This is a genomic window from Sphingomonas sp. FW306-1B-B10E, assembly GCF_058782005.1.
In genome coordinates this window covers 1-46,289 of the sequence record NZ_JBYSXG010000039.1, presented here as the reverse complement: position 1 = coordinate 46,289, position 46,289 = coordinate 1, and the positions used below count along the sequence as shown (strand labels likewise).

Sequence of the window (46,289 nt, the reverse complement as noted above, 5' to 3'; positions counted from 1 at the left end):
CCCCCTGCCCCTCCCTTTCAGGGAGGGGAATAGGATAAGCCGGACCGCGCTCCTCATCGAGCTGCTGCTCGCGCTCGCCGTGGTGGCGAGCGTGGTCTCGACGGCGCTGACGTTCCGCAACACCGGCTATCTGCCTCAGCCGTTCGTGTTCGATACCAACGACACGTTCATGGACTGGTTCAACACCGCCTATTGGGCCAACCGTCCTGGCGCGTATGACGTCTGGCGGAGCATCTATCCGCCGCTCTCGTTCGTCTTCCTCGATTTGTTCAGCCTGCCGGGCTGCTACCTCTCCTCGCCCTTTTATGCCCGCGATTGCGACTGGCTCGGTACCGCGACGATCCTGGCCTTCTATGTGCTCGACGTCGTCCTCGTCTGGCTGAGCTTCCGCCGCGCCGATCCGCGCACCGCGCCGATGCGGACGATCGGCTTCGGGCTGGGCCTGCCTTTGCTGTTCACGCTCGAGCGGGGCAATCTGATCCTCGTCGCTTTCGCCTGCTTTGCGATCGCGCACGGGCCGCTGGTGACGCGCGGGCCGTGGCGCTGGATCGCCGCGGCGGCGACGATCAACTTCAAGCCCTATCTGCTGCTGCCCGTACTCGCCCACGCCGTTAAGCGCGACTGGCGGTCGCTCGAGCTGATGGGGATCGCGACGATCTTTCTCTACCTCGTCACGCTGGCGATCGTCGGCGCCGGGACGCCGATGGAGCTGGTCGCGAACACCGCCAATTGGGTCGTGTTCCAGAGCGGGCAGGTGTGGAACGAGATCCATTATTCGACCAGCTACGCCCCGCTGCTGCTGGTCCGGAACGCGCAGGTTCCGATCCTCCAGTTCGTGCCGTCGCGCACCGTCGAGACGATCGAGTTCGTGGTGCCGATCGTGATCCGCGCAAGCCAGGCCATCGCGCTGCTTGCGCTGGCGGGGGCCTGGCTCCAGCCCAAGGCGCTGCCGCTTCACCGCGTGTCGATCCTCCTGCTCGCGGCGTATCTGGTGACGCAGTCGCCGGGCGGCTACACCCAGACCTTCCTGCTGTTCCTCGTCCTGCTCGAGCGGTGGAAGGGCGTTGGCCCGATCGTGGCGATCGTCTGCGCCTATCTGCTGTGCCTCGTCGCCGATTGGCCGCTGTCGACGGTGCTCGAGCTGTCGACCAACTCCTGGCTGAGCGGCCGGCCGGTTACTCCGAGCTTCGGGCTGGCGGTCGGCCACTTCGTCCGGCCGGGGCTGGTCGCGCTGATCCTGTGGGCACTCGCGCTCGACAGCATCGTCCGCGTGGTCTGCGCGCATCGCAGCCACCGCCCCTCGCTCGGACTGGTCCCGGCATGATCTTTGAACAGGATCTGACGGCGATCGACGCGGCGCTCACGCCATTGTGGCCGCGACTGTCGGGCGCGCGGATCTTCATGACCGGCGGCACCGGGTTCATCGGCCGCTGGATGCTGGAAGCGCTGGCGCGCTCGGGCGTGGACACCGAGGTGACGGTGCTCAGCCGTGACCCCAAGGCGTTCGCGATGCGCGTGCCGCACCTCGCCGCGCGCTTCCATTTGGTCGCGGGCGACGTGACCGCCTTCGCGGCGCCCGGCACCTACAGCCACGTTCTTCACGCCGCGACCGATGCGAGCGCGGCGCTGAATGCGAACGATCCGCGGCGGATGTTCGACACGATCGTCCAGGGCACGCGTAACGCCCTCGACCTGGCGACCGCCAACAAGGCGCGCTTCTGCTTCCTCAGCTCGGGGGCGGTCTATGGCGCCCAGCCGCACGACGTGACTCATGTCGGCGAGGATTGGCGCGGTGGCCCCGATCCGTGCGACCCACTCTCCGCTTATGGCGAAGGCAAGCGTGCGGCGGAGATGCTGTGCGCGATCTACGCCAAGCAATTCGGGCTCGACATCGTCAACGCCCGCATCTTCGCGCTGCTCGGGCCACTGCTCGCGCTCGACACGCATTTCGCCGCAGGGAACTTCATCCGCGACGCGATGGCAGGCGAGACGATCCGCGTCGTCGGATCGGGCGAGGCAGTGCGCTCCTACCTCTATGCCGCGGATCTCACGGTCTGGCTGTGGACGCTGCTGATTGCGGGCAAGCCGGGCACCGTGGTCAACATGGGCTCAGAGGAGGCGGTGTCGATCGCCCAACTCGCGCACCGCACCGCGACGTTGCTCGGCGGTCCCGGCGTCGAGGTCCTCGGCCGCCCCGATCCCGGCTGGAACCCCGGCCGCTACGTACCTTCGACCGCGCGTGCCCGCGCCGAGCTCGGCGTCGCCGCCACGGTGCCGCTCGACGAGGCGATCCGCCGCACCGCGCTCTCCAACGGATGGAAACCATGACCTTAGTGAAACTCGCCGACTGGGTGGCGGACACGCTCGCCGCGCACGGCATCGATCATGTCTTCATGATCACCGGCGGCGGCGCGATGCACCTCAACCACGCGCTCGGCACCCACCCGAAGCTTGCCACCACGTTCACGCATCACGAGCAGGCGCTGGCGATGGCGGCCGAGGCCTATTATCGGCTGACCAACAAGCTGGCGGTGGTCAACGTCACGTCGGGGCCGGGTGGGACCAATGCGATCACCGGCGTCTACGGCGCGCATGTCGATTCGATCGGCATGCTGGTGATCTCGGGCCAAGTGAAGACCGAGACCACGGTCCGCGCCACCGGCCTGCCGCTGCGCCAATTCGGCGATCAGGAGCTCGATATCGAACCGATCGTCCGCCCGATCACCAAATATGCAACGATGGTCACCGACCCTTTGAGCATACGCTACCATCTCGAAAAGGCGCTTTATCTCGCCACTTCGGGGCGGCCGGGGCCGGTGTGGCTCGATATCCCGCTCGACGTGCAGGCGGCGAAGATCGATCCGGCGCAACTCGCCGCGTTCGATCCCGTCGAGCTCGACGAACCGTGGAAGAAGACCGATCTCGGCGCGGCGGCCATCGCGATCCTCGAAAGGCTTCGAACCGCCGAGCGCCCGGTCATATTCGCCGGCAGCGGGGTGCGACTGAGCGGTGCGCATGCAGATTTCCTGCGCCTGATCGAAAAACTCGGCATTCCGGTGGTCACCGGCTGGAACGCGCACGACGTGCTGTGGAACGCGCATCCGCTCTACGCCGGGCGCCCCGGCACGGTAGGCGACCGCGGCGGCAACATGGTCACGCAGAGCGCCGACTTGCTGCTGATCCTCGGCAGCCGGCTGAACATCCGGCAGGTCAGCTACAATTGGAAAGCCTTCGCGCGCGAGGCCTACAAAATCTGGGTTGATATCGACCCGCTCGAACTGCGTAAGCCCACGGTCTCGCCCGACATGCCGGTGGTCGCCGACCTCGCCGACTTGATCCCCGCGCTGCTCGAAGCTCCTTATCAAGGGCCAAGTCCGGCGCACGCCGAATGGCTGGAATGGTCGCGCGAGCGCGTCCGGCGCTTTCCGGCGATGCTCCCCGAATATCGCAACCACGGCCCTGCCGTGCACCCCTATGCCGCGATGGAAGCACTGTTCGAACGCCTCGACGAGAACGACGTCATCGTCACCGGCAACGGCAGCGCCTGTGTAGTCAGTTTCCAAGTCGCCGAGGTGAAGCGCGGCCAGCGGTTGTGGACCAATTCGGGCTGCGCGACGATGGGCTATGACTTGCCCGCCGCGATTGGGGCCTGCGCCGCGACCGGCGGCACGCGGCGCGTCATTGCGATCGCCGGCGATGGCAGCATCATGATGAACCTCCAGGAGATGCAGACCATCGCCGGCTACGGCCTCCCGGTGAAGGTCTTCCTGATCAACAACAACGGCTATGTCTCGATCTTCCAGACCCAACGCAACTTCTTCAACGGCGTCGAGGTCGGCGGCGGGCCTAAGAGCAACGTCACCTTCCCCGATTTCTCCAAGGTCGCGGCGGCATTCGGCTTCGCTTATTTCCGCGCTGAAACGCACGACGACCTTTCCGCCGCGATTGCCGGTGCGCTGGCGACCGAGGGACCGGTGGTCTGTGAGATCGTGGTCGACGAGCATGTCGGCTTCGCTCCCAAGCTCGGCGCCAAGGCACATCCCGACGGGCGGATCACGTCGCCGCCGCTCGAGGACCTCTCTCCCTTCCTTCCCCGCGAAACGCTGCGCGAGAATATGCGGATCGCGCTGCTGGAGGAGGAATGATGCAGCGGATCGCCGGGGTGCGGGCGCATGTCGGCGGACGGCCGCTGCGCTTCCTGATCGCAGGCGGCCTCAATACGCTTGTCGGCCTGACTTTCTATCCGTTTCTGCTATGGGCAGTGCCGCCGATGCGTACGCACTATCTGCTGGCGCTGGGCATCGCGCAGGTCGCCTGCCTGCTCTTCGCTTATCTCACCTATAAATACGGCGTCTTTCGCACCGAGGGGAACGTAGCGCGCGAGTTCGGCGCTTTTTCGGGCTTCTACCTGTTCAATTATGCCGCCAATTGGGCGATCCTGCCGCTGCTCGTCGAAACCGCCGGCGCACACCCGTCGATGGTCCAGACCGGCTTCAACCTGGTCGTCATCGCCACCAGTTGGCTCTGGCACAGTCGCGTGACTTTCCGTGCGGCGGAGCGTCCGGCATGACTGCCGAATTCCTCCACCGCTCGTGCCCGCTGTGCGGCGCGACCGATACACGCCTCGAAGCGCAGAGCCGCCGCCGCGCCGAGACGCTCGGCTTCGCGGAGCTTCGCAACCATTGGTCGGGGCTGACCGAAAAACCCTTTTTCAGCTATCACCGCTGCGCCGGGTGCGGGCTGCTGTTCAACCCGATCTATTTCGACGAGGCGCAGCTCGCCGAACTCTATGCCGACATGGCGCCGAACATGCACGTCGTCGCCGACGATGCCATTGTCGCCACGCAAAAGCGCTATTTCGATCGGGCGGCGGACTTTGCCACGCTGAGCGGGGGCTATCTGGAGATCGGCCCCGATGCCGGCCATGTCGTCCGGCAGGCGGCCAGCGCGGGCAGTTTCGACCATTTCTGGCTGTTCGAGCCCAACCGCGCCATCTGGGACGCACTTCGCTCCGCGACGGGGGGCAGGCCGACGACGCTGCAGGGCGAAATGCACGACATCTCGATCGTGCCCGACGGTTCGATTGGGCTGGCGGTCATGATCCACGTGCTCGATCACATGCTCGATCCGCTGGCAATGCTGACCCAAATCCGCGCCAAGCTGGCGCCGGACGGCGTATTGATGATCGTCACGCACAACGAAAGGTCGCTGCTGCGCAAGGTGATGGCCGCCCGCTGGCCACCCTTCTGCCTCCAGCATCCCGAAGTCTACAATCCCAAGACGATGCGCGCGTTGCTCGGCAAGGCGGGCTTTGGCGACGTCGCGGTGGAGCGCAGCCTCAATTACTTCCCGATCGATTTCCTCGCGCTCAATGCCGCCTGGGCAATGGGGCTCAAGGTCGACCGCCTACCGTTGCCGGCGAAGGCGGTGGGCGTCCGTCTCGGCAACATCCAGACATTCGCCCGTGCGTCCGATGCTGTCGGATGACACGCGGGATCGCCAGGTGGGAAGCGGGTCATGAGCTTACCGGCGCGGACGACCGCTAGCGCCTGATCGAAGGCGTTTTTGGAGCCGCTTCCTTTTGCCGAAGATGGGGCGGCCCTTGCGTTTCTTGAGATGAAGAAGACCCGTCGCTGGCGCGATCAGCGACGTGGCACGGCTTTCCCCTACGCGCCGAACTCGGCGAACGCGCAGAAGGGTTGATGGGGAAAGCGCTGAAGCTTGAGGTTGTTGAGGCCGAACACCTCCAAAACCGCCTGGGTCTCGCCCGGAAAATGCTTGCAGACCAATTCGTCGAAGACCAGCAGCGAGCCCTTGACCAGCCGTGGCAGGATCATTTCCAGCGCCGCACGGGTCGGCTGGTAGATGTCCATGTCGAAGATTGCCATCGCGACGATGGCGTGCGCATTCTCGTCGAGCCACCGGGGCAGCGTTTCGACGACATCGCCTTTCACCAGTTCGAACTTCTGAACCTGGGGGATCGGCGAGAAGCTCTCCTGCAACGCCAGGATCTCGGCGAGCTCGACCTCATAGCCGGTCGAGGTGGAATAATCGCCGTCGCTGGAGAAGCCGCCATCGGCCTCGTGCACCCCGCTGAAGCCGCTGAACGTGTCGAAGCCTATGATCGTGCGCGAATGGTTGTACGGCTCATGAATTCCGCGGAGGTTGCACAGCGTCGCCATGGTCGCGCCCCAGTGGACGCCGAATTCGCAGATGACTCCGGGGACGTTGACGATCCGCCGATATAGATGATCCTCGTACAGCAGCCGCGACAGCACCTGGCGCTTCATGAATACGGTGCTGTGGTGATTCCAGTGCGACCCGAAGCCGCCCTCGCGGTGGCGGGCGCGGGCAAGCGCGTAGAGGCGCGCGTCGTTGTCCGCCTCGTTGTCGCTGCGCTGGGTGAATTCCCCCGATAGTTTCCTCAGCACGCTCCCTGTCTCCCGTGACATGCCTGATACTCCGCGATCTGCTCAAGCGTGATCGCCCGCGCGTCCTCGCCGCCGCCGAAGGCCTTGTGCCATTCGGCGATCCAGGCGAGTGCCCGATCGAGCCGCAGCACCGGTTGCCAGCCGAGCGCGGCGCGCGCCTTGGAGCTATCGAGGCGCAGCAGGCCCGCCTCGTGGCGTCGCGGACCGGTGTCCGCGAGCGCTGGAACGCCCTCGCCCCAGGCCGCGCGCATACGGTCGACGATCCACGAGACCGGCCGCGCATCCTCGTCGGACGGACCGAAGTTCCAGGCGTCGGCGAATTGCCGTTCGCCGGCGAGGAGCCGCTCGGCGATCCGGAGATAGCCGCCGAGCGCTTCGAGCACATGTTGCCAGGGGCGCACTGCGTCCGGCGAGCGGATCAGCGGCGCGGCGCCGGCTTCTAATGCTCGGACGAGGTCCGGCACCAGTCGGTCCTCGGCCCAGTCGCCGCCGCCGATGACGTTGCCCGCGCGCACCGTGGCGAGCGCCGGCCCATCGGCGAAGAACGAGCTGCGATACGCCGCCGCGACCAGCTCGGCGCAGCCCTTGCTGCTGCTGTACGGATCATGCCCGCCCATCGGATCGCTCTCGCGATAGGGCCACACCCATTCGCGATTGTCGTAGCATTTGTCGCTGGTGACGCAGACGATCGCCTGGACGCCGGGCGCGCGGCGGGCGGCTTCGAGGAGATGCACCGTGCCCATCACGTTGGTGGCGTAGGTCTCGACCGGCTCGCGATAGGACAGGCGCACCAGGGGCTGCGCGGCGAGGTGGAAGATGAGTTCGGGCCGCGACGCTTCGACCGCAGCGCGCACCGCCGCCAGGTCGCGGATATCGCCCTCGTGATGCGCGACCAGTTCGTCGATGCGTGCTGCGGCGAACAGGCTCGGGTTGCTCGGCGGCGGCAGCGCGAAGCCGGTGACCTCGGCGCCGAGCGCATGGAGCCACAGGCTCAGCCAGCTGCCCTTGAAGCCGGTATGTCCGGTGACCAGCACCCGGCGCCCGCGCCAGCCGGTCACCAGCGCTTCCACGGCGCTTCGCCCGACTTCCACAATTCGTCGAGATAGAGCTTGTCGCGCAGGGTATCCATCGGCTGCCAGAAACCGTCGTGGCGATAGCCCATCAACTCGCCGCCGCGCGCGAGCCGTTCGAGCGGGCCGGCTTCCCAGACGGTGTCGGGGCCGTCGACGAGGTCGAGCACAGAGGGGTCGGCGACGAAAAACCCGCCATTGATCTGTCCGCCATCGCCGGCGGGCTTCTCCTTGAAGTCGACGACCTTGCCGGCATGGAATTCGAGTGCTCCGAAGCGGCCCGGCGGCGACACCGAAGTGATCGTCGCGCGCAGCCCATGCGCCTTGTGGAAATCGACCAACGCGCCGACATCGATATCGGCGACGCCATCGCCATACGTGAAGCAGAACGGCTCATCGGGATCGAGATAGGGCCGGATCGCGGCGAGCCGGCCGCCAGTCATCGTCGTCGCGCCGGTCTCGACCAGGGTGATCCGCCACGGCTCGCTGCGGGCGTAGTGCACCTCCATGCCGTTGCCGCCGCGCAGGTCGATCGTCACATCCGAGGTGTGAAGGAAGTAGTTCGCGAAGAACTCCTTGATCAGATAGCCCTTATAGCCGAGGCACACGACGAAGTCGTTGAAACCGCTCGCCGAATAGATCTTCATGATGTGCCAGAGGATCGGCATCCCGCCGATCTCTACCATCGGCTTCGGCCGCACCGACGTCTCTTCGCCGAGCCGGGTGCCCAGACCGCCGGCCAGGATTACGGTTCGCATCGTTACTCCACGTCATCACTTCAGCACGATGACGTACCCATTCTCCGCAAGCCGTAAGCCGGTCGCCGATTCCTGGACGCAGCACGGCCTGTTGCTCGTGATCCTGCTGGTCGCGGCGGCGCTGCGGGTCCGCGGGATCGGCTTCGGACTGCCCGCGCTCAACGATCCCGACGAGCCGCTGTTCATGATGACTGCGATCGAGATGCTGCGGAATCACAGCCTGAACCCGGGATGGTTCGGACATCCGGGCACGATCACGCTCTACAGCCTCGCGCTGGTCGATCTCGGGGTCGGCGGCGTCGGTATCGCCACCGGCCGCTATGCCGATGCCGACGCGTTCGTCCGCGCGGTCTATGCCGATCCTGGAATCCTCTTCCTTCCGGCCCGCCTGATGGTCGCCAGCTGCGGCGTGTTCTGCGTCTATCTGACGTGGCGGCTCGGCACGCGGATCGGCGGCACGGCGACCGGACTGCTCGCCGCCGCGTTCCTCGCGGTCAACGCGGTGCATATCGACTATTCGCAGCTCATCCGCACCGACATCCAGGCCAGCGGTTTCATGCTGCTCTGCTTATCTGCCTCGCTCTCGATCGCCGAGAAGGGCAGGCTACGCGACTATTTGCTGGCCGGCCTCCTTGTCGGCCTCGGCTGCGCGACCAAATGGCCCGCGGCAGTGATAGCGATCAGCCCAATCGCCGCGGGCATCTGGCGCGTCGCCCGGGGGCATTCCGACACGCGCAAGCTGTTGCTGTTTGCCGGAGCCGCCGCGACCGCCCTGTTCCTCGCCTCACCCTTCCTCCTGCTCGACTACCCCGTCGTCCTGCGCAACCTCGCCGGCGAGGCGCGTCCCGTGCACCCCGGCGCGACCGGCGGCGGTTTGCTCCCGAATCTGCTCTGGTATCTGGCGAACCCGCTGCGCGAATCCTTCGGCGCGGCCGGCCTGCTGCTCGCGGCGATCGGCACGGCGCTGCTGGCTGGACGAAATCGCGCCGCGCTGATCGCGCTGCTGCCCGGTGTCGCGGCGTTCGGCTTGCTGATCTGCATCCAGGCCCTGCGGTGGGAGCGCTGGCTCGTCCCGCTTCTACCCTTTGTCGCAATCATGTCGGGATATGCCGTGAACGTGCTTGCGAATCTTCTGCGATCGCGCACCGGCCGGCGCCTGCATCTCTCGGAACCGCTCGCCGCGTTGCTGCTGATGCTGCCCATGCTGCACGCGGCACATCTCCGCGCGACCGCGCGCGCCAACGATACGCGGCAGATCGCATCCGCCTGGATACGCGCGAACGTTCCTCGCAATACCACGATCCTCGTCGAGCACGCTGCAATCGACCTCGTCTCCGGCCCCTGGAAATTGCTGTTTCCGCTCGGCAGACCCGGATGCGTCGATGCCCGAGCGATGCTCGCCCAGCGCATTCGTTACGCGGATGTCGAAACACTACGCTCGGGCACGCCGATCATCGATGTCGGCAGCGTCGCGCGGTCTCGTCTCGGCACGTGTCGCGCGCGATACTCGATCCTGACGCACTTCGATCGCTACCGGGACGCGCAGCAAACCTTCGCTCCCGAATGGCAACGCTACCAGCTGTTGGTCCGGGGAAGCGTCCTGCGCGCCGTCATCGCACCTCAGCAGGGCAAAAGTGGCGGCCCTACGGTCTATATCTTTGAACGGGAGTCGCGGCCGGGAGGGTAAAGTGCAGAGAAAATCGAACTGATGATAGGTGAGGCCGGCTTGATTCAGACACAAGCGGATGGAGCGTGGTGGAATTCATTGTGGCTATGGGGACTCCTTTGCTTCAGATCCCGCATCCGCCGCGCGGCTATACTGGATCTTGAACTCGTCGGGATTGCGCCCGGTGTCGAAAATCGCCGCGCTGCGCTGTAGGCCGAACCTGCCGAGCCCCTCGCCCAGGCTGTCGCGTTCGAGTGCTTGCCAGACCGGCCGGAACGAGGCGGTCGCCGGATCCGCGTCGACGATCCCGCGCACTTCGCACACGGTTGCGGCGCAGCTGATATCGAGCCGATGCCGACCGCCGACATAGGGAATGGCGCGCATCACGTCGCGGATCGCCGCCTCGCTGCGACCGGCCCATTCCTGCTCGCGCGTCTCGTGCGCGAGGCGATAGCTCTGCTCGTCCGCGAGCGTCGCGTCGGCATCTGTGGCGACGACTGCCAGTCGCACCGGCCTGTGTACGGGCGCCGCTATGGCAGGGACGCGCGGCGGCGGTGCGCTGGTCGCGATCCTGACCACCCCGTCCTCACCCGGCACAGCGCTCCCAGGTTGCAGCACCCACCGGAGCCCGACGAGCAAGAGCGCAACCAGCAGCGCAAGAAATGTGGAACGCGCGCGAGTCATAAGGCTCACCCTTTTGCTGGACCGTCGATCCGGGGCGCCCGGCGCGCGCCGAACGCCCCGTGCGCACAGGCGCGACTCAGGGCGCGCCGGTTCCGAAGTAGATGTCGCAATTGCCCGACCCGCTGTTCAACCGCATCTGCAGCTGGACGAAGGTCGCGCCGCCATTGACCCACTGGAGACCCGGCGAATAGCCTTGGCACCCGCTCAGCGTCGGATTGGGCACCGACACCGGCGCGGTGATCGTCGTCCATGGGCCGTTCGGGCTGCCGCTGGCGCTCTTCGAGATGACCGTGCCGTTGCCCGTGACGCTGCCAGCCGCGTTGCGGAAATACTGTCCCATCCACAGCAGCGGTCCGCCCGGCAGCGCCTTGACCACGGGCGTGGCGCGCCAGAAGCGTCCGTCGGCATGCTGCATCACGGTGCCGATCGTATTGTCGGCACCGTAGTTCCAACCGTCCGCCGAGGTCTTGTAATAGCTTCGGCAATGGTCCGCGCCCGCCAGGCCGCAGACTTCATACGTCATCAGGAACTGCCCCGATCCGTCGGTCAGCTTGACCACGACCGGCATGCCCGGCCGGCGTGGGTCGGTCCCCGCACTGCCCATCAGCGCGACCAAATTGGTGCGATCCACCCAGGTTGCGCCATTGTCGTAGCTGCGGATCTTCATGAGCTTCTGGCTGCAGCAGGCGCTAGTCTCGTCCGCATAGGTCATGACGAGCGCGCCGTCGCTCGCGATCGAGAAATTGGGTTCCCAGAAGCCCTGGCTGTTCGAAGCGGTCACCGGCGTCGACAGGTAGGACCAGTTGCGACCGTTGTCGGTGCTCCGGTAGATCTTGATCTTGCTGCGGCAGGTCGCGCATTTCGACGTGTCGACATCGATGCCGAGGATGAGGTTGCCGTTGGGCAGCACGATGAAGTCCGGGCTGCTGGTGTGCAGCGGCGCGAACTCGGGGTCGTCGATCAGGCCGACGGGCGCGAACGACGCGCCGTTATTGGTGCTGGAGAAGACCCGCACCCGGTAATCGGTGGGAAAGAGCAGGACCGTGGCGATCAGCTCGCCGCTCGGCAGCAGGCGAACCCGCGGGTAGCGCGCATTCGCCTGAAGCAGCGTCTGCGCATTCGCGGCAACGCTGGTCAGCCCGAACAAGGCCATCGCCGCCAAAAGGGCGCACCGCCCGAGCATTTGCTTGATAGGTTGAAACCATGATCGTTGGGTCATCTCGCTCTCCTGTTCCCGCTGGTCTCAGAGAAGCGTCAGGTGCGGGTCCCGCCGCTTGCTGATGAGACGCGCCAGAACAGGCGCCTTGCATGTCCGATATATATTATTTTTGGTGGCCGCCGCTTCGCGTGAACTCTTTTACTATATGGCCCCATTTCAGGTGAGAGTTTGTCTTGCGCGCGCGTCATATGGGCGAGGCGAAGAGGACGATGACGCAAGCACCCAAGGCCCTGAAGGAACGATTCTATCGCGACCTGCGGCCGGCGCTCATCGCGTTCTTCACGCGCCGCGTCGGCAATCGGGTCGAGGCGGAAGATCTGGTGCACGACGTCTATGTGCGTCTGGCGAGCTCGCCCGAGTTCGAGGTGCGCGATCCGCAAGCCTATGTCTTCCAGGTCGCGGCCAATCTGGTGCGGGACCGGGCGCGGCGCGCGGACGTGCGCACCCGCTATCTCGAAGCGGCGAAGCACGACGACCTGGCGCAGATCGAGACGATCGATCCGCACCGCATCGCCGCCGACCGCGAGACCTTGGCCGCATTGGTCAAGGCGCTCGAGGCGCTGCCGGAACGCACGCGCCGGATCTTTCTTCTGTATCGATACGAGCAAGTCAGCCGCCAGGCGATCGCCGATACCTTCGGCATCTCGATGAGCGCGGTCGACAAGCACGTCCACAAGGCAGTCGTCCGCCTCAGCGCACGGTTGGGAGGAACTGATGACTGAGATCCAAGCCTCCCCCCCCTTCACGAGAGAGGAAGAAGCGGCGGCCTGGTGGCTCAAGCTCGAGGCGAGCGACGGGCATCTCACACCCGAGCAGGCCCATGCGTTCGACGCATGGCTCGCTGCGGATCCCGCCAACGACATGGCCCTGCAGCGGTGCGCGACGGCGTGGAACGACCTGGAGGCGCTCGCCGCCGCGCCGGAGATGGTCGCGATGCGCGCCGATGCGCTGGAGCATATGCGTCGCGCCAACCAGCGCCGCTGGGCCAAGCCGTTCCGTCTCGGCAAATTGCCCTACGCCGCGGCGGCGGCGATGGTGCTGTCGCTCGGCGGTATCGCCTGGTATTTCAGCGCGCCCGCCGCGGAGCAGCTCGCGACGGGCACAGGCGAACGCCGGGTGCTCGCGCTGGCCGACGGCTCGCACGTGTCGATGGACGCGAAGACGCAGCTGGCGGTGACGTTGTCGAAGGATCAGCGGCGGCTGCAGATCGACGCCGGTCGCGCCAAGTTCGACGTCGCGGCAGAGCCGGGCCGTCCCTTCACCGTCGAGGCAGGCGGGCACATCGTCGTCGCGACCGGCACGTCCTTCTCGACCGAGCGCGCGGACGGCAAGCTGCACGTCATCGTCTATGAAGGAAAGGTCGTGGTCCTGAACGGGACGATGCCCGATCCGCAGACGTTGCTGGCGCTCCGCAACCGTCCCACCGCCGCCGTGGCGGCCGTGCTTTCCGGGCAGGAGTTCGTCGTCGCGGACGGTGCGCCGCGCGGCGTGGTGCACAGCGACCTTCCCGGATCGTCGAGCTGGGAAAGCGGAGTCCTCGAATTCATCGAGGAGCCGCTGGCCGACGCCGTGGCACAGCTCAACCGCTATTCGAGCGAGGCGATGGTCGTGACCGACGCGCGGGCTGCCGCGATCAAGATCGACGGCGTGTTCAGGGCGGGCCAGACTGATGCCTTTCTGGAGGCAGTGTCGCGCGTCTATCCGGTGCGGACGCGGCGCCGCGCGGACGGCACGATCGAGATCTCGTCCCGCTGAACCAAAAATCTGATGCAAGTTCGCGGAGGTCGCGCGTCTTCCGCTATGGGACCACCAAAAGGTGGCCGATCGGGAGGGGAGTATGCGAGGCGCCGTTCGCGCCATCAGGTTCGCGCTGGGCACGAGCGCCTGCGCGCTCGCGCTCGGCCCGTCTCCTGTCCTCGCCCAAGCGGCACCCTCGGCCGAGCAGCGCTATAGCTTCCGCGTGCCGCGCCAACCGCTCGACGCGGCGCTGCGGTCGGTCGCCCGCACGGCGCGGGCCCAAATCCTGTTCGACCGCGAGCTTGTCGCCGCGCTGCAAAGCCAGCCGCTGAACGGCGACTATACCGTGCGCCAGGCGCTCATCCGCGTGATCGGCTCCGCGCCGCTGACCGTCGAGCAGAGCGCCCATGGCGTGTTCACCGTCCGCCAGGCGACACGCCCCACCTCACCGCCTCCGGCCGCAACGCCGCCGCCCCGCGCACGGCCGAACGATAGTCTTCCGGACGCGGCAGCCGAGGAGATCGAGCGCGAGCCGGCCGAGATCGTCGTCACCGGCTTCCGCCAGAGCCTCGAACGCGCCGCGGAGATCAAGCGCAGCTCGGTCGGGGTCGAGGACGCGGTCGTCGCCGAGGATATCGGCAAGTTCCCCGACCCGAGCACCGCCGCCGCATTGCAGCGGGTTCCCGGCGTGCAGGTCACCGTCGGCGGCAACAACGAGATTGCCGGCGTCGTGATCCGCGGGCTTGCCGACATCCTCTCAACGGTCGACGGCCGGGAAATCGTCTCCGCGGTCGGGCGCAGCTTCGCGCTGCAGGACTTGCCCGCGGTCGCACTGGCGCGGGTGAGCGTCATCAAGAGCAGCGCCGCCAATCTGATCGAAGGCGGCGTCGCTGGCATCACCGACCTGCGTCTCAACAAGCCGTTCGACTTCCGAAATCCGGCGGTGATCGTCACCGGACGCGGCAATTATTCTTCAAACGTCGAGCAACTGAACCCACAATTCGGTCTGCTGATCACCGACCGGTGGGACACAGGTGTCGGCGAGATCGGCGCGCTGCTTAACCTCAGCTACGCCTATTTCGATTACGCCCGCCCCAATTCCTACATCACCGAACAGCGCAGCCTGTCGGCCGCACCGTATCGGATCGCCGGCGTGGCCGGTCGCAACACTGCGGCGGGCAGTGTCGAATATGGTTGGTACGATCGCCCGCAGCTCAACGCAGCGCTGCAATGGCAGGCGAGCCCCGCGTTGCAAGTCTATGCCGATGCCCTCTTCACCGGCTATCGGTCCGACTACCAGACCGCGGTGATCGCCACGCCGTTGTTCTTCGGCGAGACGACGGTCGAGCAGTACGAAGTCGATCCCGACCATTGCTTCACCGCCCGGGTGACGCCGAGCGGCTACAATCCGAACGCGCTCGAGCTGGCGCGCGGGCTGATCTCCGCGAGCAACCCGAATGGCGGCTTCGCGGTCGAGCAGCTGTGCAACCTCAAGTCGGGCGTGTTCGACAACGCCCGAGCGCTCACCAGCACCCAGGCCCGCACGCTGCGCAGCTACAATTACCTGGCGGGCGGCGGGCTCAGATATCAAGACGGGCCCGACACCCTCGTCTTCGACATCGCCTATCAGCGCGCGACCAGCGAGGGCTCGGGCATCATCGTCGATGTCGGCAAGCGAGTCAGCGTCGAACTCCAGACCGATGTCGACCAAGGCAATATCCAAAGCCATCCCGGCAACCCGCTCGCGGATCCGAGCGGCTTCTTCCTGCGCAACGGCCTCAACCAGAATTTCAGCCGATCGGTGGGCGGGCTGACGCAGGCGCGGATCGACCTCACGCACGATTTCGACCGCGCATGGGGGGTCCTCGACAGGCTGCAGGCCGGTTTTCGCTATGCAGACCGCACCGGGCTGTTCAACCAGGCGGTGCTCAACCGCACCGTGACCGACCTGACCATTCCGGTCGCGGGAACCTTCCCCAGTGATTTTCTGGTGCGCGCACCGGGAATCTCGCGGATCAATAGCGGCGCGGACTTTCTCGTGCCGGATCCGGCATATCTGCGCTCGGCGGCAGGACGCGACACGCTGCGTAGCGTGTTCGGGGTTCCGCTCGGTGACCCTGCCTACCAGCCCGAGCGCCGCTTCGAAGCCGAGGAACGGACCTACGCCGCCTATCTCCAGCTCGGTTTCGCAGCGACGATCGGCGGGCCGGTATCGCTCGACGGGCTGGTCGGCGTCCGCCCGACCCGTACCGAACGCCGGATCGCCGGCGCGGGCCTGGTCAGCGGCGTGCTGGTGCCGCAGGTCGCCTACACCAGCGACACCGACGTGCTGCCGAGCGCGAGCACGCGCATCCGGTTCGGCGGCGGGCTGCAGGCGCGATTCAGCTACGCCGAGGCGATCCGCCGGCCCGAATTCTCGGCGCTGAATCCCGGGCTGAGCTACACCATCTCGACCAACCCGGCGACGCTCAACACCGGGACGGCGGGCAACCCGAGGCTGCGGCCGCAGAAATCGACCGGATTCGACGGCGCGCTCGAATATTATCGCGGGTCGAACTTCCTCGCCGTCGCGGGCTTTTCGCGCGACATCCGGGACCGCGTCATCACCGCCGCCTCGGCCGAGATCATCGACGGCTTCACCTACAATGTCAGCCGCCCGCGCAACATCGGCGAAGCGAAGCTCAAGGGGCTCGAAGTCAGCGGTCAGGCGTTCCTCGACTTCCTGCCGGGCGCGCTCTCCGGTCTCGGTGTCTCGGCCAACTTCACCCTCGTCGATTCCGAGGTAGGTGCGGGCAAGGGCGCGCGCCCCGACCCGCTGGCCGGGTTCGAGATCCAAGGGGTATCGCGCTACAATTACAATATCGGCCTGATCTACGAGAAGCGCGGGCTGTCGGGCCGTCTGATCTATACGCACCGATCGCGCTATTATGATGCCGATTTCACCGGCGCCGCCAGCGTCCGCCCGATCGACCCGAGCAGGGCCGAGGATCTGAGCTATACCCCGAGCTCGCTGCACTATGTGCGTCCGGGCGGGCGGCTCGACTTCAGCATCGGCTACGACTTGACCGACACGCTCCGCGTCGACCTGGGCGGCACCAACGTCCTGCGCAACACGCTGCGCGCCTATTTCGACGTCGACTTTCTCACCCACGACCGGCGCGAGGATGATTCGATCTACACGATCGGATTCCGCGCACGACTCTAGAGCCGAGCGGCCGTGGGCAGCGGAGCGGCGTACGCCATTCGCAAAAAAGATCTCCAACCTTCCTGGGCTCGCGCGTCTTACCCAGTGGCCTGACCAATTCAGGCCGCACGAAGCCGGCACGAACCGGCAGAACCGGGAGGGGAAATTGGCGCTTTATCTCGACAGGCTTTTGTGCGGCGCGTCCGCGCTGGCGATGATCACGACGGCCGGCACCGCTGCCGCGCAGGAAAGCACCGCCGCGGCCGGCGTTCCGCAGCAGGAGGCGGGGGCCTCGGACGACATCGTGGTCACCGGCTACCGGCAGAGCCTCGAAACCGCGCAGGCGATCAAGAAGAATTCGGACCAGATCGTCGACTCGATCGTCGCCGAGGACATCGGCAAGTTGCCCGATTCCACCGGCGCGGAAACGCTGGCGCGCGTCACCGGCGTCTCGGTGGAGCGCGGCACCGGCGAAGCGGCCGCGATCCGCGTGCGCGGCCTGCCCGACCTGACCACCACCTATAACGGACGCGAGCTGTTCACCGCCGAAGGGCGGTCGGTGGCGCTGCAGGACTTTCCGTCGGGCACGATCTCGCGCTTCGACGTCTACAAGACCGGCGCCTCCAACCTCATCGAGCCCGGCATCGCGGGCGAGATCGACGTGCGCTCGCGCAAGCCGTTCGACTTCAAGGGCTCGCGCGTCGCGGGCAGCATCACGGGGCTTCACTGGCAGAACTCGCAGCGTTTCGGCATCGACGCGAACCTGCTGCTGAGCACGCGCTGGAACACCGGCATCGGCGAGATCGGCGTGCTGCTCGAAGGCTCCTATACCGACAACAAGTTCACCGACGACATCCGCACCAACAACAACGCGATCCAGACGCGGCCCGCCACGATCACCGTCGGCGGCGTGGTGACGCCAAACACCTTCCCGAATGCGCAATATCCCGCGCTGCTGACCGTTCAGCCCGACGTCTCCAATCGCTTCCGCCCGTCGGTGGGCGCCGCGGTGCAATGGCGGCCGTCGCCTGATCTGGAACTCTATTATGATTTCCTGTTCCAGGGCTTCCGCGGCCGCGGCTTCGGCTATGGCCTTCAGATCCAGGCGGGGACCGGCGCGACGCTGTCGAACGTCACCTATTGCGAGGGCAGCACCACCCAGATCTGCAAGATGACGGCGACCGGCGGCAACGCGACCTCGGCTTATCAGGCAGGGCAGTTCTCGCAGACCGACACCTATCAGGGCGGCACCGGGTTCATCTGGACTCCCGGCCGCGCGCGCATCGCCGGCGATTTCGCGATCACGGATTCGGTCTTCACCTCGACCAACTTCCAGACCGCGCAGACCACGCTGACTACCGGCACCCGCGTGTTCGACTTCGACAATGCGGAAGGCGGCGGCGGCACCGCGCAAGTCACCGATATCGACCTGAGCAACCCGGCCAACTGGCGCTATTCGGGCTTCTCGCAGGCCAATTCGCGCAACCACGGACGAAGCTATCAGGCGAAGCTCGATGCCGATGTGCCGGTCGATCTCGGGCTGTTCGACAAGCTCCAGTTCGGCGTCCGCTTCAATGACCGCAGCGCCGATTCGGAAGCGCTTGCCGCCGATCCCCGGACGAACACCAGCCTGCTGAGCGGCACGATCAACGCCGGCACGCCGGGATCGCTGCTCACCGCGGCGCCGCTCGAACTCGTGCCGGTCGACCCCTCGTACAAGAGCGACCCGACCGACCATCCGACCACCTGGGTCACGCCGACGCGCGAGAGCGTGATCCATTATGCGGACTATATCCGCGCGATGGCGAACAACGCGCTGCTGCGCACCACCGGCATGCCGGCGCGGACGCGCAACTACGATTCGAGCGAGAAGTCCTATGCCGCCTATCTGCAGACGCATTATGCGTTCGATGTGGGCGGGGTGCAGATCGACGGCCAGCTCGGGCTTCGCGCCGTGCGGACCGAGACCGAGATCAACGGGCTGCAGACCACGGTTCGCTCGGGCGTGCGGACAATCGTGCCCATCTCGCGCAGCAAGACCTATGACGATTACCTGCCGAACGTCAGCGCGCGGATCCGCTTCTCGCCCGAATGGCAGGCGCGCCTCGCCTTCACCAAGACGCGGACCCGCCCGAGCTTCGGGCAGCTCAACCCGACGATCACGATCAATCCGCAGGCCGGCTGCACCGGCACCGGCTGCGTCGCCTCGGCGAGCGGCGGCAATCCCGATCTCGAGCCGATCAAGTCGACCAACTACGACGCCTCGCTAGAATATTATTTCTCGCGCTCGGGTTCGGCGACGGTGCAGGTATTCCAGCGCGACGTCGTTGGCTTCATCAACAACCGTACCTTGTCGTATCAGGATCCCGATCTCGGCACGGTCAATGTCAACCAGCCCGCCAATGGCGAAGAAGGCCGGATCCGGGGCGTCGAGGCCGGCTTCCGCACCTTCTTCAACTTCGCGGGAACGCCCGAATGGATGCGCAATTTCGGCGTGCTGGCGAACTACACCTATCTCGATCACTGGTCGGTGCTGTCGCAGTCGGTGCAGGCCACGTTGCCCGGCCGCCAGCCGATCACCAACGTCTCGAAGCACCTCGCCAACGCGCAGCTCTTCTACGAGAACAAGGACGTCTCATTCCGCGTTTCGTATAATTATCGCTCGTCGTTCCGCTTTTACAGCCAGATCGACGCGGCGGTGGGCACCTTGCCGACGTTCGAGAAGGGCCGCGGCGTGCTCGATTTGTCGGCGGGGATCAACCCGACCAGTAATCTATCGCTCACCTTCAACGCGTCCAACATCCTCACCAATCCGGCGCGCAACTTCCGCCAGTTCAACCGCGCCGGCGCGATCTACCCCTGGCAGGTCCGCTATCTCGAGACGGTGTACCGCCTTGGCGCGCGCTTCCGCTTCTGATCGGCGTGTCCCCCTTGGCCACGCCCTCCTCCTGGCAGCGTCGCACCCGCGTGGCGCGACGCTGCCTCTTTTTCTCAGGAGCCGCGGCACCGAAGACCGTCGCCGCAACCAACTAGTCCGACCGATCGAGGAATGCTTATGCCGGCACAGCTAACCAAAGCGCTCATCATCGCGGCCTGCGCCGTGCCCCTGCTCCTTCCGCACGCCGCTACGTCGCAACAGCGGCCCGAGCCGCAAACGGAAGCCAGGCTCATCGCCCGCTATTCGGACACGAGCCGGCTGGGCACCCCATGGGCGAAAGACCCTTCGGTCATCCGGCATGGCGGACGGTTCCTGATGTACTACACCGTTCCAGCTCCCCGCGAGAACCCGGTCGGCGTGCCCGATTTTCCGAAGGGGCTGGCGATCGGCATCGCCGAGAGCCGCGACCTCAAGAGCTGGCGCAAGGTCGGCGAAGTGCTTCCGGTCCAGGAGGTCGAGCGCAACGGCATCGCGGCCCCCGGGGCGGTCGTGATCCGCGGCAAGGTCCACCTGTTCTACCAGACCTATGGCAACGGACCGCGCGACGCGATCAACCACGCCTGGTCGAGCGACGGAATCCATTTCGAGCGCGACCCCGGAAACCCGGTTTTCCACCCCGATCCTGACGAAGCGAAATGGAGCGTCGGCCGCGCGATCGATGCGGACGCCTTCGTCCACGGCGACAAGCTGCTGCTCTATTACGCGACCCGCGATCCCGAATTCAAAGTGCAGAAGATCGGCGTCGCCGAGGCGCCGCTCGGCTCCCATTTCGGCAAAGGCGACTTCCGCAATATCAACAACGACAAGTCGATCCTCGAACCCGAGCTGCCCTGGGAGCGCAGCTGCATCGAAGCGCCGAGCGTCGTCCGCCACGGCGACAGGCTCTACATGTTCTACGCCGGCGGCTATAACAACGAGCCGCAGCAGATCGGCGTTGCGGTGAGCACCGACGGGGTGCGCTGGAAGCGGCTGTCGAACAGGCCGCTGCTGCCGAACGGGCGGCCGGGAAGCTGGAACGCCTCCGAATCAGGCCATCCCGGCATCTTCCAATATGGCGGCCGCACCTTCCTCTTCTTCCAAGGCAATGCCGACCGCGGGAAGACCTGGACTTTGGCCGCGACTGAGATCGGATGGGGTAGGGACGGCCCTTACCTCAAGAGATGAACCAGAACGGTATTGTTGGTTGCGCCCCGCGCCCTTGCTGCTCTGCGCTTTAGGCCGACGGCGTGCGGCTAGCTCAGGCGCAAACGACATATCGTGAGGCCGACCGCGCCAAACCGGGTGATCGGTCGTGGATGCCCAAGCATGTCAGCGCTCGAGACGTACCGCCAGACCTGCCTTGGCGATCGAGCTGTTATCTGGGTGCGTTGGGAGCGGAGGTCGCTCAAGGGCGACTTCGAGTGACCCGGGAGTCTTCGCTATCGGGGCGTTAGCTGCTGCCCTGGGTTCAAGGTGAACGGTCGTCCGGCTTTGGCATGGGCCATAGGACGCTGAACGGCAGATTGGGGCGCTCTGCTGACCGGCAGCCCCGCCAACACCTGCCAAGCGGCTTCCGGGCCGATAGCAGACTAGCGGCTATCAGAGAGATAAGTGCGATAGCTGCTGCTCGTCGCCGCGTGCGGAATTGGCGCTCCTGCATCCCCAACGATCGTTCTTGAGCGTGACAGCTACCTGGGATGCCGCTCTGCAGGGTGGCGGGTTTTGAGGTCAACGCGAAAGCTGCCCGAGCGGAAGCGCCAGAGCGCGCCCCGATCGCTGCACCGGCAAATAGAGCCCGTCCGAATCGAAACCTTGAACCACCGATGGAGTGGCTGAATCAGCGCCACGGTACCGCAGAATTCCACGGTTTTCTAGATATGTTCTAGTTATGTACTGGTGCCGCTTACAGGACTCGAACCTGTGACCCCCGCATTACGAATGCGATGCTCTACCAGCTGAGCTAAAGCGGCCCGTCCGAAGCGTCTCGCTCCGGAAGAAGCGCGCGCTTACCAGCAGGATCTCTGGCTGACAAGCGTTGCGATTTGGTTGCGGTGCTGCGGCGGCCACCCCCCCGCATCAATACCTAGCCCTCGGGCTTTACGCGTCGTTTACCACGCAGCGTGCACAACGCGCCCAAGGATCGGGCCGTTCGCCCGTTATGGAGCACGCGCATGGACATGGCTCGCGGTATCAATGAGCCCCTCGATTCGACCCCCACGGGATCGAACGACGACGCCGTCGCCGATCGCCCGCTCGACATCGGTGTCGACGAGCGACGCATGCACGTGCGCGCCTACAACCATTGGGTGTCGCTGCTCCACGGACGCGCCTACCCGTCGATCGAGGACCTCGATCCGGACAATATCGCCGATTTCGGCCCGCACAGCGTGCTGCTCGACTTTACGCGCGGCGTCGAGGATCCGACGATTCGCTATCTCGGCGGCATGCTGCGCGAGGAATGCGGGTTCACGCCGGCGATCCAGCGAATCGGCGAAGTGCCGAGCCGCTCGCTGCTGTCGCGGCTGACCGACCATTATCTCCAGATCATCGCGAATCGCGCCCCGATCGGCTTCGAGGCCGAGTTCGTCGGCCAGCGCGGGCACAACACGCTGTACCGCGGCATCCTGATGCCCTTCTCGTCGGACGGCGAGGCAATCGACTTCATTTATGGCGTGATCAACTGGAAGGAACTGGTCGACGCCGAGACCCAGGCGCGGCTCAATGCCGAGATCGAGGAATCGCGCCGCGCCGCGCCGGCGAACCCGGTCGCTGCCGCGGTCTGGGCCGATGGCCCGAGTGCCGGCTTCGACGCGCCCACGGCGACCGAGGCGCCGCTCGTCGCATCGAGCCTGGCCGACCATCTGCTGCTCGCGCGCGAATCGGCTGCCGCCGCCCGCGCGTCGGACACGCGCAGCCGCTCGGCACTGTATCGCGCGCTCAGCCGCGCCTATGATTTCGCGCGTGCCGCCGAGGAGGCGCCCGAAGATTATGCCGAGTTGCTCGGCGATGCGGGGCTGGTCGTCCAGGCGCGCGCGCCGATGACGCCGCCGGTCAAGCTCGTCTTCGGCGCCGATTACGACAAGACCCGGCTGACCGAGTTCGCCGCGGTGCTCAGCTATGCCCGCCGCCAGGACGTGCCGCAGGGTGGGCTCGACGCGTTCCTCGAAGTCGTCGAGGGCGGGATCAAGGGCGTGGTCAAGGCCGAGCGCGCGCATCGCCGCCCGCCGGCCAGGCAGGACATCTTCGCGCAGGCCGCCGCGGAATTGCGCAGCCGGCCGCCGCTCGGCCATGTCGCGATCGAGGCGGGAGGCGACGAGTTCGTCGTTTTGCTCGCGCGTGCGGGCAAGCAGGGGCTCGATATCGTCGCGCGCTTCGAGGACGATGCCGCGCTGACCGAACGCGCGATCCGTAAGGCGGCCGCCTGATTTTTCGAAAGAACCGGTAACAATCGTTACTTTCCGGCGCGCCGAGCCTTGAGGTCGCGCGCCGGGCGGAGCATAGCGCGTGCCATGACAAGCATGATGACGTCGCTCACGCAGGCGTTCGAAGCGCGGTTGCTCGAAGGGGCGCTGCCGGGAGAGCTCGAAGATTTCGATGGGAGCGAGCGCGCCGAAGCCGCCGCCTTCGTCGCCGAAGCCGCGGCGGTGCGCCCGCCGGGCACGCCGCAGATCCGGCTGGAAACCTATCTCGACGAAGAGCGCCGCAGCATGCGGCTCGCAGTCGTCAACGACGACATGCCCTTCCTGGTCGATTCGATCTCGGGTGCGATCGCCGCGCACGACATCGCGATCTTCCGAATCATCCACCCGGTGATTCCCGTTGAGCGGGACGATGCGGGCAAGCTCGTCTCGATCGGTGCCGACGCTTCGGGCGCGCGGCGCGAATCGATGATCTATATCGAGATGGAGCGCAGCGACGCGCGCACGCGGCGCGGGCTGGTCGCCGAGATCGAACGCACCCTCGAACAGGTGCGCAGCGCGGTCGAGGACTGGCGCGCGCTGCAGGCGGCGATCGTCGCCGATGCCGATGCCCTGGGTTCGGCGGAGGGCACCGCGCTGATCCGCTGGTTCAACGACGGGGCGATGACCCTGCTCGCGCACGAGAAGTGGCGCACCGACGGCAGCGTCTCGGACCAGCTCGGGCTCGCGCGCTACACGCTCGAGACGCCGATCCTCGCCGAGGCCTCGCGTCACGCGGCGGTCGAGCATTTCCGCAAGGGCGGCGATGCGCCTTTGCTGCTCAAGTCCAATTCGATCTCGACCGTGCATCGCCGCGTGCCACTCGATATCGTCGTCGTGCCGATTCTCACTGGAGCTGAGGTCACCGGGCTGTCGATCCATGCCGGATTGTGGACGAGCGCGGCCCTGTTCGCCGATCCGCAGGACGTGCCGGTGCTGCGCGCGCGGCTCCAGGGCCTGGAGAAGAAATTCGGCTTCGATCCCAAGGGGCATACCGGCAAGGCGATGGCGCATGCGCTGACCGCGCTGCCGCATGATTTGACCACGGCGTTCGACGCTGATTCGCTCGAGAACCTCGTGCTCACGGCGATGTCCGTCGCCGATCGGCCGCGCTCGAAACTGGTGCTGGTGCGCAGCCTGCTCGGGCGGCATTTGTTCGCCTTCGTCTGGCTGCCGCGCGACGAAGTGTCGACCGGGCGGCGCGAGGCGATCGGCGAGATGCTGAGCGAGGCGGCCAATGCCAAGCTGATCAACTGGTCGATCGCGCTGGAGGACGGCGTGGTGGCGCTGCTGCGCTACACGCTCGACCTGCGCGGCGGCGGAGTGATGCCCGATGCGGCCGAGCTCGATTCGCGGCTCGAGCGCATGCTGCGCGGCTGGGTGCCCGCGGTCGAGGCGGCGCTGGCCGAGCAGGTCGGCTCGGCGTCGACGCGGCTGGCGCTGCGTTTCGCGAGTGCCTTCCCCGCGGTCTATCGCGCGACCAGCACCCCCGAGGAAGCGGCGCGCGACATCGTACGCCTCGCGACGCTGGAAGCTGCCGGCGATCGCTCGGTGCGGATCGTCCCCGATCCGGAGACCAAGGGCCAGTATCGCATCAAGCTCTACGCGCAGGGCGGTGCGCTGGCGCTGTCCGACGCCGTGCCGGCATTCGAGAATTTCGGCTTCCGCGTGATCGAGGAAGTGCCGACCGCGCTCGCCAACGGCATCTTCGTGCATGATTTCGAAGTCGCACTGGCCGGCGGTTCGCGGACGCTCGATGCCGAGCCCGAGCTCGTCGAGGACGCGATCGCCGCGGTGCTCGAAGGTCGGGCCGAGAACGATCTGTTCAATCGGCTGATCGTCGAGGGCGGGATGCGCCCGACTTCGGTGGTGCTGTTCCGCGCCTGGTTCCGCTATCTGCGTCAGACCGGGCTGAGCTACGGCATGGCGACCGTAGTCGACGCGCTGCGCCGCGCGCCGGCGGTGGCGGCAGCGCTGATCGAGCGATTCGCGGCGGCGCACGATCCCGCGCGCGCCGGCACCGACGCGGAGGCGATCAAGGCCGCGACCAAGGCGATCGATGCGGGGCTCGACCAGGTCTCGGCGATCGACGACGACCGCATTCTGCGCACCCTGCGCGGCGTGGTGCTCGCGACCTTGCGCACCAATGCCTTTGCCCCGGCCGCGGCCGAGGCGCTCGCGTTCAAGATGGATTCGGCCAAGGTCCCGGGGCTGCCGGCGCCGCTGCCGTGGCGCGAGATCTGGGTGTACAGCCCGCGCGTCGAGGGCATCCACCTGCGCGCCGGCCCTGTCGCGCGCGGCGGGCTGCGCTGGTCCGATCGCCGCGATGACTTCCGCACCGAGATCCTCGGGCTGATGAAGGCGCAGCGCGTCAAGAACGCCGTGATCGTGCCGACCGGCGCCAAGGGCGGCTTCTATCCCAAGCAATTGCCGTCGCCGGCGCAGGACCGCGACGCCTGGTTCGCCGAGGGGACCGAGAGCTATCGCATCTTCATCCGCGCCCTGCTGTCGATCACCGACAATATCGTCGGCGGCGAAGTCGTGCATCCCGAGGCCGTCACCATCCTCGACGGCGAAGACCCGTATTTCGTCGTCGCCGCCGACAAGGGCACCGCAACCTTCTCCGACGTCGCCAATGCGATCGCGGTCGAGCGCGACTTCTGGCTGGGCGACGCCTTCGCCTCGGGTGGGTCGCACGGCTACGATCACAAGGCGATGGGGATCACCGCCAAGGGCGCGTGGATCTCGGTGCGGCGCCATTTCCTCGAAATGGGCGTCGACGTGCAGTCCGAGCCGATCCGCGTGGCGGGCTGCGGCGACATGTCGGGCGACGTGTTCGGCAACGGCATGCTGCTGTCGAAGGCACTCAAGGTCGTCGCGGCGTTCGATCATCGCCACATCTTCCTCGATCCCGATCCCGATCCGGCGAAGAGCTGGGACGAGCGCAACCGCATGTTCGCGCTGCCGCGGTCGAGCTGGGCCGATTACGACCCTGCGCTGATCTCGCAGGGCGGCGGAGTGTTCGCGCGGACCGAGAAGTCGATCCCGCTGAGCGCCGAGGTTCAGGCGATGCTCGGGATCGACAGGGCCGAGATCGACCCGACGAGCCTTATCACTGCGATCCTCAAGGCGCCGGTCGACCTGCTCTGGTTCGGCGGGATCGGCACTTATGTGAAGGCGGCGAGCGAGAGCCATGTCGATGTCGGCGATCCCGCCAACGACCGGCTGCGCGTCAATGCCGAGCAGGTCCGCGCCAAGGCGATTGGGGAGGGCGCCAATCTCGGCGTCACCCAGGCCGCGCGCATCGCCTTCGCGAGCCATGGCGGACGGATCAATACCGACTTCATCGACAATTCGGCCGGCGTCGATTGCTCGGACAATGAGGTCAACATCAAGATCGCGCTCAACCGCGAAGTGATCGAGGGGCGGCTCGATTTCGAGGACCGCAACCAGTTCCTCGCCGAGATGACCGACGACGTGTCGCACCTCGTGCTCGAGGACAACCGGCTCCAGACGCTGGCGCTGTCGTTCATGGAGAATGACGGTGCGGTGTCGCTGCCGAGCTATGTCCGCGTGATCGAGATTCTCGAGACCGCCGGTCGGCTCGACCGCGCAGTCGAGGGACTGGCGACCAACGAGGAAATGCTGCGGCGCGCGCAGGAGGGCAGGGGGCTCACCCGGCCCGAGCTGTCAGTGCTGCTCGCCTCGACCAAGCTCGCGCTGCAGGACGCGCTCGAAGCCGGGCAGCTCGGCCAGGATCCCGAGCTCGCGGACGATCTGCGCGCCGCCTTCCCGCCGGCGATGCAGACGCGCTTCGCCAAGGCGATAGAAGAGCATCGGCTGCGCAACGAGATCGTCGCGACCAAGCTCGCCAACCGCGTGGTCAATCGACTCGGCGTGCTCCACCCGTTCGAGCTCGCCGAGGAGGAAGGCGCGGCGATGCGCGACATCGCGGCGATGTTCGTCGTGGCCGAGCGGCTGTTCTGCCTGCCCGATACCTGGAAGGCCGTCGAGGAAGCGCCGATCAGCGAAGGCGCGCGGCTTGCCCTGCTCGACGAGATGGCGGTCGCGGTGCGCGGCCAGGTTGCCGACCTGCTGCGCGTCTGCCGTCCCGGTGCCAGCCCGGCGGAAGTGATCGCGCGGCTTCAGCCCGGCATCGACGCGCTCGATCGCGAGACCAAGGCGCTGCTGCTCGACGAAGTGAAGACCCAGAGCGGGCGCATCGCCGCCAAGCTCGAAGGCGCCGGCGCGCCGGCTGAATTGGTCCAGAAGGTCGTCCGGCTGTTCGAGATGGATGGCGCGGTCGGGCTGGCCGAGCTCAGCACGCGCAAGGGCATCGACGAGACCGTGCTGACGCGTGCCTTCACGCATCTGGGCCAGGTACTCGGGCTCGACTGGGCGCAGTCGACCGCGGCGCGGATCACCACCGGAGATCCGTGGGAGCGGCTGCTCATCGCCGGGCTGGCGCGCGACTTCCAGCAGCTGCGGCTCGATTTCCTCGGTCGCTCGGAGGAAAAGGACCCGCAGGCGGCGGTCGAGGCGTGGCTGGAGGCGAACCGGCCGCGGGTGGAGCAATTCGCCAACCTCGTCCGTCGCGCGCGTCAGGCGGCGTCGCCCAACGCTGCGATGCTGGCGCAGATCGCCGGGCAGGCGCGGGTGCTGCTGGGGCGCTGAACGGCGGGCTGCCTTAGCGTCCTCCTGTCACCCCGGCCTCATGCCGGGGCCGCCGGGAGGTGAGGGCTGAACAAAAGGCTGGAGGCCAGCGGGTAAGGCGCAGTGGACCCCGGCCCAAGGCCGGGGTGACGATGATTTGGAAGCGAGCAGCAGTCTCCCCAAAGGTGGGGAGGACGGATTAAGCCTCGACGTCGGCGCGGTGGCTCGGAGTGCGGCGCAGGATCAGGTACATCGTGCCGAGACAGGCCGACATGCCCAGTGCGCACACCATGGCCAGGCCGATATAAAGTGCCGACATCAATCTCTCCCTCGTTGTTTTCTACGAAGAGACTGCGAAGCTTTTGACCAACTGGCAAATATAATCGTCGCTGCACTGCGGCACGACTTTGCTGCGATTGCGATAGATCCTCCCAGCATGGGGAGGGGGACCGCCGCCGAAGGCGGTGGTGGAGGGGCGTGCCGCGAGGGAGACCCTATGAGGAGAGCCCCCTCCACCAGCCTGCGGCTGGTCGCCCTCCCCGTGCCGGGGAGGATATGATTGCAATTGCGAATCGTTCGCGTTATCGCGCGCTGGTCTAATCCCTCCGAGTGCGTCCCCGTCCATGCATGGTACCGCCGCCAACCCGGCCAAAGCGAAGCGCAGCCGGAAGAGCTTCTGGCTCAAGCAGTTGCACACCTGGCATTGGATGAGCTCGGCGATCAGCCTGGTCGGGCTGCTGCTGTTCGCGATCACCGGGTTCACGCTAAACCATGCCGCCGAGATCGAGGCCTCGCCCAAATCGGTCGAGCGCGCCGCACAATTGCCGCCGCCATTGCTCGCCCAGGTCAAGCCCGACGACGCGCCTGACAGCAAGAAGCCGCTGCCGCCCGCGGTCGCCAAGTTCGTCGGCGAAAAGCTCCAGATGCCCACTGCGGGCAATGCCGAATGGTCGATCGACACCGTCTATCTCGCTTTGCCGCGGCCGGGCGGCGACGGCTGGATCTCGATCGATCGCGAGACCGGCGCAGTCACCAGCGAGATCAGCTCGCGCGGCTGGATTGCCTATCTCAACGACCTCCACAAGGGCCGCAACGCCGGCCCGGTGTGGAAGTGGTTCATCGACATCTTCGTGCTCGCCTGCATCGTTTTCACGCTCACCGGGCTGGTGCTGCTGTGGATGCATTCGAAGCACCGCAAGAGCACCTGGCCGATCGTCGCGGCGGGGCTCATTATTCCCGCGCTCCTCGCCCTCTTCTTCATCCACTAAAGGGTTCGCCAATGCAGATCCGCCTGACCGGTTTCACCTTCACTGCCCTTGGCGCGGGCGCGCTCGTCGCTGGGCCGGCGGCGGCGCAGACGCTCGACCTCACCGTCACCATCCCCAAGCTCAATGTCGCCGAATATCACCGGCCCTATGTCGCGATGTGGCTCGAGAAAGAGGGCGTCGCCCCGCGCACGATCCAGGTCTGGTACGATGTCGATAAGCGCGGCGGCGAGGGCACCAAATGGCTGCGCGACATTCGCCAATGGTGGCGCGCCGCGGGCCGCGGCATGACTTTCCCCGCCGACGGCGTCAGCGGTGCCACGCGTGCGCCCGGCCCGCAGAAGCTCCGCCTGGTCGGCGGCCGCGGCGGCATGCCGACGCTCAGCCCGGGCAATTATACCTTGGTGGTCGAGGCGGCGCGCGAAGTCGGCGGGCGCGAGCTCGTCCGCCTGCCGTTCGCGTGGAACGGTAATGCGGCGGCCGCCACGGGCAAGGGATCGACCGAGCTCGGCGGCGTGTCGTTGACGCTCAAGCGCTAAGGGGGAAATCATGAAGCTACGCACGCCACTCATCGCGCTCGGCGCGGTCGCCGCGCTCGCCGCGCCCGCGGCGCTCGCCCACCGGATGTGGATGATCGCCTCGTCGACCACGGTCTCCGGCACCGACAATTGGATCACCGTCGACGCCGCAGTGTCGAACGACCTGTTCTTCTTCGATCACCAGCCGATCCGCGTCGCGCCGACCGTCACCCAGCCCGACGGCAGTCAGGGCCAGGTCGAGAACCACGCCGTCGGCAAGTTCCGCGCGACCTTCGATGTGCACCTGACGCAACAGGGCACCTACAAGATCGGCGCGGTCAGCCAGAACGTCTTCGGCAGCTACAAGCTCAACGGCGAGCAGAAGATGATCCCGCGCGGCACCACTGTCGACAAGCTCGCCTCGGTGATCCCGGCGGGCGCGACCGACGTCCAGACCTCCGAGAGCCTGATGCGCAACGAGATCTTCGTGACGCAGGGCGCGCCGACCACGACGGTGTTCAAGACGACGGGCAAGGGCATCGAGCTGGTGCCGGTGACGCATCCCAACGACCTGGTCGTCGGCGAGGCGGCGACCTTCCAGTTCCTTCTCGACGGCAAGCCCGCGCCGAACCTGTTCGTCACGGTGATCCCCGGCGGAATCCGCTATCGCGACAACCTCAAGCAGCAGGACCTCAAGACCGGCGCCGACGGCAAGGTCTCGATCAACTGGCCCGATCCGGGGATGTATTGGCTCAACGTCACGCCGACGCGTCCGCGCGAGGAAGGCCCGGGCGAGGGCGGCCGGCAGGGCGGTCCTGCCGCCGGTGCACCCGGCGCCCGCGCGCCGCAGGGTCCCGGCGCGATGGCCGGCCCGCCGCAGCGCCGCGTGAGCTACGTGACCACGCTCGAGGTGCTCGCCCCCTGAGGATCGCGATCCCCCCGGCGCTGTCGGCGGCGGCGTTCGATCGCCGCGCGCCGGCGGCCGGCGTGACCGCGTTCGCTGGCGCCACGATGGGGACCAGCTGGTCGGTGCGCGTCGTTGCGCCGCCGGCGGGGCTACAGGCGGGCATCGAGGCGGTGCTCGCCCGGATCATCGCGCAGATGAGTCAATGGGAGCCCGAGTCCGACCTCAGCCGGTTCAATCGCGCCGCGCCGGGGAGGTGGCATTCGCTGCCCGCCGAGTTCCGCATCGTCCTCGCCGCCGCGCTCGACATCGCGGTGCGGAGCGGCGGGGCGTTCGATCCGGCGATGGGCGAATTGGTCGACGCCTGGGGCTTCGGCCCGTCGGGACCGCGTGCGGACGTGCCGCCTCTTGTCGCCGCCGCCAATCGCCGCGTCGACTTCGAGCCGCTGCTGCTGCGCGCGCGGCGCAGCGCCGGGGCGGCGCTCGATTTCTCGGGGATCGCGAAGGGCTATGCGGTCGATGCGGTCGGCGAATACCTGCACGGATTGGGGCTCGACGACTGGCTCGTCGAGATCGGCGGCGAGTTGCGCGGCAGCGGGATCAAGCCCGACGGCCAGCCCTGGTGGGTCGATGTCGAGGCGGCGCCCGGCGCCCCGTTCGCGCCGATCCGGGTGGCGCTGCACGGCCTCGCGATCGCGACTTCAGGCGACTATCGGCGGCATTTCGAGGCGGCCGGCCGCCGCTACGCCCACACGCTCGATCCGCGGACCGGCATGCCGCTCGACAACCAGGTCGCGTCGACGACGGTGCTGCATGCCGAGTGCATGCGCGCCGACGCCTGGGCAACCGCGCTTACCGTGCTCGGCCCTGAGGCGGGGATGGCTGTGGCGGAGCGTGAGGGGCTGGCGATGCACATGGTGGTGCGCGGCGGGGGGGAGCATCTGTCGCCCGCCCTGGTGACGATGCTTGCTTAGGGCGTGGGCCAAGCGAAGCCGCTTGGTTCAGCCCGTGACTTCGCTGAGACCGATACCAAATAGCTCGTCATGGCGGGCGCAAACCGACGCCCCATAGACTTCATTCTGCACATAGCGTGTCAGCGCGAACAGCTTCTGAAACTGCTCCGTCTTGAACGTCTTATACCGATCCAAAACTGAAAAATCTCCGCGCGCTATGGCCGCGAGATTCCGCTCAAGTTCCTCGCCGGCCTCGTCGCGAAGCGCATCGACCATGCTCGTCAAATGTTCATGCAGCCCCGGCAGCGCCGCGCGGGGGTGCAAGGGCAAGCCGAGAAAATCGGAGGTTCTGGCGTCCGCTGCGAGCAACATGTTGTTCCACGGCGAACTCGGAAGGATGTTCAGCCGCATTAGAAAGGCCGCATTCGCATCTTGCCAGACTGACCAGGGAATCACCGCCCACGGCGCGACGGTGACATTGGGGAGATGCGCGTTCACCTTTGCGACGAGCGCATTCATCTGGCTGGTCGCTGCATCTTCCATCGCACGCATGCGCTGCGGGGTCAGCGCCAAATTTGCGGGTTCATCAGGCGAGAAGCCCAGCTCTCGCAGTGTGTCGCCATGCGGGCCTTCCCACAAAGCACTTGGCAGAACGCGCCCCGCATCCCCTGCATCCGGCGTTGCGGAAGAATAGGAATGCAGCGCCGAAACGTTTTGAGGTCTCACGACACGTTTGCCGAACATCCACTGTCTCCCAACCGGTTGGTATAAGTCATAGTGGATTTTGTTTAATGTGCCGTAAATTCGGAGCCTGCCGAGGCAAGTAATTGAACCTGTCGCATCTTCTGGCCATTTGACCAGACCTGTTGATCCCAAGGTGCGAGGGTTCTCCAAAACCTGCGGATAGTGTGACCTTGGAGATCCCGCCCAGGCCGGGAGACGGCAATGTCGAGACGTTAGCCCACCAGCCAGGTGCGGATGGCGCTAGCGAGGTTGGGCGGATCGTCGGCCTGGATGCGGGCATGGTCGATCGCGGCGACCAGCGCGTTGAGCGGCAGTGCCCGGTCGAGCGCCGCCGCTTCGAGCAGGCTCCAGAAGATCGGCTCGAGGCTGATCGAGGTCTGGTGTCCCGCGATCGTCACCGATCGCTTGACCGGGCCTGCGAAACCGCCGCGGGGCGGCTCGACCTTCATTCGGTGTCGAACAGCGCCGCCAGCTGCTCGACCATCGTGCCGGCGAGCTGCTCGGCGTCCATGATCGTCACCGCGCGGCTGTAATAGCGCGTCACATCGTGGCCGATGCCGATCGCGACGAGCTCGACCGGCGAGCGCGCCTCGATCCAGCCGATCACCTGGCGCAGATGGCGCTCGAGATACGATCCCGAATTGACCGACAGCGTCGAATCGTCGACCGGCGCGCCGTCGGAGATCACCATCAGGATCTTGCGCTCCTCGGGGCGCCCGATCATCCGCTGGTGCGCCCAGAGCAAGGCCTCGCCGTCGATATTCTCCTTGAGCAGCCCCTCGCGCATCATCAGCCCCAGGCTGCGCTTGGCGCGGCGCCACGGTTCGTCGGCCTGCTTGTAGACGATGTGGCGAATGTCGTTGAGCCGGCCCGGCTGGGAAGGGCGCCCCTCGGCGAGCCATTTCTCGCGCGCCTGCCCGCCTTTCCACGCCCGGGTGGTGAAGCCGAGAATCTCGGTCTTCACCCCGACGCGCTCGAGCGTGCGCGCCATGATGTCGGCGCTGATCGCGGCGATCGAGATCGGGCGCCCGCGCATCGATCCCGAATTGTCGATCAGCAAGGTGACGACGGTGTCGCGGAATTCGGTGTCGCGCTCGACCTTGTAGGACAGCGACTGCATCGGATTGACCACCACGCGCGCCAGCCGCGCCGCGTCGAGCATGCCCTCGTCCTGGTCGAAGTCCCAGCTGCGCGACTGCTGCGCCATCAGCCGGCGCTGGAGCCGGTTGGCGAGCTTGGTCACCGCGCCCTGCAAATGGATCAATTGCTGGTCGAGATAGGCGCGCAGCCGGTCGAGTTCCTCGGCATCGCACAGCTCGGTCGCGGCGATCACTTCGTCGAACTGCGTGGTGTAGGGGCGATATTCGAATTGCGGCGGCAAATCGCTCCACGGGCGATTGGGGCGGACCGGCATCATGCCTTCCTCGCCATCGTCGCCGGGCTCGCCGTCGCCATCGTCCATCGCCTCGGACTGGCTGTCCTCGCCTTCCTCGGTCTGATCGGATTCGCGCTGCTCGCCGCGGGCCTCGACTTCGCCCTCGCCCTGCTGGGCCTCGCTATCGCCTTCCTCGTCGCCCGGCTCGTCCTGGTTGTCGGTGCCTTCGTCCTCCCCGCCGCCTTCATCGGCTTCGTCGGGGACCATATCACCCTCGACCAGCTCGAGGTCCTGGAGCAATTTGGTGGCGAGGCTGGCAAAGGCGCGCTGGTCGTCGATCGTCAGCGCGAGCGCGTCGAGATCCTGGCCGGCACGCTCCTCGATCCAGTCGCGGATCAGCGCCATGCCCATCGCCGCGCTGGCCGGCGCCTCGCGGCCGGTCAGCCGCTCGCGGACCATCAGACCGAGCGCGGTCGACAGCGGCACTTCCTCGCGGCTGCGCGCGCGCGCGATCGGGTCCGAGCGCAGCCGGACGCCGAGCGAATGTTCGAGATTGTCGGCGATGCCGGCATAGCCGCGCGCGCCGAGCGCCTCGACCCGCGCGGTCTCGACGGCGTCGAACACCGCGCGCGCGACCGGCTCGCTCGGCGCGCCGCGGACGTGCAGGGCGGTGTCGTGGTGGCGCATCCGCAGCGCGAAGGCGTCGGAGAAGCCGCGCGCCTCGGCGACCTGCTCGGCCGGCAGGCTGCGCGACGGCAGCGGCACCTTGATGCTCTTGCCGTCCTGGCGCGGCGCCTCGGACGTGAAGGAAAGCTCGGCCTCGGCCTCGCCGGACAAGGCGCGGGCGGCGCCGCCGAGGACGTTGCGCAACCGCTCGAGGGGGGAATCGACAGCCATATCCCGTCTTTGTGGGAATCGGGGGGCAGGATGCAAGCGGGCAAAGCAGGGGGCCGCCGGAAGGCGCCCGTCGTTCCGCGGGAAAGCAGAGGGTCGCAGGAGTCGCGAAAATCGCGGACTCAATTGAAAGCTATTAGAGAAATACTAACCGCTGGACTGCAAATTGCCTCCGATCGACTTCGGGAGACGAAGATGTCCACGGGCGGCAAGTTGCTTCTGACTTTCATCAGCGCGGTGACGTTGCTGGTCGCCCTTGCCGAACCGGCCGATGCGCGGCGGCGGATCCGCTTCGGCAGCTTTGGCGGGTTCGGCAGCAGCAGCAGCGACAGCTACGCCGAGGGGATCGACAAGGTCTACGACCTTCCCGACACCGGCAGTTATTTCCACGACGGCAAATATTACGACCTCGGCGCCTTCTACCAGGTGCGCGACGGCGCCAAGATCTATCCGCGCGAGCCGAGCTTCGTGCTGTACAATGGCGATCGCTATGTGAAGCTGGGCGGGGCCGAGCTCACGATGCTGACGGTCGAGCTCGGCATGGATCCGACCGCCAGCTACCGCGCGACCTATTCCTCGAAGAGCATCGACCTGCCCAGGCCGAAGAGCCGTGCCGAGATCGAACGCCTTCCCGGCGAGACCAATGAGCAGCTTCGCGAGCGTGTACGCAAGATGGCGGGCGAGCGCGGTGCCGGCACGCGGTCCAGCGAGGCTCCTGGTGCGGCCCGGGTCGGCGGCAATTGGCTCGGCGCCCTCTTCCTGCCGATGCTGGTGATCGGCGGGCTGTTCGTATTCGGGCTCCGCAAGTTTCTGCGCAAGCGCGTGAGTGCGGTGATCGGCGCCGGGGCCGCGCCGGTCGAGCAAGTCGACGCAGCGTCTTTCGACCAGCGCATCGCCGCGCGGCTGCGCGAGATCGAGCGCGGTGGGGGCGAAGCTGCGGTACCGCCGATGCCCGCCGCGCGCACTTTCGGGCGGAAGGTGGCGTAGAGTTCGGACTGCTCAGGTTTGGGCTCCTGCTTTCGCAGGAGCACTGAGCGCTAATCAAATCGAGATCTCTCAGTCCGCCTTGCTCACCACGCTCTCGGGCAGGTCCTTGCCGAACACCCGCTGATAATATTCGGCGACCTGCGCGCGCTCGGCCTCGTCGCACTTGTTGAGGAACGACAGGCGGAAGGCGAAGCCGATATCGCCGAAGATCAACGCGTTCTGCGCCCAGGTGATCACCGTGCGCGGGCTCATCACCGTCGAGATGTCGCCGTTGATGAAGCCCTTGCGGGTCAGATCGGCAACGCGAACCATGTTGTCGACCGTCTCCTTGCCGCCCGGCTTGTCATACTCGCCCGACTTGGCCAGCACGATCTGCGCCTCGATCGCGGCGGGGAGATAGTTGAGCGTCACCACCACGTTCCAGCGGTCCATCTGGCCCTGGTTGATCTGCTGGGTGCCGTGATAGAGCCCGCTGGTATCGCCCAGGCCGACGGTGTTGGCGGTGGCGAACAGGCGGAACCAGGGATTCGGGCGGATCACGCGGTTCTGGTCGAGCAGGGTAAGCTTGCCCTCGGTCTCGAGCACGCGCTGGATCACGAACATCACGTCGGGGCGGCCGGCGTCATATTCGTCGAAGACGAGCGCGGTGGGCGTCTGGATCGCCCAGGGGAGCAGGCCCTCGCGGAACTCGGTGACCTGCTGGCCGTCCTTGAGCACGATCGCGTCGCGCCCGATCAGGTCGATGCGGCTGATATGCGCGTCGAGGTTGATCCGGATGCAGGGCCAGTTGAGCCGAGCGGCGACCTGCTCGATATGCGTCGACTTGCCGGTGCCGTGATAGCCCTGGACCATCACGCGGCGATTGTGGGCGAAGCCGGCGAGCACCGCGAGCGTGGTGTCGGCGTCGAAGACATAGGCCGGGTCGAGATCGGGAACGCGCTCGTCGGCCTGGCTGAACGCCGGGCATTCCATGTCGATGTCGATGCCGAACAGGTCGCGCACCTTCACCATCTTGTCGGGCGCGTCGAGAATCGTCGTCTCGCGGCTATCGGGCTGGGTGTTGGGGATGTCGGCCATGAACGCTCTTCCTGGACTCCGCGGGCGCGGCGTGGGCTTCGCGGGTTAATGCCTCGCTTGCCGCACCGCAACGATAAGCTTGCGCTCGCCCGATCTCATCCCCGTTCGTGCTGAGCTTGTCGAAGCACCGTTCTTACTTTCTGCCGCGAGAACCAGGACGGCCCTTCGACAAGCTCAGGGCGAACGGGTGGGCCGATCCGTGGTGACCTAATCGTTCTCGAATTTCGGCAGGCTGAACAAATCGACGAAGCGCTGGCCGAGCGGCACGTCGCCGGTCACCGTCACGCGGCCCAGGCGCATCGATTCGGCGAGTGGGTCGCGTCCGTAGAAGGTCGCGGCGAGCATTGACGGCTCGCCCGCGAAAATCACGTCGCCTGCCGGCTCGCGCCGCTCGATCTCGAGCATTCCCGCGACGATCTTGGCGCGAAAGGGCTCCCCCCCGATGCGAAAGCCGAGATCCGGCGCGAAATCGGGATCGGACGCATTGTCCATCATCGTGCGCAGCGAGAGCATGAAGGCGGTGTTGCTCAAGGGCAGCGTCACGTCGTGCGCCGGCGATCCCGCCGCCCAGCGGCTCAATGCGAAGATCGGGTCCTCGAGCGCGCGGCCCCATCGGGTGAGTTCGTACACCTGCGCGTTGGCGGGGGAGGGCAAAGCGCGGCGGCGCAGGATGCCGGCTTTTTCCATCCCCTCTAGCCGCTGGGTGAGGATGTTGGCGCTCAGCCCGTCGAGCGCGCCGCGAATCTCGCCGAAGCGGCGCCCGCCGAGCAGCAATTCGCGCGCGATCAGCAGCGTCCAGCGCTCGCCGACTAGGTCCATCGCCAGCGCCGTCCCGCACGCATCGCGATACCAGCGGCGTGCCTTGCTCAGATCGACCGTAGTTATTTTTTGTGACTCCTTGGTTGCTTTTTGTAACTCACGCAGGCATCAAGATCAAGAAAGCGATTCGCGACAGCGGACAAGCGGAGATATGCATGACGGCCGAAACGATCCTGCCCAGTGCCGAGACGCTGGCCGCCCGTGCGCGGTCACGCTGGCCCGGCGAGAGCGAGGCGTATCGCGCGGCGCGGACCGCCCTGCTCGCCGAGGAGATCGCACTGCGCCGCGAGATCGAGCGCGTCGCCGAACGGCGCCGCGCGCTCCCGGCCGGGCCCGCAGTCGCGCGCGACTATAGCTTCGAAGGGCCCGAGGGGTCGGTAAGCCTGGGCGAGCTGTTCGGCGACAAGGGCACGCTCGTCCTCTATACGTGGATGTTCGGGCCCCAGCGCGACCGGCCGTGTCCGATGTGCACCTCCTTGCTGTCGGCCTGGGAAGGCGAGGCGCTCGACGTGCAGCAGCGCGTCGCCTTCGCGGTCACGGCGCGCTCGCCGCTCGACAAGCTCGAGGCGTTCGCCGCCGAGCGCGGCTGGCGGCATCTGCCGCTCTATTCGGACGCGAGCCAGGACTTCAGCCGCGATTATGCCGCGATAGCACCGGACGGCAGCGACATCCCGCAACTGCTCGTCTTCACCCGCCGCGACGGCACGATCCGCTTGTTCTGGGCCGGCGAGATGGACGACCGCACCGCCGATCCCGGCCAGGACCCGCGCGGGGCGCCCGACCTGATGCCGCTCTGGTCCATCCTCGACGCGACGCCCGAAGGCCGCGGCGCCGATTGGTATCCCAAGCTCGATTATTGAACCGATTTTCAAGGAGCGTACCGATGGCCAAGAAGCTCTTCATCAGCTTGCCCGTCTCGAACGTCGCGGCCTCGGTCGCCTTCTACGAGGCGATCGGCATGACCAAGGACGAGGCCTTTCCCAATGGCGAGAATAATGCGGCGATGAACTGGGGGGATGCAGTCTGCTTCATGCTTTCCAGCCGCGCGGCCTTTGGCAGCCTCACCTCCAAGCCGATTGCCGACACCCACAACACCGTCGCCAATCTGTTCGCGCTGTCGATGGACAGCCGCGACGCGGTGGATGCCATCTTCGAAGCCGCGCTCGCCACCGGCGGACGCGAAGTACACGGCGTCGAGGATGAGGGCTTCATGTACAGCGTCGGGTTCGAGGATCCCGACGGCCACGGCTTCGGCCCCTTTTACATGGACATGGCCGCGGTGCCCGCCTGAACCAACGCGCGTGCGCGTCCGATCCAACGCACGTCATTGAAACCGCATTAGGAGAGACCCATGACTCAGATGATCTTCATCAACCTGCCCGTTAAGGACGTCGCCGCATCGACTGCCTTTTACGAGGCGATCGGCTGCACCAAGGATCCGCGCTTCAGCAACGAGGCCGCCAGCTCGATGCAACTCAGCGACACGATCGTATTCATGCTCCTGGCGCAGGACTTCTTCAAAACCTTCACGCCGAAGCCGATCGCCGATGCGCATGCGGCCACCGAGGTGCTGCTCTGCATCTCGCGCGACAGCCGCGAAGCGGTGGACGCGATCGTCGACGCCGCGGTGGCGGCGGGCGGCAAGGCCGATATCGGCCCCAAGCAGGACATGGGCTTCATGTACGGCCGCACCTTCGAGGACCCGGATGGGCACGTCTTCGAGCCGATGTTCATGGACATGGAAGCGGCGATGGCCGCCTTCCCCGAGGGTCCGGCGCACGAACCCGCCTGAGGAGACCGGTCATGTCGTTCCAGGCCTATCTGACCAATATCGAGGCCAAGACCGGCAAGAGCCCGGCCGACTTTCGTGCCTATGCTGGCGACAAGGACTGGCTGGCCGGCGGAACGCTGCGCCCCGACGTCAGGGTCGCCGGCGTCGTCGCCGACCTCAAGGCGCAATTCGGCCTGGGCCATGGCCATGCAATGGCGATCGTCGCCCTGCTCAAGGGCAGCAAGAACGAAGGCGACGCCTGACCCGCACCAAGGAGAGGAAGATGACGCAGAAGATCACGCCCGTGCTGTGGTTCGACAGGACCGGAGAGGAGGCCGCCAATTTCTACGTCTCGCTGCTGCCCGACAGCCGCATCGACACGATCCAGCGCGCCCCCGCCGACAATCCGAGCGGGAAGGAAGGGACGGCGATCGTCGTCGACTTCACGCTTGCCGGGCAGAAATACGCAGCGCTCAACGGCGGGCCCAATTTCACGCCGAACGAGAGCGTCTCCTTCCAGATCCTGACCGAGGACCAAGCGGAGACCGACCGACTGTGGAACGCGATCGTCGGCAATGGCGGCGCCGAGAGCATGTGCGGCTGGTGCAAGGACAAATGGGGCTTCTCGTGGCAGATTACTCCGCGCCGGCTGATCGAACTCGCCTTCGGCGGCGATGACCCCGCGCGCCGCCGCCGCGCCTTCGAGGCGATGATGACGATGAAGAAGATCGACATCGCGGCGATCGAAACCGCCGCCAACGCACGCTGAGGAGAGATGTCATGCCGATCGAGATCACTGCGCTCAACTGGGTTCCCCAATTCGCCCGCGGCTATGTCCGCGACCTGCGGCCGCGCTGGGCCTGCGAGGAGATCGGCCTCACATACGCCACGCGGCTGATCAGCCCGGTCCCGCCCAAGCCGGCCTGGTATTTCGACGAGCAGCCTTGGGGCCAGGTCCCCGTGCTCCACGATGACGGCGTGCAAGTGTTCGAGAGCGGCGCGATCCTGCTCCATCTCGCCGGGAAGGACCCCCGGCTCTTGCCGCGCGATGGCCAGGCGCGGGCGACTGCCATCTCGTGGCTGTTCGCCGCATTCAACAGCGTCGAGCCCTGGCTGTTCGAACTCGCCAATGTCGCAATCTTCGCGAAGGACGAAGAATGGGCTAAATTGCGCAAGCCGAGCCTGCTCGAGAGCACCGGCAAGCGGCTCGACGGACTGGCCGAAGCGCTGGGCGACCGCGAATGGCTGGGCGATGCGTTCGGCGTCGCCGACATCGCAATGGTCACCGTGCTGCGCAACGCCGATCACGCCGACCTGATGTCCAGCCGGCCGCGGCTCGCCGATTACGTCGCGCGCGGCATGGCGCGCCCCGCCTTCCAGCGCGCGCTCGCGGCACAGCTCGCCGACTTCCGGCCCGAGCCGGTCGCGGCATGACGAGGAGAGAGACGATGGCCTATATCGACGGTTTCGTCGCGCCGGTGCGCGAGGAGAACAAGCAAGCCTATATCGACATGGCGTCCAAGGCGGCGCCGATCTTTCGTGAATATGGCGCGACCCAGGTGACCGAGGCCTGGGGTAACGATGTGCCGCGCGGCAAGACGACCGACTTCTTCATGGCGGTCAAGGCCGAGGAAGGCGAGAATGTCGTCTTCTCGTGGATCGTCTGGCCCGACAAGGCGACGCGCGACGCCGGCTGGGAAAAGGTGATGGCCGACGAGCGGATGAAGCCGCCGGCCGAGATGCCGTTCGACGGCAAGCGCATGTTCTGGGGCGGCTTTGAGCCGATCGTCGAGGGGTAAGTATCCTCCCCGTGCCGGGGAGGAACGAGAAGGAGAAGCGTCATGACCAATCCGCATGGAACGCCGATCTGGTACGAACTCATCACCGCCGATCCCGACGCCGCGGGCGCCTTTTACATGCAGGCGATCGGCTGGCAGGACGGCGGCATGCCGGGCAATGCAGCCGATGGCACCCAGGGCTATCACGTCTACAACGCCCCGGATGGGCAGGGCGTGGCGGGAATGATGAAGACTCCGCCCGGCGCGCCGCCCGAACCGCGCTGGCTCGGCTATATCGGAGTCGATGACGTCGACGCGGCGGCGGCGAAGGTCACCGCAGGCGGCGGCAGCGTGCAGATGCCGCCGATGGACATTCCGGGCGTCGGCCGGATGGCGATGGTCGCCGATCCGCAGGGCGTGCCCTTCTATCTGATGAAGGGTGCCAGTCCCGAGAGCAGCACAGCGTTCAAGCGTATGGAACTCGGCCATGGCGAGTGGAACGAGCTCCAGACCAGCGACGACCAGGCCGCGCTCGCTTTCTACGCCGATCAGTTCGGCTGGGCCAAGGACGGCGCGATGCCGATGGGCGAGCTGGGCGATTACAGTTTCATCAGCCATGACGGCGGGGTGATCGGGGCGGTGATGAAGGCGCCGCCGGGCGAGGCGCCGCGCTGGGCCTATTTCTTCCGCGTCGGCGATATAGACGAGGCCAAGCAACGCATCGAAGCGGCCGGCGGCACGATCAGCCAGGGCCCGATCCAGGTGCCAGGCGGCGACTGGGTGATCTATGCGGCCGATCCGCAGGGCGCCAAGTTCGGCGTCGTGGGTTCGCGCTGATGCTCACGCTCTACGCGCATCCCTTCTCGTCTTATTGCTGGAAGGTGCTGATCCCGCTCTACGAGAACGACACGCCGTTCGAATATCGCAATCTCGAGGACGGCGAGGCCGGTGCCGAATTCGCCCGGCTGTGGCCGGTCGGCAAATTCCCCTTGCTGGTCGATGACGGGCGCCCGGTGATGGAATCGAGCATCATCATCGAGCATCTCCAGCGTTTCCATCCGGGGCCGGTGCGCTTCCTGCCGGACGGCGATGCCGCGCTCGAGGTGCGGATGCTCGATCGCATCTTCGACCATCACGTGATGCACCACATGAACCGCGTCGTCGCCGATGCGCTGCGCGGCCCCGAGCGGCATGACCAAATAGAGGTCGAGCAGGCCAAGGCGGCGCTGCAGAAGAGCTATGCCTGGCTCGATGGCTGGCTGGAGGGGCGCGAATGGGCGACCGCGGGGGCATTCTCCCTCGCCGACTGCGCGGCGGCGCCGGCCTTGTTCTACGCCGACTGGGTCGACCCGATTCCCGAGGCACTCGCCAATTTGCGGGCCTATCGCGCGCGGCTGCTCGCCCGGCCTTCGGTCGCACGCGCGGTCGACGAGGCGCGGCCGTATCGCAGCTATTTCCCGCTCGGTGCCCCCGATCGCGATTGAGGAGAGACGCATGCCTGCCGATGACGAAACCCGCGCGCTCTGGGTCGAGAAGCTCATCGACGCGCCGATCGACGCGGTGTGGACCGCCTGGACCGGGCATCTGGAAGAATGGTGGTGTCCCAGGCCGTGGACTACCGAGCTGATCGCGTTGGACCTGCGCCCCGGCGGCCGCACCGCGATGGTCATGCGCGGGCCGGACGGCGAGGAGAATGCCGTCGAGGGCGTGACCCTCGAAATGATTCCCGGGCGCAAGATCGTCTGGACCGATGCGTTCAAGGCCGGCTGGGCGCCGAACACTCCGTTCATGGTCGGCACCTGGGAGTTCACGCCCGAGGGCGCCAAGACACGCTATCGCGGCAGCGCGCGGCACTGGTCGGACGAGACCTATCGCCAGCACGAGGCGATGGGCTTCGAGCAGGGATGGGGCGCAGCGGCGGCTCAGCTCGAGGAAGTGGCGAAGCGCGTCGCGGAGAAGGCCGATGCGTAAGCTGATCGGCGCGGCGTTCGTCTCCCTCGATGGGGTGATGCAGGCGCCGGGCGCTCCCGAGGAGGACCGAAGCGGCGGCTTCTCCTATGGCGGCTGGCTCGCGCCGATCGGCGACGAGGGGCTGAACAATCAGGTCAACAGCGTGTTCGGCCAGCCCTTCGACCTGCTGCTCGGAAGGCGGACGTACGAGATCTTCGCTGCCTACTGGCCGTTCATTCCCCACGACGATCCGATCAGCGCGGCGTTTCGCGATGTCCGCAAATATGTGCTGAGCCGCGCCGGAGTCGATCTGAGCTGGCAGGGCAGCGAACTGCTCGGCGGCGTCGATGATGTGGCGCGCCTGAAAGCGGGCGAGGGGCCCAACCTCGTCGTCCAGGGCAGCGCGACGCTCTACCCGCAGCTCATCGAGCGCGGGCTGATCGACCGCCTGGTGGTGATGACCGCGCCGGTCGTGCTCGGCCAGGGCAAGCGGCTGTTCGGCGACGGCATGCCCGCGGCCGCCTGGCGGCTGGTCGAGCACCGGGTGACCGCCAACGGCCTGGCGATGGGGACATACGAGCCCAATGGGGCGGTGCAGACCGGCTCGTTCGGCGCGGACGATCCCTCGCCGGCCGAGCTGGCGCGGCGGGAGCGAGTCGAACGGGGGACCTGGTAATCTCCCTCCCCCATCGGGAGAGGGAAGGGTCCCGCCGCCGGAGGCGGTGGGAAGGGCGAGGGCAGAACTGCAGTTCGCGCCTGTCCTCACCCCTCCGCCGACTGCGTCGGCTCCCTCGCTCTCCCGATGGGAGAGGGACTCAAGCGAACGCCGGCGAGCCCTTGAGCTGCTGATAGGCCTCGATCACTTGTTGGAGCCGCGTTTCGTAGCGGCGGTCGCCCCCGTTGCGGTCGGGGTGGTAGCGGCGGACAAGTTCGGAGTAGCGTTTGCGCAGCGCGGTGCGGTCCGAATCCAGTTCGAGCGACAACGTACGCATTGCCTCGCGGTCCTTGCCCGAGAGCGGCTTGCCGTCCTTGCGCTCGGCGCGGTCCTGCATCCGCTCGCGGAAGCGCGCGCCGATCGCGTCGAGCGGGTCGGCGAAGTCGGCCCAGGGCGGGGGGCGGTCGGCGCCGCCGGTGGCGTTAAACGCGCGGGTCTCGCGCTCCCAGCCGGCAAAGGGGCGCTGCGCCTCGTGAATCTCGTCGGGGCTCATCCCCTTGAAGAAATTATAGCCTGAGTTGAACTCGCGGACATGGTCGAGGCACAGCCAGCGGAAGGGCGGGGGGCCGTCGCCGGCACGGCCGCTGCCTTCCAGCGGCGGTGCGCGGAATTCGCCGGGCTCGGAACAGCCGGGATTCGAGCATAGCCGTCCCTCCGCTTCCACGCGGCCGTGGAAACGGGTATTGGGTCGATCCTTTCTCGGCTGGCCTTCCGCCACGCTACCTCCCTCGCGCAAACGGCGTATATAGGCGCGATGACCAGCCCTTCCAGCGGCGGACTCGCCGATATCATCACCGCCCGTCTCACCGCCGCGCTCGCCCCGACGCAGCTCGAGGTGATCAACGACAGCCACCACCATAGCGGCCATCTCGGCGACGACGGCACCGGCGAATCGCATTGGACCGTAATGGTCGAGAGCGGGGCCTTTGCCGGCCAGTCGCGCGTTCAGCGGCAGCGAATGATCAACAATGCGCTCGCCGACCTGCTCGCCGGGCGCATCCACGCGCTCGCGATCAAGGCGCGGGCGCCGGGAGAGGCGGCATGACGGCGTACAGGCTCTGGTATTGGGCCGAGATCCAGGGCCGCGGCGAGTTCGTCCGGCTGGCGATGGAGGCGGGCGGGATCGCCTATGTCGACATGGCGCGCGAACAAGGCAGCGACAAATTGATCGCGGACATGAAGGCGCGCAGCGACCGGCCGCCCTTCGCGCCGCCCTATCTCGACACCGGCAGCCAGGTGATTTCGCAGGTCGCCAACATCCTGCTCTATCTCGGCGACAGGCACGGCATCGCGCCGGCGGGCGATGCTGCGCGGCGCTGGCTCCACGAGGTCCAGCTGACGATCGCCGATTTCGTCGCCGAAGTGCATCAGGTCCACCATCCGGTCGGCGTCGCGCTCTATTACGAGGATCAGAAGCCCGAGGCGGCGCGCTTCGCCGCGGAATTCCGGAACGAACGGATGCCCAAGTTCCTCGGCTGGTTCGAACGCTCGGTCGCGGGCGAATGGCTTGCCGGGGACCAATGGAGCTATGGCGACACCTCGCTGTTCCAGCTGGTCGAGGGGCTGCATTACATGTTCCCTAAGCGGATGAAGGCGATCGAGGGCGATTATCCCAAGCTGCTTGGCATTCGCGACCGCGTCGCGGCGCTGCCGGGGATCCTCGATTATCTCCACAGCGATCGGCGGATCGGGTTCAACGCGCAGGGCATCTTCCGCCACTATCCCGAGCTCGATGCGGCCTGATCCGGAAAAGCAGGCTTTCCGAACCATGGCTGTCCGATCTCGGACCGAGCGGCTATCTCCGGCTCGCGAATGGAGGGCAGCATGACCGAAGACCTGATCACCCAGACGATCGAACCCGTCACGCACGATCTCGGCGGGTTCAAGGTGCACCGGACCTTGCCCTCGCGGCCGCGGACGATGGTCGGGCCGTTCATCTTCTTCGACCAGATGGGGCCGGCGCATCTCGAAATCGGCAACGGTATCGACGTGCGCCCGCACCCGCATATCAACCTCGCGACGGTGACCTATCTCTATGCCGGCGCGATCGACCATCGCGATTCGCTCGGCACCTTCGCGACGATCGAGCCGGGCGCGGTCAATCTGATGACCGCGGGGCACGGCATCGTCCATTCGGAGCGCTCGCCCTCGGCCGAGCGGGCGATCGGGCCCGAGCTTTCGGGGATCCAGACCTGGCTGGCGCTTCCCGAGCGCGACGAGGAGCGCGATCCGGCATTCGAGCATGTCGCCGCGGCGGAGCTGCCGGTGGTGCAGGCGAGCGGCGCGACCGCTCGGGTGATCATGGGCGAATTGTGGGGCGCGAAGGCGCCGACCACGACCTATGCCGAGACGATCTACGCCGATATCGCGCTTGAGGCAGGCGCGAGCATCCCGATCGATCCGAGCGCCGACGAGCGTGCATTGTATGTGTCGATGGGCGAGGCGACGCTCGACGGGATGCCGCTGGCGCCGATGACGCTCTACGTGCTGCGGCCGGGAATCGCGGCGACGCTGCGCTCGGCGAAAGGCGGGCGGGTGATGCTTTGCGGTGGCGAGGCGTTCAAGACACCACGGCACGTCTGGTGGAACTTCGTCTCGTCGAGCCGCGACCGGATCAACCAGGCCAAGGAAGACTGGAAAGCGGGGAATTTCCCCAAGGTGCCGAACGACGACAAGGAATGGATCCCGATCCCGGAAGTGCCGAAGACGGTGAGCTATCCGTGATTTTTGAAGCCCCTCCCCTTCAGGGGAGGGGTTGGGGG

The 46,289-nt window shown here is 66.6% G+C and carries 43 protein-coding genes and 1 tRNA gene; 32 read left to right on the top strand and 12 right to left on the bottom strand.

Translation table 11 applies throughout. The features are described from left to right. The 5 genes from AC3WJI_RS15115 to AC3WJI_RS15095 all read left to right on the top strand — a co-directional run. Positions 1–1,324: hypothetical protein (locus tag AC3WJI_RS15115; protein WP_492758108.1), on the top strand; the 1,324-nt coding region annotated here is incomplete at its 5' end. Then, positions 1,321–2,328 carry an NAD-dependent epimerase/dehydratase family protein gene (locus AC3WJI_RS15110; RefSeq protein ID WP_492758107.1) on the top strand — a complete coding sequence of 336 codons (1,008 nt, stop codon included), beginning with the start codon at positions 1,321–1,323 and terminating at the stop codon, positions 2,326–2,328. The genes AC3WJI_RS15115 and AC3WJI_RS15110, both read left to right, overlap by 4 nt. Continuing rightward, the gene (locus AC3WJI_RS15105) at positions 2,325–4,145 is read left to right on the top strand and encodes a thiamine pyrophosphate-binding protein (protein WP_492758106.1); all 1,821 of its coding nucleotides are present in this window, start codon (positions 2,325–2,327) and stop codon (positions 4,143–4,145) included. Before AC3WJI_RS15110 ends, AC3WJI_RS15105 begins: the two co-directional genes overlap by 4 nt. Then, positions 4,145–4,570 carry a GtrA family protein gene (locus AC3WJI_RS15100; RefSeq protein ID WP_492758105.1) on the top strand — a complete coding sequence of 142 codons (426 nt, stop codon included), beginning with the start codon at positions 4,145–4,147 and terminating at the stop codon, positions 4,568–4,570. Before AC3WJI_RS15105 ends, AC3WJI_RS15100 begins: the two co-directional genes overlap by 1 nt. Then, entirely contained in the window at positions 4,567–5,487 is a 921-nt protein-coding gene (locus AC3WJI_RS15095; RefSeq protein WP_492758104.1) for a class I SAM-dependent methyltransferase, read from the top strand. Before AC3WJI_RS15100 ends, AC3WJI_RS15095 begins: the two co-directional genes overlap by 4 nt. 179 nt (positions 5,488–5,666) lie before the next feature. Here AC3WJI_RS15095 and AC3WJI_RS15090 read toward each other — a convergent pair whose 3' ends face one another. The 3 genes from AC3WJI_RS15090 to rfbF are packed head-to-tail and all read right to left on the bottom strand — an operon-like array spanning position 5,667 to position 8,259. Further along, complete coding sequence (locus AC3WJI_RS15090; protein ID WP_492758103.1) at positions 5,667–6,431, bottom strand: TylF/MycF/NovP-related O-methyltransferase; 765 nt, start codon at positions 6,429–6,431, stop codon at positions 5,667–5,669. Then, on the bottom strand, positions 6,425–7,489 hold the full coding sequence (gene rfbG, locus AC3WJI_RS15085; protein ID WP_492758102.1) for a CDP-glucose 4,6-dehydratase: 1,065 nt from the start codon (positions 7,487–7,489) through the stop codon (positions 6,425–6,427). The genes AC3WJI_RS15090 and rfbG overlap by 7 nt, the downstream gene beginning before the upstream one ends. Next, complete coding sequence (gene rfbF, locus AC3WJI_RS15080; RefSeq protein ID WP_492758101.1) at positions 7,486–8,259, bottom strand: glucose-1-phosphate cytidylyltransferase; 774 nt, start codon at positions 8,257–8,259, stop codon at positions 7,486–7,488. Before rfbF ends, rfbG begins: the two co-directional genes overlap by 4 nt. 28 nt (positions 8,260–8,287) lie before the next feature. On the opposite strand from rfbF, the gene AC3WJI_RS15075 reads away from it, so the two are divergent. Beyond that, complete coding sequence (locus tag AC3WJI_RS15075) at positions 8,288–9,946, top strand: ArnT family glycosyltransferase (RefSeq protein ID WP_492758100.1); 1,659 nt, start codon at positions 8,288–8,290, stop codon at positions 9,944–9,946. Between the two features lie 84 nt (positions 9,947–10,030). On the opposite strand, the gene AC3WJI_RS15070 is transcribed toward AC3WJI_RS15075, so the two are convergent. Both AC3WJI_RS15070 and AC3WJI_RS15065 read right to left on the bottom strand, forming a co-directional pair. Beyond that, entirely contained in the window at positions 10,031–10,435 is a 405-nt protein-coding gene (locus AC3WJI_RS15070; protein ID WP_492758099.1) for a hypothetical protein, read from the bottom strand. A gap of 250 nt (positions 10,436–10,685) precedes the next feature. After that, on the bottom strand, positions 10,686–11,792 hold the full coding sequence (locus AC3WJI_RS15065) for a sialidase family protein (RefSeq protein WP_492758098.1): 1,107 nt from the start codon (positions 11,790–11,792) through the stop codon (positions 10,686–10,688). A 245-nt stretch (positions 11,793–12,037) separates the two neighbouring features. Here AC3WJI_RS15065 and AC3WJI_RS15060 point away from each other — a divergent pair, with 245 nt between their 5' ends. From AC3WJI_RS15060 to AC3WJI_RS15040, 5 genes are all read left to right on the top strand, one after another. Beyond that, the gene (locus AC3WJI_RS15060; protein WP_492758097.1) at positions 12,038–12,550 is read left to right on the top strand and encodes an RNA polymerase sigma factor; all 513 of its coding nucleotides are present in this window, start codon (positions 12,038–12,040) and stop codon (positions 12,548–12,550) included. Further along, entirely contained in the window at positions 12,543–13,583 is a 1,041-nt protein-coding gene (locus AC3WJI_RS15055; protein ID WP_492758096.1) for a FecR family protein, read from the top strand. The genes AC3WJI_RS15060 and AC3WJI_RS15055 overlap by 8 nt, the downstream gene beginning before the upstream one ends. Before the next feature lie 82 nt (positions 13,584–13,665). Beyond that, positions 13,666–16,770: a TonB-dependent receptor gene (locus AC3WJI_RS15050; RefSeq protein ID WP_492758095.1), complete on the top strand. Its 3,105-nt coding sequence runs from the start codon at positions 13,666–13,668 to the stop codon at positions 16,768–16,770. Positions 16,771–16,963: 193 nt separating this feature from the next. Further along, positions 16,964–19,666 carry a TonB-dependent receptor gene (locus AC3WJI_RS15045; RefSeq protein WP_492758094.1) on the top strand — a complete coding sequence of 901 codons (2,703 nt, stop codon included), beginning with the start codon at positions 16,964–16,966 and terminating at the stop codon, positions 19,664–19,666. Positions 19,667–19,804: 138 nt separating this feature from the next. Next, on the top strand, positions 19,805–20,851 hold the full coding sequence (locus AC3WJI_RS15040; RefSeq protein WP_492758093.1) for a family 43 glycosylhydrolase: 1,047 nt from the start codon (positions 19,805–19,807) through the stop codon (positions 20,849–20,851). Between the two features lie 709 nt (positions 20,852–21,560). Here AC3WJI_RS15040 and AC3WJI_RS15035 read toward each other — a convergent pair. Then, positions 21,561–21,636, bottom strand: a tRNA-Thr gene (locus tag AC3WJI_RS15035). Between the two features lie 201 nt (positions 21,637–21,837). On the opposite strand from AC3WJI_RS15035, the gene AC3WJI_RS15030 reads away from it, so the two are divergent. From AC3WJI_RS15030 to AC3WJI_RS15005, 6 genes are all read left to right on the top strand, one after another. Then, the gene (locus AC3WJI_RS15030) at positions 21,838–23,091 is read left to right on the top strand and encodes a PAS domain-containing protein (RefSeq protein WP_492758092.1); all 1,254 of its coding nucleotides are present in this window, start codon (positions 21,838–21,840) and stop codon (positions 23,089–23,091) included. Between the two features lie 84 nt (positions 23,092–23,175). Beyond that, entirely contained in the window at positions 23,176–27,798 is a 4,623-nt protein-coding gene (locus tag AC3WJI_RS15025) for an NAD-glutamate dehydrogenase (protein WP_492758091.1), read from the top strand. Positions 27,799–28,400: 602 nt separating this feature from the next. After that, positions 28,401–29,045, top strand: a complete 645-nt coding sequence (locus tag AC3WJI_RS15020; protein ID WP_492758090.1) for a PepSY-associated TM helix domain-containing protein — start codon at positions 28,401–28,403, stop codon at positions 29,043–29,045. An 11-nt stretch (positions 29,046–29,056) separates the two neighbouring features. Then, complete coding sequence (locus tag AC3WJI_RS15015) at positions 29,057–29,581, top strand: DUF2271 domain-containing protein (protein ID WP_492758089.1); 525 nt, start codon at positions 29,057–29,059, stop codon at positions 29,579–29,581. A gap of 10 nt (positions 29,582–29,591) precedes the next feature. After that, positions 29,592–30,485, top strand: coding sequence for a DUF4198 domain-containing protein (locus AC3WJI_RS15010; protein ID WP_492758088.1), 894 nt, complete (start codon positions 29,592–29,594; stop codon positions 30,483–30,485). An 86-nt stretch (positions 30,486–30,571) separates the two neighbouring features. Further along, a complete protein-coding gene (locus AC3WJI_RS15005) occupies positions 30,572–31,438 on the top strand; it encodes an FAD:protein FMN transferase (protein WP_492758109.1) in 867 nt (288 codons plus the stop codon). Between the two features lie 27 nt (positions 31,439–31,465). Here the strand turns inward: AC3WJI_RS15005 and AC3WJI_RS15000 are convergent, their stop codons facing one another. From AC3WJI_RS15000 to cobT, 3 genes are all read right to left on the bottom strand, one after another. Next, a complete protein-coding gene (locus AC3WJI_RS15000) occupies positions 31,466–32,161 on the bottom strand; it encodes a hypothetical protein (protein ID WP_492758087.1) in 696 nt (231 codons plus the stop codon). Between the two features lie 212 nt (positions 32,162–32,373). Beyond that, positions 32,374–32,610: a ribbon-helix-helix domain-containing protein gene (locus AC3WJI_RS14995; RefSeq protein WP_492758086.1), complete on the bottom strand. Its 237-nt coding sequence runs from the start codon at positions 32,608–32,610 to the stop codon at positions 32,374–32,376. After that, complete coding sequence (gene cobT / locus AC3WJI_RS14990) at positions 32,607–34,433, bottom strand: cobaltochelatase subunit CobT (protein WP_492758085.1); 1,827 nt, start codon at positions 34,431–34,433, stop codon at positions 32,607–32,609. The genes AC3WJI_RS14995 and cobT overlap by 4 nt, the downstream gene beginning before the upstream one ends. 192 nt (positions 34,434–34,625) lie before the next feature. Between cobT and AC3WJI_RS14985 the strand changes: the two genes are divergently transcribed. Further along, the gene (locus AC3WJI_RS14985; RefSeq protein ID WP_492758084.1) at positions 34,626–35,417 is read left to right on the top strand and encodes a hypothetical protein; all 792 of its coding nucleotides are present in this window, start codon (positions 34,626–34,628) and stop codon (positions 35,415–35,417) included. 69 nt (positions 35,418–35,486) lie between these two features. On the opposite strand, the gene cobS is transcribed toward AC3WJI_RS14985, so the two are convergent. After that, entirely contained in the window at positions 35,487–36,494 is a 1,008-nt protein-coding gene (gene cobS / locus AC3WJI_RS14980; RefSeq protein ID WP_492758083.1) for a cobaltochelatase subunit CobS, read from the bottom strand. A 207-nt stretch (positions 36,495–36,701) separates the two neighbouring features. Continuing rightward, a complete protein-coding gene (locus AC3WJI_RS14975) occupies positions 36,702–37,313 on the bottom strand; it encodes a winged helix-turn-helix transcriptional regulator (RefSeq protein WP_492758082.1) in 612 nt (203 codons plus the stop codon). 155 nt (positions 37,314–37,468) lie between these two features. Here AC3WJI_RS14975 and AC3WJI_RS14970 point away from each other — a divergent pair, with 155 nt between their 5' ends. From AC3WJI_RS14970 to AC3WJI_RS14920, 11 genes are read left to right on the top strand one after another with little or no spacing between them, the layout of a single operon-like run. After that, positions 37,469–38,173 carry a DUF899 family protein gene (locus AC3WJI_RS14970; protein WP_492758081.1) on the top strand — a complete coding sequence of 235 codons (705 nt, stop codon included), beginning with the start codon at positions 37,469–37,471 and terminating at the stop codon, positions 38,171–38,173. 23 nt (positions 38,174–38,196) lie between these two features. Beyond that, complete coding sequence (locus AC3WJI_RS14965) at positions 38,197–38,604, top strand: VOC family protein (protein ID WP_492758080.1); 408 nt, start codon at positions 38,197–38,199, stop codon at positions 38,602–38,604. A gap of 60 nt (positions 38,605–38,664) precedes the next feature. After that, positions 38,665–39,105 carry a VOC family protein gene (locus AC3WJI_RS14960; protein ID WP_492758079.1) on the top strand — a complete coding sequence of 147 codons (441 nt, stop codon included), beginning with the start codon at positions 38,665–38,667 and terminating at the stop codon, positions 39,103–39,105. Positions 39,106–39,116: 11 nt separating this feature from the next. Continuing rightward, positions 39,117–39,347 carry a DUF4287 domain-containing protein gene (locus tag AC3WJI_RS14955; protein WP_492758078.1) on the top strand — a complete coding sequence of 77 codons (231 nt, stop codon included), beginning with the start codon at positions 39,117–39,119 and terminating at the stop codon, positions 39,345–39,347. A 20-nt stretch (positions 39,348–39,367) separates the two neighbouring features. Further along, entirely contained in the window at positions 39,368–39,853 is a 486-nt protein-coding gene (locus AC3WJI_RS14950; RefSeq protein WP_492758077.1) for a VOC family protein, read from the top strand. Positions 39,854–39,864: 11 nt separating this feature from the next. After that, positions 39,865–40,518 (top strand): glutathione S-transferase family protein, encoded by a 654-nt coding sequence (locus AC3WJI_RS14945; protein ID WP_492758076.1) that lies wholly within the window; start codon positions 39,865–39,867, stop codon positions 40,516–40,518. A gap of 14 nt (positions 40,519–40,532) precedes the next feature. Further along, positions 40,533–40,883, top strand: coding sequence for a DUF1428 domain-containing protein (locus tag AC3WJI_RS14940; protein WP_492758075.1), 351 nt, complete (start codon positions 40,533–40,535; stop codon positions 40,881–40,883). Between the two features lie 42 nt (positions 40,884–40,925). Beyond that, positions 40,926–41,699, top strand: coding sequence for a VOC family protein (locus AC3WJI_RS14935; protein WP_492758074.1), 774 nt, complete (start codon positions 40,926–40,928; stop codon positions 41,697–41,699). Beyond that, positions 41,699–42,346, top strand: coding sequence for a glutathione S-transferase family protein (locus AC3WJI_RS14930; RefSeq protein WP_492758073.1), 648 nt, complete (start codon positions 41,699–41,701; stop codon positions 42,344–42,346). The genes AC3WJI_RS14935 and AC3WJI_RS14930 overlap by 1 nt, the downstream gene beginning before the upstream one ends. A gap of 10 nt (positions 42,347–42,356) precedes the next feature. Continuing rightward, on the top strand, positions 42,357–42,833 hold the full coding sequence (locus AC3WJI_RS14925) for an SRPBCC domain-containing protein (protein WP_492758072.1): 477 nt from the start codon (positions 42,357–42,359) through the stop codon (positions 42,831–42,833). Then, positions 42,826–43,488 carry a dihydrofolate reductase family protein gene (locus AC3WJI_RS14920; RefSeq protein ID WP_492758071.1) on the top strand — a complete coding sequence of 221 codons (663 nt, stop codon included), beginning with the start codon at positions 42,826–42,828 and terminating at the stop codon, positions 43,486–43,488. Before AC3WJI_RS14925 ends, AC3WJI_RS14920 begins: the two co-directional genes overlap by 8 nt. Before the next feature lie 139 nt (positions 43,489–43,627). Here AC3WJI_RS14920 and AC3WJI_RS14915 read toward each other — a convergent pair whose 3' ends face one another. Then, positions 43,628–44,245 carry a J domain-containing protein gene (locus AC3WJI_RS14915; RefSeq protein WP_492758070.1) on the bottom strand — a complete coding sequence of 206 codons (618 nt, stop codon included), beginning with the start codon at positions 44,243–44,245 and terminating at the stop codon, positions 43,628–43,630. Positions 44,246–44,281: 36 nt separating this feature from the next. Between AC3WJI_RS14915 and AC3WJI_RS14910 the strand changes: the two genes are divergently transcribed. The 3 genes from AC3WJI_RS14910 to AC3WJI_RS14900 all read left to right on the top strand — a co-directional run bounded on the left by AC3WJI_RS14910 (position 44,282) and on the right by AC3WJI_RS14900 (position 46,251). Continuing rightward, entirely contained in the window at positions 44,282–44,572 is a 291-nt protein-coding gene (locus AC3WJI_RS14910) for a BolA family protein (protein ID WP_492758069.1), read from the top strand. Then, positions 44,569–45,270, top strand: a complete 702-nt coding sequence (locus AC3WJI_RS14905; protein WP_492758068.1) for a glutathione S-transferase — start codon at positions 44,569–44,571, stop codon at positions 45,268–45,270. The genes AC3WJI_RS14910 and AC3WJI_RS14905 overlap by 4 nt, the downstream gene beginning before the upstream one ends. Before the next feature lie 81 nt (positions 45,271–45,351). Further along, complete coding sequence (locus AC3WJI_RS14900; RefSeq protein ID WP_492758067.1) at positions 45,352–46,251, top strand: pirin family protein; 900 nt, start codon at positions 45,352–45,354, stop codon at positions 46,249–46,251. Positions 46,252–46,289 lie beyond the last annotated feature (38 nt).

Coding starts and splice junctions, on each gene's coding strand:
- AC3WJI_RS15110 (WP_492758107.1), top strand. CDS start 1,321: ATGATCTTTGAACAGGATCTGACGGCGATCGACGCGGCGCTCACGCCA.
- AC3WJI_RS15105 (WP_492758106.1), top strand. CDS start 2,325: ATGACCTTAGTGAAACTCGCCGACTGGGTGGCGGACACGCTCGCCGCG.
- AC3WJI_RS15100 (WP_492758105.1), top strand. CDS start 4,145: ATGCAGCGGATCGCCGGGGTGCGGGCGCATGTCGGCGGACGGCCGCTG.
- AC3WJI_RS15095 (WP_492758104.1), top strand. CDS start 4,567: ATGACTGCCGAATTCCTCCACCGCTCGTGCCCGCTGTGCGGCGCGACC.
- rfbF (WP_492758101.1), bottom strand. CDS start 8,259: ATGCGAACCGTAATCCTGGCCGGCGGTCTGGGCACCCGGCTCGGCGAA.
- AC3WJI_RS15075 (WP_492758100.1), top strand. CDS start 8,288: ATGACGTACCCATTCTCCGCAAGCCGTAAGCCGGTCGCCGATTCCTGG.
- AC3WJI_RS15065 (WP_492758098.1), bottom strand. CDS start 11,792: ATGCTCGGGCGGTGCGCCCTTTTGGCGGCGATGGCCTTGTTCGGGCTG.
- AC3WJI_RS15060 (WP_492758097.1), top strand. CDS start 12,038: ATGACGCAAGCACCCAAGGCCCTGAAGGAACGATTCTATCGCGACCTG.
- AC3WJI_RS15055 (WP_492758096.1), top strand. CDS start 12,543: ATGACTGAGATCCAAGCCTCCCCCCCCTTCACGAGAGAGGAAGAAGCG.
- AC3WJI_RS15050 (WP_492758095.1), top strand. CDS start 13,666: ATGCGAGGCGCCGTTCGCGCCATCAGGTTCGCGCTGGGCACGAGCGCC.
- AC3WJI_RS15045 (WP_492758094.1), top strand. CDS start 16,964: ATGATCACGACGGCCGGCACCGCTGCCGCGCAGGAAAGCACCGCCGCG.
- AC3WJI_RS15040 (WP_492758093.1), top strand. CDS start 19,805: ATGCCGGCACAGCTAACCAAAGCGCTCATCATCGCGGCCTGCGCCGTG.
- AC3WJI_RS15030 (WP_492758092.1), top strand. CDS start 21,838: ATGGACATGGCTCGCGGTATCAATGAGCCCCTCGATTCGACCCCCACG.
- AC3WJI_RS15025 (WP_492758091.1), top strand. CDS start 23,176: ATGACAAGCATGATGACGTCGCTCACGCAGGCGTTCGAAGCGCGGTTG.
- AC3WJI_RS15020 (WP_492758090.1), top strand. CDS start 28,401: ATGCATGGTACCGCCGCCAACCCGGCCAAAGCGAAGCGCAGCCGGAAG.
- AC3WJI_RS15015 (WP_492758089.1), top strand. CDS start 29,057: ATGCAGATCCGCCTGACCGGTTTCACCTTCACTGCCCTTGGCGCGGGC.
- AC3WJI_RS15010 (WP_492758088.1), top strand. CDS start 29,592: ATGAAGCTACGCACGCCACTCATCGCGCTCGGCGCGGTCGCCGCGCTC.
- AC3WJI_RS15005 (WP_492758109.1), top strand. CDS start 30,572: ATGGGGACCAGCTGGTCGGTGCGCGTCGTTGCGCCGCCGGCGGGGCTA.
- AC3WJI_RS15000 (WP_492758087.1), bottom strand. CDS start 32,161: ATGTTCGGCAAACGTGTCGTGAGACCTCAAAACGTTTCGGCGCTGCAT.
- AC3WJI_RS14995 (WP_492758086.1), bottom strand. CDS start 32,610: ATGAAGGTCGAGCCGCCCCGCGGCGGTTTCGCAGGCCCGGTCAAGCGA.
- cobT (WP_492758085.1), bottom strand. CDS start 34,433: ATGGCTGTCGATTCCCCCCTCGAGCGGTTGCGCAACGTCCTCGGCGGC.
- AC3WJI_RS14985 (WP_492758084.1), top strand. CDS start 34,626: ATGTCCACGGGCGGCAAGTTGCTTCTGACTTTCATCAGCGCGGTGACG.
- cobS (WP_492758083.1), bottom strand. CDS start 36,494: ATGGCCGACATCCCCAACACCCAGCCCGATAGCCGCGAGACGACGATT.
- AC3WJI_RS14975 (WP_492758082.1), bottom strand. CDS start 37,313: ATGGACCTAGTCGGCGAGCGCTGGACGCTGCTGATCGCGCGCGAATTG.
- AC3WJI_RS14970 (WP_492758081.1), top strand. CDS start 37,469: ATGACGGCCGAAACGATCCTGCCCAGTGCCGAGACGCTGGCCGCCCGT.
- AC3WJI_RS14965 (WP_492758080.1), top strand. CDS start 38,197: ATGGCCAAGAAGCTCTTCATCAGCTTGCCCGTCTCGAACGTCGCGGCC.
- AC3WJI_RS14960 (WP_492758079.1), top strand. CDS start 38,665: ATGACTCAGATGATCTTCATCAACCTGCCCGTTAAGGACGTCGCCGCA.
- AC3WJI_RS14955 (WP_492758078.1), top strand. CDS start 39,117: ATGTCGTTCCAGGCCTATCTGACCAATATCGAGGCCAAGACCGGCAAG.
- AC3WJI_RS14950 (WP_492758077.1), top strand. CDS start 39,368: ATGACGCAGAAGATCACGCCCGTGCTGTGGTTCGACAGGACCGGAGAG.
- AC3WJI_RS14945 (WP_492758076.1), top strand. CDS start 39,865: ATGCCGATCGAGATCACTGCGCTCAACTGGGTTCCCCAATTCGCCCGC.
- AC3WJI_RS14940 (WP_492758075.1), top strand. CDS start 40,533: ATGGCCTATATCGACGGTTTCGTCGCGCCGGTGCGCGAGGAGAACAAG.
- AC3WJI_RS14935 (WP_492758074.1), top strand. CDS start 40,926: ATGACCAATCCGCATGGAACGCCGATCTGGTACGAACTCATCACCGCC.
- AC3WJI_RS14930 (WP_492758073.1), top strand. CDS start 41,699: ATGCTCACGCTCTACGCGCATCCCTTCTCGTCTTATTGCTGGAAGGTG.
- AC3WJI_RS14925 (WP_492758072.1), top strand. CDS start 42,357: ATGCCTGCCGATGACGAAACCCGCGCGCTCTGGGTCGAGAAGCTCATC.
- AC3WJI_RS14920 (WP_492758071.1), top strand. CDS start 42,826: ATGCGTAAGCTGATCGGCGCGGCGTTCGTCTCCCTCGATGGGGTGATG.
- AC3WJI_RS14910 (WP_492758069.1), top strand. CDS start 44,282: ATGACCAGCCCTTCCAGCGGCGGACTCGCCGATATCATCACCGCCCGT.
- AC3WJI_RS14905 (WP_492758068.1), top strand. CDS start 44,569: ATGACGGCGTACAGGCTCTGGTATTGGGCCGAGATCCAGGGCCGCGGC.
- AC3WJI_RS14900 (WP_492758067.1), top strand. CDS start 45,352: ATGACCGAAGACCTGATCACCCAGACGATCGAACCCGTCACGCACGAT.